The organism is Lactiplantibacillus plajomi (assembly GCF_005405405.1).
Classification (GTDB): Bacteria; Bacillota; Bacilli; order Lactobacillales; family Lactobacillaceae; genus Lactiplantibacillus; species Lactiplantibacillus plajomi.
In genome coordinates, this window is sequence record NZ_BJDZ01000003.1 from 57672 (window position 1) to 115342 (window position 57671).

Genomic DNA, 57671 nt, shown 5'->3' on the forward strand with positions numbered 1-57671 from the left:
TTTTTGCTAATTCGTTTTTATCGAACGTGTAATTATAAAATAAACTGATTTTGTGAAAATAATGTGACGAATACTAAAATATTCATTACATTATTTATTTACTTTTTAATAAATAAAAATAACGGCTCAACACACCGCACATTCCAGCTTTAGTAACCATTTTTAGAATACTACTATTTCTATATGTTGTCATTTATTATTATTTATTTTATAAAAAACGCAAAAAAATCCGTCGGCAGCGTTCCTGTCGACGGATTATCTACATAAAACCAATTGGTCCCAAGCCCAAAAAGCTGAGTACCGAAATCTCCACATCCGGGCCCACGACCGGGCGTAACGCCTGCTTGATTTCCGCTAAACTAGCCAACGTCCGTACGTCGTACCAATAAACGTTCTTGCCATGACCGACGAGTGTCCATTCACCCAGATCTTTTACCCGTTCAACGTCTAACTCCTGGGTCATGTGGCTCAAAAAGACGTGCTGGGTCGGTTTCCAAGCATCTTGATATTGCTGGGTCTGCAACCGTAACCGGACAACTTGGCGGTGCGCCCGTAACGCAACCAACAGTGGGCACAAACTGATTGCTAACCACAGTGCAATCGTCCAATCCAAAGCCGGTTCCACCAAAATCCCTTTAAATCCCAGCGTTGCCACAATTGCTAGCCCACCAATAAAGAAAATGTTCATCAAGTTCAATTGGTGGGCGCGCAACGCCAACGCAACTTTCAGTTGGAGGGTCGCGTCACCATTATCAACCTTCCCCTTAATTAAGTGGGTGGCCTTAGCCGCTGCTGAATACAATACCACGACGTCCGGTTCGTTAATCGGGCACGTCACGAGCACTTCAAACGGTCCGCGCGCCGAACCAGGGGGCACCGCGAGCTTACTCGGAACGTACTCACTAAAAATCTGCAACTTGGCGGTCGTCTTAGCAAACCGGTACCAGTTGCCGTGAATTGCCGTGAGTTTCCACCCGTGTTGCGCGCGCCGATTCAGCCAGCGGCGCTCACTCGCTGAACCCTTGACCGATACCCGGTATCGCCACATGCTGATCACTCCCCCCTAATAACGACTGGCTACAATACTTGTTCGTCCGTGCAAATCTGATGTAGTAACGCTAAGCGTCGGCACTCGGCAGCCAAGACCGCTTCGCCACTTCCAGTGATTTCATAAGTATGCTGATCATCCGCGTCGACGTGTTCCGTAATCAGATAATCATGCGTCATTGCGTGTAAGTTAGTAAATAACGTGCCCAGGCCCAGCTGAAGTTGCCCGTGCGTCAGCGTCGCGATTTTTTCAGGTAAATCGCCACTTTTGACCGGCTGGCGCACACTCATCAACGTCAAAAAGGCCGCTTCGGTCATAGGCTCATACTTATCGATTAGCCGTTGGTAAAACTGCTCCGCCATGCTTACCCCTCCAATTTAAAAGCGCTTACATTATTAATTTAATTATGGCGCTTTCACCAGGGGAATGCAACTTTCCACGCATCCGCCTCAGCAGCGCGCAACCGCCCTAACTTTGATTAATTCAGCAAACTTGTAGCGCCTATTAATACCCCCGGTCACTACCCCGCGGGTATAATGATATCGTCCACACTAAACGTTTAGGGGGAGTGGCAACATGGAAGTTCATACAACTAGTTTAGATCAACAATCGGTCATCTTTTCGGCGGCAATCAAGGCCTTAGCCGGCGTCAAACCCGAAGTCGACGTTGATTTTTCAAAGGTTTCCAATCAGGAGGAGGCCCGCATCTTAGCGCAGGCCGCGGTGACGCAGTTCACACCGATTTTTCGGAAGCTGTTGGAACAGGGGTACGAAAAGGCCATCTCAAAGGGGCAGTTAGCGGAATGGGGCGCCTACTACCTCGCACATAAAGTTCATGACAAATCGTAGTCTAATCACCTATTCAACACGAAAGGGACTGCCGGCGAAATACCGGCAGTCCCTTTTGGTCGCACACGTCATTGTTTCACGTGAAACATCCCTAATGTTCCATTAACCACTGAAACTGTTGCAACGCGGCCCGGTGGTCACCGGTGTACTGGTGTGCCACGTAGTAGTAGGCCAACGTTTCGTGAACTTGGGCTTGTTGTTGCGGTGTTAGTTGGTAATACTGGTCAAACCGCTGTTGAAATTCAGTTAACGACGCGCTGGCCGGCTGCTCCCGCTGACAAAACGTCCGGAGTTCCCGTTGCCGCACTTGCCGGCGCTGAACCGGCTGTAAGTTTGGCCGGGTACGTAACCTGGTCAGTAACTCGCTTTGCAGCGGTTGAGCGGCGTTAGCCGTCACCCACTTAACCGGATTACCACTCGCAGCTGCGGCGCTTAACCACTCGGCGGATAGTCCGTCCGCCCAGCGAGTTGCTAACAACCGCTGCCAATCCGCCCGTTGATCAGTGGACTGGTGGTAAGTCCAGCCCCAACAACTATTATAAAGGTCGTCGTAAAAGCGGGTCGTCTGGCGATAATCCAAGTCGCGCGTAATTTGGTTTAAATCGTTCACAAACTGGCGGTCGAGCATTGCCAAGCGCTTTACTTGAATCTGTCCGATCTGGCGGTACTCCGTGACGATCTGACCGAACTGGTAGCCGTTCACTAACGGCCGGGTCGTGTGCGGGGCACGTACTTTGGCGAACGCTTGCTTGGCTTGCTCACGCTGCGGCCGGGTCACGATGATGGCCGCCAAGCGTTGCAAATACGTTCGGTAAGGCTGACTATGTTGAAAGGCGTGGGCGGCACTCGCCGCGCGCGCCTTGGCCGTCCCGCGTTGCTGTTGCTGCTCGCGCTCCCGTTGTTCAACAACTTGGCGTTGCTGGTCCTGCCGGCGCTGGTCATTTAAGGCCGCCAATTGCTGATACCGTTGTTCAGCCGGTCGTAACGTGGTTAACGGTAACACCGCCGCGCGCCGTTTTAAGTAACTCGTAACCGTCGCCGTCGTCGTTTGCCGCAACACGGTCGCTTGTGGCCGGTAGTCGGCACCGAGGTCCGGTAGCCACGGCTGTGCGAACATGATGGTTGGCACGGTCGGTAGTTGCGCCGTTAGCGTTTGATATTGTTGAACGGCCTGTACATTGTCTTCCGTCGTAATCACCATCAGGTAGCGGGTCTCCGCGTTCATAAACTTCTTAACGCATTCCGATCCCACGATCAGTTGGCGGTGATCGTACTTATCCTGAACGTGGTATTCGTAACGCACCGGTTTATGACATAGTTGGCAGTGCCGCCACCGTTGCCGGCTGGCACTCGGATTGATCACAAACGGCTCGCTAGCGAGTAACTGCCACTCGTGACTGCAGGCCGCCAACCAGTTGGCGTGCTCCTGAATAATCAAATTACGCACGGTGCTTTTTAAAAAAGCGCTGTCCGCCTTGATCGTCACGTGCTCACGCAATAGTTGACTAATTTGTTGTAAGGTACTTTGTCGGCGCGTCCGCTCGCTCATCAGAAAAAAGCGGTTTTCAGCGGGCGTGACCAGGGTCGTTGTGGTAGCCACCAGACCCCCTCCTCTCTCAAAAAAACTGCCTTATTAGCATACCACACGCGCGCCAAAAAGCGCCCCGCAAAGGTTGCTCGCGGGGCGCTCCTAACTAATTTCAATTAACTAAACATTTTCTTGGTTGCTTTCAACAACGTCTTCGGATCCTTATCATAACGTGGCGTCTTGACCAGGTTCTCCATTGGTACGCCGGCAAAGTGGTAAGCCGCAATTTCACCAGAACGAACCGCACTTTGTTCCGTGAAGATCATCTGGTAAGGTTGTTCGGCAAATTCACCGGTGAAGGCTAAGTTCGTGGAATGCTTTGGTAAGACCTCCGGACGGTCGGACTTAGCCCGCTTGTTGAAGAGGGCCGAAGCGTACGGCATGTAAACTGGAATGCAGTTAATGATGCTATCCAAGATTTCCTTTTCCTTATCCTTAATGTTCCCTGGACCAGGATCGACTTTAGATAATTGCCCAATCAATTCCTGGGCCATCTCTTTCCCAGTCATTTCAATGTACGGCTTGTGGACAAATTCGCCGTGACGCCGTGGGTACAGGAAGTAGCCCCAAAGTACGGTTTCGTTTGGCTTCTGTGTCGTAAAGTGTGGTTGGTGGTGCACCACGATCGACATGTTAACGTCCTTCTGGTTCAATGGCGTAATTGGCGTTGTGGACAGGAAGGAGTTCAACGCGTTACCAGGTTCCTGGGTGGTGATCCGTACGATTTCGTTTAAGAACAGGTGGTTCTTAGTCGTTAACGTGAAGCTCGACCACTCGCTGGAACGCCGGTCGTTAAAGAACTTGTCCGGGGTCCCTAAGTTGTAGAAGCGTTCGCTGGCTTTCTTCCAAAGGGCGGCACTGATACCATATTCCATGTTTTCCGGTGCCGGTGTGTTGTAGTCCCCCATGGTTGCCGAGTCGGTAATTGAGCCGTTCGTGAAGATCACGGCGGTGTCGTCATCGACTTCAACTTCTTCACTATCCCCCGTCTTAACGTCTTTGACCACTAAGCCGGTTACGGTGATTTCATCTTGCATCGGCGTGTCCTTGAAGCGCCAGTCGGTCACGATCTTATTATCGATAAAGTTGACGTGCTGGCCTTCCAAGTACTTAATCAGCGGTAAAATCATACTTTCAAACTGGTTGTAACGGGTCCGGTTGACCCCAACCAGGTGTTCAATTTGCGTAAATTCATAAATCATCTGGTGCATGTAACGCCGCAATTCTTGAGCCGAGCTTTGCGTTCTGAAAGCAAAGGTCGTTTCCCACATGTACCAGAAGTTCGTGGTGAACATGTGCGGATCGTCCTTGAAGTAGTCGGCAATCGATACGTTATCCAACTTGGTTTCTTCGTCATCCGGCATCATGACCAACTTGCTAAGTAGCGTCCGGTCCTTATTGTTCAGGCCCAACTTGCCCGCTTCAATAATACCCTTACCCGCTTGCATTAACCGTGCGATATCGTAGGTCCGGTGCTTCGAATCGAAGTCGCGGGTGTCCTCAGCGGCCGTCATCCCCGGTTCGGTAACCGATGGGATCCGGTCCAATAAGTCCATCACGTCAACGTAAGTCCGGTAGTTCAGCATCCGCCCACCACGGGCAACGTACCCGGTCGTGTTTTCCATCGGGTGATTCTGGTTCCAATATTCACTGGTAAAATCGGTGGTTGGTCCACCATCGTTTGCACCGTGCATATCCACACCGTAGAACGTGATGTCCTTACCATCCCAGTGGCCATCTTGAATCAAATATACAGCGGAAGCCATGTTTGCAAGCCCCGCACCAATCATAATTGCTTTACTTTTAACCATAATAACGCCCCCAAAATGAAATTTTTAGGTATTTGTTAACGCTTATAGGTACATTATACAACTTGGATAGTGATTGTCTAGTTTGAGCCGAAAAAAATTCATTTTTTTCATTAAGCTACCGATAAATCGCCTTAAGATCCTTGTTATACCAGCGTTTAGCGATTTTAAAAATTAAGATTTTCCAATTGGCGTTTTACTAATTGTTAAATTATTTCTATTTAATATTACAAAATAATATAATTTATCTATGATTTTTGCGACCTTTTCTCCTGTTACTGGGCGCGTGCATGCCTTACCATGGAAGTTGATTAGCAATATAGGGGGAATTTTTTGAATGCGACCAACTAATGCGCATAACTCACTACCCGCACGAATTGCCGCGCTGGTGTTCAGCTTACTACTTAACGCGCTCGGCAACGCCCTGTGCGTGACCGCCAACGTCGGCAGCGGGATGTGGACCGCGGCCGCCGTGAACCTACACGCCGCCATCGGTCTGGACGTCGGCTTACTACTCTTTATCGTGGGTCTGATCAACGCCCTAACCAATCAACTGTTAATCCGCCGGGTTGATTTACCACGCTTCGGCGGCGAACTGATTTTTGTGCTGTGTTTCAGTTACCTGATCGACGTCTTCATCGCCGGCCTCACCTGGCTCGGCTTACCGCACTTACCCTGGTTAATTCGGGCGCTACTATCGATTGTTGGTGTCTCAACTTTCTGCGTCGCAATTTCAATTTATCAACGGGCTAACATTTTCATGCACCCCAATGATGATACGACCAACATCCTGCGCTTCATGTACTTGAAGGGTAACGCCACCGCCTCACAACTAATTGACTTCGTACCACCGATTTTAATTATGACGGTCACCTTCTTTATCACGCACCAAGTCCAAGCGGTCAACATCGGTACCATTTACTCACTATTCATGAACGGTGTGCTGATCAGCACCGCCGACCGGCTCGTTTTCCCACGGCTCGTGCATAACTTCAAATTGAATCACTACCCGTCATAAAACAAAAACTGGGAACCAGCGCTAATCAACACTGATTCCCAGTTTTATTTTATACCTATTTTTGACCAAGCGTTCAAAATTAACGGATTGTACCGGTATATTGGAACGCGTCACTGGTCGGATCCTGCAAAAAGGCCTCTAAATCAGCCATATTTTCGATAACCGCCTTACCAGATTTCGCCAACATCACGTTAAAGGTGCCCTCCGCTAAGGCTTCGCCATAATAAGCGACCGGAATGTTGAGCCCGTAAGCCGTCCCGGTTTCCCAAATCGTGCCAGTATCAAAACCATCAACGACCGCCACAACAAGTTGTGCCCGCTTCAAATGATCGACGTTATCCACAAAAACCGCGTTACGATCGGCTTCCGTTGCGTCCGGCGTCAAATCGATTCCATCTAAACGGGGACTATAATAACTGATTTTAAGCTCGTTCATCAATTGTTCGATTTTGGCCAACCGTTCCGGCTGCCCGTCCGTAAACCAGGGTCCCGCTAAATAAACACTCGGGGTCGTACTTTCAATTCTTGAAGCCACGTTATCAATTCCTTTCACCCTTAAGTTGGTTTATTTTAACGGTTAATCGTTCCTAACACAAGTTGACAACAAAAAACCACACTAGTAACTGACCAGTGCGGTTAAAACTATTTACTTGGTACTAAGTTGGCTGAGCCCGTTAAAGTCGGCAGTTGACAGGTCAACGTTCGCCGCCGCCACGTTATCGGCTAAGTGTTCCACGGAACTCGTTCCGGGAATCGGAATAATGTTTTCCGAACGCTTCAATAACCATGCCAAGGCAATTTGAGCTGGACTGACGTGATACTTTTGCGCCATCGTGCTTAAGACGCTCCCTGGTTGCGCCAATTTACCGGTTGCCAGTGGGAACCACGGTAAGAAGGCCATCCCCTGTTCAGCTGCGTAATCGACGACGTCATCGTCTTGGTGATTGGCAACGTTATAGAGGTTTTCAACGGCGTCGATTTTCGCAACCTTCTGGGCTGCTTTAATTTGATCGACCGTCACTTGACTTAGACCGATATGCTTGATCTTACCCTCATCTTGTAACTGCTTCAATTCACCGACTTGGTCTTCAATTGAAAAGTGCGAATCGATCCGGTGCAAAAAGACGAGGTCTTCGTGATCAAGTCCCAAAGTCATCATCGAAACTTCGACCTGTTGCCGTAAGTAGTTGGGCTCACCGTGGGGCGTCCAAATATTGGGTCCTTGCCGGGTTTGCCCCACCTTATCCGAAATGAATACCTGGTCCCGATTTTGCGCACCCTTGAGACCGGCAGCTAGGTAGCGGTCCGCGTACCACGGTCCGTACGAATCAGCAGTATCAAAGAAGTTAACCCCGTAGGCTAAGGCCCGTTGAATCACTTTGATGCCGTTGTCCGGATCGGCATACGGCCCCCACGTTCCGGGTCCGGTCAACTGCATTACGCCGTAGCCCAACCGGTTAACTTTAAATTGATCATCAAACTGATACGTGCCTGCGTTCGCCGCATTAATCGTTGTCATCCAATCGCTCCTATCAAAATTAATACTGTCCTTCAATTAATCGCCCTTAGTTTACCCCCAGCAACCGGTAGCTGGTCAAACATTTTACCCGCGTGATTTAAACTTCCATTGACGTGTTCGCCGGGATGGCCGTGTCGTGGTTGGATCACCGACTAACGTTAATATGCCTAACGCAATGGCAATCACAATTAAAATTTCCATTTTAAACGCCCCTTTTATTTTTTCATGGCGTTAGTTTACCGGCTTCGTGTAACTGGAAGGCAACTCGTTTGTCCGCAATTTTTGGCAATTTAAAAAGGGGGCTAAAGCCGATTACTATCAGCTTTAGCACCCCTTTTTAAATCAACCTTATTCAACCGTTTGCATATTTTTATGCCAAATCGTCGGTACCAACCACAAGATCAACCCTAAGTTCAGCAATAATAAGACCGCCGTCATGATGAAGACCGCGTTATAGTCAAACCAACCGGCGACGATCCCACCAAGTAACGCCCCCAGCATGTTTCCAATCGCTTGAAACGATTGATTATAACTAAAGACCGTTGACGTTAAATGGGCCGGCGTGTTTTTCGTTAAGACGGTTTGGATTTCCGGGTACAGCGCCCCGTCAGAAATACCGATTGCGAACCGTAACAGTCCTAACACGATAACACTCGAGATCAACCCCTGAGGGAAGTACATAATGACGGCAAAAATATAGCCAAACACGAGCACCCGCCCAGAACCGTGGTTGTCGCCGTAGCGGCCCAGCCGTGGTGCGGCGATAATGTTAGAAATTCCTGGTAACGCGGCAATGATCCCCGCGACCACCGTAATCGGGCCCCGATAATTCATCAACTCCCGCACGTACAAGCTAATAATCGGCGCGATTGAGGCGTTCCCAAACTGAACGATTGCCGTCGAACATAACATCACAATAATTAAAGTGGGGTTCTTGAAGGCCGCTAACGGGTTCCGACTAGCCCCCGGTTCACGGTGGTGTTCCACCGGCTTAAAGTGTTCTTCCACGAAAAACAGGCTCAGTAAGAAAGCCACGAATAACAAGCCGGCGGTAATAAAGAACGTGTTTCGGATTGAAAAAACTTGGGCGAGGAAGCCACCGACTACCGGGCCAAAGAGTTGACCGCTGACCGCCCCAGTAATCAGGGTGCTCAGCGCCCGGCCACTGTACTTTCGCGGCGTTTGCGAGGCAACCAGCGCCTGCGCGTTCGAAATAAAGCCAGCAAAGACCCCCTGAATGGCTCGGAGTGCGACTAATTGCCAAACACTCGTCACAAAGCCCATTAAGCCCATGGCGATGCCCATGCCTAAAGAAGCGCGCAGTAACATAATTTTGCGGCCCTTACGATCGGCAAGGATTCCCCAGAGTGGTGCGGAGATGGCAGAAATTGCGTAATCCGCCGCGAAGGCTAACCCACTATAAAAAGTGACCTGCGCCTTCGTAAAATCACCTAGCTGGCTAACAAACAGGGACAAAAACGGCATAATTTCACTAAACGCCATTCCCGCAACGAAGGTACAGAACCACAGGACGTTTAAGTTTCGGCGCCACGGTCCCCGGGCGCGTTCTGCGTCATCCACATACTCATCTCCGCTTCTAAAAATGATTCCTTTATTTAAAAAGTATTCTCCATTCGTTAGCTTATCATATTTTAGCGCAAAAAAGCGGGGGACCCGCCGGTTATTTCCCGGGAAATAACTCAGTTGGGTCGACTATAAAGTCGTAAATCAGCTCACATATTTCCCGGGAAATACGTGTTAAACCACACCATTCGTTGCCACGATTTGACGGTACCAGGCCACACTGCGCGCGATGTTAGCTTGAAAATCAGCGTTATCCGGCACCTGGTCCGTCAGCTCGGCCGGTAAGTGATTTAAGCCGTCCCACGGCAAGTAGCTCAAAACGTCGACGCCTTCATCCACGGCCGCCCGCACAGCCGCGATGTGCGCCTTTAAGTAGGCAATTCTGGCTAACGGCGTCTGCTTCAATAACCGGTTAGCCGCCACCCCGTTTTCCGTCACCATCAACGGCACCCCGTAACGGCCGTACACGGCGTTTAAGTAAATTTGTAAGCCTAGTGGATCATTATGTTCGTCCGCCGTACGTTGTGCTTCACGACCACTTAATTCAGACGTCAGCTGCATGTGTAGACCGTCATAACTGATCATCATAAAGTCCACCCGTCCGGCCCGTAACGTTTGGGCGTCTTCGGGGGCCGTGTGAATGTGTAACTGGTGGCGCTCAAAATAGTGGTCAGCAAAGTACGGATAGGCCCCACGTAACAGGACGTCACCACATAACCAGTTATTCAGCGCCGTCGCCCATTGGTGTTGGCGCACGTCTTCGGATTTAGCCGTCGCCACGTAATTCAGCCGGCCGGCTAACATGCCACCGACTTCATTGTCCGCATCGATTCGGTGGGCCAGCTGCGTGACCCGGGCACTCGCAACCAATTGATGGTGCAACGCCTGAAAACAGTCCTGCCGCTGGGTGGCCGTTTTGAGCGGATTAGCAATCGGTTGACCATCCTTTAACGGGAGCCCGACGCCCGGAAATTCTCCGGCTAGCATTACCAAGTTATTAATTTCGTTAAATGGAATCCAATAATGAACCAAGTCTTTAAAAGTCAAAAACAGCGTCCGGCAATAGTGGACGTAACTATCAATCACTTGCCGGTGTAACCAACCGCCGTAAGCCTGCATCAGGTGTTCTGGAACCCGGTAATCCGCCAACGTCACGATTGGCTCGACTCCCGCAGCCTGGCACTGTTCAAATATTTGCCGGTAATAATTCAATCCCGCCTGATTCGGCGTTTCGTCGTCCCCGTTCGGAAAGATCCGCTCCCACGCAATCGGGATGCGGTAGGTGTGGTAACCCATCTGTTGCAACTTTTTAATGGTCAGCGACCAATCAACGGTCACGGTCGTCGCAGTTGGGGCATCCATCAATTGAAGTTCGGCACCGCGCCAACCACGCGTCACCGGTTCAGTCACCAGACGCTGCGCAAAAGCCGCCTTAGATGCGTTGACGTTTGCCGCGCTCCCCGTCATCATACCGCCCCATAAAAAGCCCTTTGGAAATGTTTTATCCATTTAATTTCACCTTTTTCTATCCATCACGGATTATGTATGCGCTTACAAACAACTATACTGATTTTTCCAGCAGGGTGCAACCGCCAGCAAATAGAAATACGGCCTAAAAAAGGCCGCCCCAGGGAGACTCTCCCTAGAGGCGACCAATTAATCACTAAACCGTGACCCTGTAAATCCTACTGAATATCGATATGACCGGCATTAGTTGTTGGTGCGGTCTTTGGTAACGTGATCGTCAAAACGCCATCCGTTTGGGCCGCGCTGATTTTATCAACCGCGACGTTTGGCAGTGCGTATTGCCGCTGTAACGTGCCCGCGCGCCGTTCGTTCATCACAACGTTTTGATCCTTATCTTCATGGTCAACGAAACTCTGCTTCTGGACGCGGATTGACAGCACGTTATCACGATAGTCTAACTTAACGTCCTTCTTATCAATTCCCGGTACGTCAACCTTAACTTGGTACTGGTCATCGGTTTCACTAATATCGGTCTTCAAGGCCTGATCTAAACCTTCAAACGGTGCCCAAAACGATTGTGCCATCCGTTCAAACGGATCCAACATATCAAAGTTATTCCGATTCATCAATGCATTAGCCATACTAACAGACCCCTTTCAATGATGTTTTGGCTAGTTGTCCGGGTCAGTGGTCATCATTTCTTTGACCTTTCCTGACCTTCATCTACTATGTTATCAGCTTTAGCATAAGTTGCAAGAAATTAGCACTCTAAGTGTTAGAGTGCTAAATAATTCTTAATAATTTGTAAACACCCGCTTATTGGTGGCTGTTTACGATTAAACCTGTTATATTATAGGCAGTCAAAAAAGGTAGGTAATTTAACAAATGAAAATTAATCTTCACCGTTCCGCACATGATTGCGTCATCGCCGGCGTCATCGGCGGTATCGCTGAACATTTAGAATGGAATAGTAACGTTACCCGAATCCTATTTATCATCCTTGCACTGACCCCGTTTTTCCCGGGAATCATCGCTTATTTAGTTTTATGGTTATTAATGAAGGATCCGGTCAACGATTAACGTTTAACGAGCGTGCGATTGCTAAGACCGTACGCTCGTAATTTTTGTTACCGAAATGTTAACGTTTTGATGCCCACGCGACCTCACAATCGTATATAATTATTTTAATAGAGAACTCATTTTGAAGGGATGTGGCAAAATTGGCCTACTTAACGCGCAACAAGCGCCGTGATTTTACAGAACCCCATCGATAGAATAATAAAAATTTTTTAGGAGTGGATTGAATGATAAAAGATAACACCCATAGATTGACCCCCACAGAAGAAACGACCGAAGATCAGGTCCCACCCGATCCGGTCAAGCTGTGGCAGCTTGATGAATCAACTTTAGCGACTAAGTACCGGACGGATCCTGAAGCCGGGCTTAGTGCCGCTGAGGCTGCCGACCGTTTACAACACGATGGTCGAAACGAACTGGCCGTAAAACGGACCTCCAAATTCGTCCAATTCATCAAGCAGTTTAATAACAGTATTATTTATATTTTAGCGGCTGCCGCGGTTTTAACGTTCTTCATGCAGCGCTACTCGGACTCAATGGTTATTGGCTTAGTCATTATTGCGAACGCCATTATCGGTTACGTCCAAGAACGCCAAGCAGGCAACGCTTTGGAACGCATTCGTGAAATGTTGATTTCCAAGAACTTCGTTATCCGTGGTGGTCAAAAACTCGAAATCGACGCCCGTGACCTGGTCGTTGGTGACCTTGTGAACCTCGAAGCGGGGGACGCGGTTCCAGCCGACATGCGGTTAATTTCTGCCGATAACTTCAACGTTCAAGAATCCGTCTTGACGGGTGAAACCAACCCAGTTGAAAAGCAGGAAGAGCCAATGTCAGATGACCAACTCGCCCTAGCCGACCGCAAAAACATGGTCTACGCCTCAACCGCCGTTACGAGTGGTTCCGCTTTCGGGATTGTGACCGCCACCGCTGAAAATACTGAAATTGGTCATATCCAACAATCAGTTAGTGAAGTTAAACAAACGTCAACGCCGTTAATGCGTAACCTGAACTCGCTCGGGCTCTGGTTATCGGTTGCAATCGTCGTTGCCGCCGTCCTGCTATTCCTTTTAGGGATGGTCACGGACATCTACAGCTTACCAACCTTACTGATTGCCGTTATTACCATGGTCGTAGGGTCAATGCCTGAAGGGCTGCCCGCAAGTACGTCCGTCGTGCTCGCCATGGGAACTCGTCAAATGACGAAGAAGAACGTTATCGTTAAATCCCTTCCCGCCGTTGAAACGTTAGGGGCCGTGGATATCGTTAACACCGATAAAACCGGGACCTTAACGAAGAACGAAATGACCGTGACTAAGGTCGTCACCCCTGATCACCAATTTGACGTGACCGGCGTGGGTTACGACGCTGAAGGTGGCGTTAATTTCGACGGTGCCTTGAAATTAGCCGGTCAAACCGTTGATTGGCATAGTGATAAAAACATGGAGTGGCTCGTTAACATTGCTGGTCAAACGACCGATGCCGAGCTGCACTTTGAAAATAATAAGTGGGAACTGACCGGTGAACCAACCGACGGGGCGTTAACCACGCTTTATCGGAAAATGACGGGCCACGATCCGGAAGTCGCTGAAATCGACTCGTTACCGTTCGACTCCGCCTTCCGGTTCTCAGCCCGCCTAGCCGATTTAAACGGCCAACGGCTCTTAATGGTTAAGGGGTCCCCCGCTACCGTGCTACGGTTAACGAACCAGGCTGATCAGACCAGTTACTGGGATGACGCCATGGACGACCTGACCGCTGACGGCTTGCGGGTCGTCGCCTTGGCCTACCAAGTTGTTCCAGCAACCATGACCACCATCGATGCTAAGGCGATTTCCGGCTTAGAATTAGCCGGGTTAGTCGGTATCATCGACCCGCCGCGTGAAGAAGCTGCTAAGGCAATCGCCGCGTTACGGGCTGCCGACGTCCAAGTTAAAATGATTACCGGGGACCACCCGGATACGGCGATGGCGATTGCCAACAAGCTAATGGTCACGTCGTTTCCATGACCGGGGACGGGGTCAACGACGCCCCCGCCCTGAAGCAAGCCGACATTGGGGTTGCCATGGGGATCAAGGGGACCGAAGTTGCCAAGGAATCGGCTGACATGGTCCTCGCCGACGACGACTTTGCCGACATCGTCGCTGCCGTCCGTGAAGGTCGCCACGTCTTCGACAACATTCGCAAAACGATTCGGTTCTTACTGCCGACCAGTTTCGCCGAAGGCCTCGTCGTCATTATCAGTATCTTGATGGGCCACGAACTACCACTTTACCCGACCCAGTTACTCTGGATCAACATGGTTTCCGCGTTGACCATCCAGTTCGCGTTTATCTTCGAGCCGCCGGAAGCCGGTATCATGACCCGGGGACCGCGGGACGTCAAGCGTGGGATTTTGAACAAACTCGACTCGTTTGAAATCGTCTACGTGTCGTTACTGATTTCCGGACTCGGCATCTTTGCCTACGACTACCTGACCGCGATTGGCTTACCAAACGTGATTGGGAGTACGATGTCTTTAAACATCATCATCTTCGGGAAGATTTTTTACCTGTTTAACTTACGAAACGACCACCCGGTTATTTCGAAGTACTTCTTCCAAAACAAGATGGCGTTCTACATCATTGGAATCTTGATTCTGTTGCAACTCGGAATCATTTACCTACCATTTATGCAGGACGTGTTCCACACGACCAACATCAACTTCCTTTACGGTTGGGGAATTCCAATCGTATGCGGGATCATCGTGTTGATCGTGACCGAAATCGGAAAATTCATTCGGTTCCGCTTTACGCGGGCTGAGGCGCTGAACTAATTGAGGCGTAAAAGTTCCTGGCAATCGCCGGGAACTTTTTTTGTTGTTCAAGTGAAATCGCTCCGTAAGAAACCGCTATCAATCAATAGTTAAAACCAATTAATTATTGGCGCCAATCCGTGCTACGATAAGGTTAAGGGAACGATTCTATTTGGAAAAGAGTTGAGTAAAATGGCCAAATATAAAGCAGGGAGTTATAAAATCATTGCGGACGGCTATATGCACGACTTACCCGTCAAGTTTACCTTCTCTGACGACGAAATCACCGGAATTGAAATCAAACCGGGCACTAAACTGCATGGTCTAGAAAAACAGGCACTTCCAAAGGTGATTCACCGGATTTTAACCGAACAGACGCCCGACATCGACGCCGTTACCGGCGCAACCGTTAGTACCGATGGCATGGTCGACGCCTTGACTGACGTGATCGACGGCATGCCGGAAACCGTAAGTAAATATTAATTCAACCTATGATACACGCAGCGCCCACCGTTAAACCTTGAAACGGTGAGCGTTTTTTGATATTTTTCACCACAAAAAACGACCGTTAGTCGGATTGCTCCGGCTAACGGCCGTCTAGGTGCCTACACCCCAAATTTATCGATGATTGCATTTATTTTAGTTTGGTGGTCGGTATCGGTAACTTGGTAGGGTGGGATCTTAACGGGCCGTAATGCCTGGTTGACGGCCACAAAGACCATGATTCCCTCACCAATTTTAACTGGATCCCCCTGCGTAATGCCTTGGCTAAAGACTTCGGCTAAAAAGTTCATGGAATGCCGCCCCGTCTTTAGCAAGGTGATGCGAAACCAGATGTGGTCCTCCACGTGCGCAGGACGTTTAAATTCAAACTGATTGATGGCAACGGTCAGCACGCGTGAATGGCTATAGCGGTTCGCTAACACCCCAACGGTTGAGTCACAGTGCTTTAGTAACACCCCACCGTGCAAGATATTGAGATGATTCAGCATTCCTGGTGCCACGAAGAAGTCCCCCAAGTGCACCTGATAAAAATTAGCTTCCATAACCATTCACCCATCCTTTATTAGAATTAGCCTAAGCTTCCATCGTCACGCCCCAACCGGAATCGTGGCCCGGCCGGTCGTGCGTTAGGACCTGACCGTTGCTTTCAGCGGCCAACACCAGCTGACGTTTCTTGATTTTTCCGGAGCTTGTCCGCGGTAATTCGGTAACGATTTTAACCTTTTCCGGCCAGAACTTTTTGGCCACGCCGCGCGCATCCAAAAAGTTTTTAATCATCGTCAATGTCAGTGCCGTATCACTCGGCGTTGTAACAATGAACACACCGATAATTTGACCTAACCGGTTGTCCTTTAGCCCAACCGCCGCCGCATCCTTAATGTGCGGGTGCCGCAGTAGTTCTCGTTCAATTACGTAGGCTGAAATATTTTCGCCGCCACGAATAATGATGTCCTTACTCCGGCCATCGACCACTAGCGCCTGGTCGTGGTTCCAATGTCCGAGGTCCCCCGTCTTCAGCCAGCCGCTAGACGTTAACGTCTGCTTGGTCTTAACTGGATCGTGGTAATAGCCGCCAAAGACGACCGGCCCCTTGACATAAATCTGACCAACTTGACCAGTTGCCGTAATCTTACGGTGTTGGTCATCTAACAGTGCGACCTGCACGCCGTCGATCGGGTAACCTGCCGTCGTATGCTGATGCTTCATCTCGAAATAGGCTGGCGTGGTGCACAAAAATGGTGCGCATTCAGTGAGCCCATAAATGTTATACACGGGTAGTTGTACTTTCTTGGCACGGTCGATGAGCCCGTCACTTAACGGTGAGCCGCCCGAAACGATAAACCGCAAGTCGCTTGGTCGTTTGAACCAACCCAACACGTCGTAAATCACGGTTGGCACCGTGACCAGGTACGTACAGTGCTGCGTTAAAATCGCTTTCTTCAAACCTGCAACCGAGTAACGGCGCATCAAGACCATCGTACTGCCGGCCAGCATGGTTGATACTAAACCGTGATGAAACCCAATGGCGTGGTACATGCCGGACGGTAAGACCAGGACATCGTCCGCGGTAATGCCATAAATCCGATTGAATTGCAATTCACTGTAAAGTATATTCTGATCGGATAAAATGACGCCTTTGGAAAAGCTGGTCGTCCCGGACGTACACATGATGACCGCCGGGTGCTTGACGCTGGCCGCGATTCGCGGTCGTTGCCGGCGTTGCATAGCTTGTAATGGCACTTGACTAAGTCGAACCGTTTGCTGTTGATAGCCAACGGGGCAGTTAAGGCTTAACGAATTACGACCATCACTTTGGGTAATCATGAGGGTCGGTTGCATCCGATCAACCAATGCTTGTGCTTCGTCAGGGTCCAAGTGCGGGTTAAGCGGTAAAATTGTGATCCCCTGTTTGATACAAGCAAGCATCAATTGAATTGCCGTAATACTCGTTGCCATTTGAATCGCAACAACGTCACCATTTTTGACCCGTAACTGGTCTAAAAAGGTCACGGCCTGGTCGCTCAACTGATCCACTTCCCGATAAGTTAAACGTTGCCGGTCTTGAATTAAAAAGGTTTGATTTGGAGTTGTCATACACCGTTTACGCCAAACCGCGGCAATCGTCATTGGAAAGGCGTTTGGCAAGTGCAAACTATTCGAATTAGTCATGCAATTCAGTCCTCCCTTTAACTCGCTACGGGTGTCTTTAACTGACTTAAGAGTTGCTTAACAACGGTTTCGCCGTCACCCACGATCCCGTAATCCGCAAATTTAAAAATCGCGGCGTCCGGATCGGTATTAATGGCAATGACGTACTTCGACTGGTCCATACCGATAGTGTGTTGGAAAGCACCGGAAATGCCCACGGCGATGTAAACGTCAGGTACGACCGTCTTCCCGGTCATCCCAATCATGGTTTCCTTACCGACCCAGCCGGCGTCGACGGCGACCCGTGAGGCTCCGAGACTACCGTGTAACCGGTCGGCTAACTGTTGTAACAATTCGAAGCCCTCGGGACCTTGCATCCCCCGGCCACCAGCAACGACGACGTTGGCGTCTTCTAACTGGTCGACCGCGGTCGATAAGGCCTCGTAACTCACGTCAGCTGCCGTAGCAACCTTGGTAACGGCACGGTTCTTTACCACCGTCACCTGCTTGCCAGCTGCAACCTTATCGTTAACACCGGCAACGTCGACCGTTAGCAAGGCCGCTTCGTTAGCCTTCACCGTTAATTGTTGTAATAAGTTCCCGTTGTACACGCGCTTTTGAAGCTGCCAACCGTCATCGACGGCGCTAACGTCATTGATGTGCGTAATCAGCGGTTCGTGTAACTGGGCCGCCACTAACTTCGCAATGCTGGTCGTTCCAAAATCGTTACCAAATAGAACTGCGCTATGTGACTGACCGGTCAAAAACTCACTAATTGTCGCTGCGGTTTGAGCAACCTTCGCCTTTGAAAACTGCGCGTAGGTCAGCACATCAAGTTCATTGAGGCCCGCCTTTTCGTAGTCGGTCACGGCTGGTTCACTGGCAGGTGCCACCACAACGGCATTTAATGGTTGGTCATTAAACGCGTCCTGGGCAAAATGAATTAAGTTTAAATTTTTATCCGTAAAAGCTGGATCAGCTAATAGGACTAAGTAAATTGGTCGTTCTGTCATAATTTTTCACCACCCGTTAAATAATGCTCTGCTGTTGCAGAACTGCCATCATGTCCTTGATGGCTGCATCGCCATCATCATCGTAATTAACGATTTTAGCCGCCGGACGCTCCGGTTTCGGCACAAACCGTTGGGCAACTACGGCAGCGTTTAAATGCTGCCAAGTCGCATCGTCCATCAGCGTTAACTGGTCAACGGCCAAACTTTCAATCTTGGCCCGTTTAGCCGTCATCTTCGTCTTAAAGCTTGGAAGCCGCGGCTTATTGATCGTATCGGTTACCGAAATAACTGCCGGAGTGGCGGTCGAACCATTCAACTTACCGTGTTCCCACAGTAACTGGTAGTTTAGTTGGCCGTCAGCCGCAGTTAAGTCATTGACCCGGTCAAAGTACGGTAACTTCAGCGCGTTGGCGAGCCGCAGTCCGACACAGCCTTGCGCATCGTCCTTCGCCTGGTCACCCGTCAAAATGACGTCGTAATCCCCAAGTTGGGCCGCTGCTTCTGCCAAAATGACACCCAGGCCAACTTGATTGGACTGATCAGTCAATAAATCACTGGTAATCGCTACCGCCTTGGTAGCACCCATGGCTAAACCATCGCGCAACGTACTTTCGGTTGCTTTTGGATCACCGTAACTGGCAACGGTTACGCTGCCATCCGTTCCGGCAAGTTGTAAGCCGGCTTCAATCGCCAACTTATCCAGATAGTTAATTCCCACGTCGGCATCCGCATTTACTTGGCCCTGGGCATCTAATTGCGGATCCGCGTTTAATTTGCGAACACTTTTAATAAATACAAGCGATTTCATTACTATTCACCCCTAGTTGCGGTACTCCCGATCCAATTCGTGGGCAATCGTGACCCGCTGAATCTGGTTCGTGCCTTCAAAAATTTGGAAGACCTTGCAGTCCCGCATTAATTTTTCAACTGGAAATTCGCGTGAAACACCGTAACCACCAAAGATTTGAACGGCGTCCGACGTTACTTTTTGTACTTGGTCGGTAACGAACGCCTTGGTCATGGCCCCTTCTTTACGAACCAAGCTACCAGCGTCCATCATCTTCATGGTGTTGTTAACCATTAAGCGGGAGGCTTCAGTCGCCATCGCCATGTTGGCTAACATTTCCTGAACGGCTTCAAATTTAATGATCGGTTTGCCGAATTGTTGCCGCGCCTGCGCGTACTTAACGGCTTCGTCCAACGCCCGTTGCATAATCCCAACGGCTAAGGTCGCTACGAAGGCCCGTGATAAGTTCAAGCTATTTAAAGCAGCTTTCAGACCCGCACCTTCTTCACCGATCCGGTTTTTCGCTGGAACGCGAACGTGGTCAAAAGTAACGTTGGTCGTGTTCGACAACCGTAAGCCCATCTTATCTTCGTGCTTACCAGCCGTGATGCCACCGCGGGACTTTTCAACCATGAACGCACTCAGCCCCTTGTTGCCGTCATCGGAAGTCCGGAAAACCCCAACGAAGACGTCGGCTAAGCTCCCATTAGTAATGAAGGCTTTTTCGCCATTCAAGATATAATCATCACCATCACGGGTGGCCGTTGCTTGAACAGAACCCGCGTCAGTCCCGGCATCCGCTTCACTCAAAGCGAAGGCGGCAAAGGCACCGGGGGCAATGATGTCCGCGAAACGTTGGACTTGGTCGTCGTTACCGGCAATCATGACCGACCGTAACGCCACGAAGGTCGAAACCAGGGTAATGGCGTAGCCGGGGTCGTAACTGGCCAACTTTTCAAAAATCATTGCGGTTGTTTCGTAAGACAAGCCCGCGCCACCGTACTTTTCCGGGATTTCCAACATGTGGAGTCCCATGTCAAAGGCTGGCTTGAACAAGTCTTCCGGGCATTCACCCGCTTGGTCATATTTCTGAACATCCTTTGGGCTTAAATACTGATCCCCAAACTCTTTGACCATTTGTAAGAAATCTTTTTGTTCATCCGTATACTGTAATGCCATAACGCATTCTCCTCTCGTCTTATACCGGATCGCCGATGTGCCGAGTTTCGGCCGCCGCGCCTTCTTCGACTAACTTGGCAATCTTCTCGTCGGAATAACCCATTTCTTTCAAGACCGCACGGGTATCGGACCCCTGAGCACGGGAAATCTTTAATTCTGGGTTCCCCTGGGAGGTAAAGCGAACCGGGTTGGTTGGAATCATCCGTTCGTTACCGGACGGGAACTTCATCTTCCGTAATTCGTCGTTGTCCCAAGCTTCATCGTCCTTGTAAATTTCGGTTGGCACGTAGCAAGCTTCCAATGGTAAGTCGTTTTCCTTAAAGACGTCGACCCAGTGCTGTAGCGGTTGTTTCTTGAAGGCTTCGTCCAAAATCTTGATGAATTCCGTGTTCAAGTGTTTAGCATTGATTTGGTCGATATCGTTATAACGGTCATCATCCACTAAGTCTTTACGGCCAATCAGGGTCATTACCTTGTTATAGTCGCGGTTAAAGACGGGCACACACATCACGAACCAACGATTATCGCTGGTCTGGAAGCAGTCGTTGAACGGGTTGGCCACGTTCAGACGGCTCTTCGGGTAAGTGTTGCCATACTGTGCGGAAACCATCGCCACGTTTTGCATGAACAAAGCGGCGTGGTGCAAACTAACGGTGATCTTGTCACCTTCGCCAGTCCGTTGTTGCTTCAGTAAGGCGCCACAGATTCCGGCTGCCAAACACATTGAAACTTGGAAATCACCATAACCGTTAGCCGGGTTCATCGGGCTCTGACCCGCTTCAAGCGTCGTCCCTAGCACCCCACCACGGGACATGTAGGCGGTGGCATCAAAGCCGGCCGCGTCTTTTTGCGGGCCGTGTTCGCCGTAACCTAAGACCTGGGCAAAGATTAACTTCGGGAACTTTTTCTTTAACGTATCGTAGTCGATTCCTAACCGGGCCAAGGACTGGGTCCGAATGTTGGTCAAGAAGACGTTAGCGTCTTTCAACAGATCATCGAAAGCCTTTAAACCGTCTTCCTTCTTTAAGTTCAAAGTTACAAAGCGTTTGTTCAAGTTCGAAATATCAAAACCTAAATTTTCATCATCCGAGTAGTGCATGTTGAACACGGCACCCTGCGTCCGTTCAGCGTCACCCTTCGGTGGTTCCACTTTAATGACGTCGGCACCCCATTCACCTAAAACGCGGGCAACCGTTGGTGCGGCCAGGAACGTTGTCATGTCAACAATGCGAATACCTTCTAAAGTTTTACTCATGAAAACTTCCTCCTAAGTAAACATGCCGATAGCACGGCTTAACCTATACTATCGGCATGTTCTTTAAAATTTATTATTCAATAATGCCGTCGTTAGCAATCAGCTTCCGCGCTGCCGTAAGACGTTGAACTGAACGAGGGCCTTCTTCAAGCCACATTGCCCGGCAATCACGGTACATGCGTTCTACTGGGCCGTAAGGGTTGTCTTCAAAGTAGCCAATCCCACCGAAGATTTCGAGGCAGTAGTCTGAAACTAACTTAACCGTGTTGATACTGAACAACTTGCACATTGCGGCTTTTTCTTCAATGTCTTCGCCGCGATCATATTGTTCAGCTAAGTTGTGTAACATGGTGCGTAAAGCAAAGATTTCAGTCCCCATGTCAGCAATTTCTTGTTGAATAGCTTGACGCTTTGCTAATGGTTTACCAAAGGTTACCCGGTCCTTAGCGCGTGCAATGGCCATTTCAAGCATCCGTTGGCTCATCCCTAAGTTACTTGAAGCGATGTGGGCACGAGAAATTGAAAGTGATGAAATAGCAACGTGCAGTCCGTCGCCTTCTTTACCTAACAAGTACTTCTTGTTAACGCGCATGTTAGTGAACTTCAAGCCGGCATGACCAGCACCACGGCAGCCCATCATGTGAGGCATTGGGACGATTTCGTACCCTGGGGTGTCAACTGGAACGTAGAAAGCACTCAAACGCTTGTCACCTTCAGCATCCGGATCCGTTACGGCGATAACGTAAGCGGCGTCACTACAGTCAGTGTGTGAAATTAAAGTCTTTTCACCATTTAAGATGTAGTCGTCACCATCGCGAACGGCAGTCGTATGCAAGTCGGCACCGGTACCACCGGTTTCTTCAGTCAAGGCGAAGCAGGTGAAGATGGTCTTGTCTTGGAGTTTTGGCATGACTTCGGCCTTTAATTCTGGTTGACCGAATTCATCCATGATCCGCCAGTTCAAGTCAGCGGCGTAGTGTAAGTGCATCCGCATACCACCAGGACCACGTGAGAACATTTCTTGGACTTGGAAAATTTGGGAACAAGTTAAGCCAAAGCCACCGTACTTCAATGGTAAGGCGAAGCGGTATAAGTCGTTATCGATCGCTAATTTGAAGAATTCTTGTGGGAAGCGGTTCGTCACTTCAACTTCTTTTTGTAAGTAATCAAATTCGTTTTCAGCCAAGTGCTTTATTTGTTTGAGATAAAGTTGGAAATCTTCATCAGTCATCTTAGTACCAGGTTTTGTGTGAACTAACTTCTTAGTTGGTTCGTATGGACGTGTTTCTTCTGCAGTAGCCATTATTTAGCACTCTCCTCTTTTTGTTTTTTATTGGTTCCGATGCCGCGTGACATCAAAATCAAATCAATGACCAACCCAACAACCGCAACACCAATTGCGACCATGTAGGCTGGGTAATACGTAGCAACGCCGGCACCCTGGTTCGTGAAGATCGCAGCAATTTGCGGTCCGACCAACGCACCAATGGCGTAACCAAAGAACATCAAACCATAGTTGATTCCGGAATGGGTCGACCCGAACGTGTTACCCGTTAAAGTTGGGTAAACGACGAGCACGCCACCGAAAGAAGCTCCTAATAAAATTAGGAAAATGATGAAACCAACTAAATTAGTACTGAACCGCAAGCCGGCTAAGCCAACAATCGTTAAAACTAAGATGCCGGCCAAAGTCTTGGTTTGTCCCAGCTTATCGGTAAGTTTCCCGGTCAATAACCGGCCACCGAAATTGGCTAGGGTGTTGATCACGACCATGTCGGCCGCAACAACGGGTGTCATTTGCAGTTGTACTTGGGCAATCATTGAAAGGGAACCGATCAACATAATGCCGGCGGTACATGCAATTGAGAATAATAGTAGTAACAACCAGAACTTCCCCGTTTTCAGCATTTCTGTCGGGGTAAAGTCGTTGGCATCGGCCGCCGTAGCTGCCGGCGTGTCAACGTCGTGTTCGGTTGGCGTATCCATCATCCAGCCAACTGCCCAGCAAATCACTAAGTACGCTAATCCAATTGGAATAAATCCGTTCATTCCGTACTGGTCACATAAAATGGCACCGACCTTAGCTAAGACTAACGGTCCTAACGAAGCGGCCCCCAAAAGTAATCCGGAAATCGTCCCGCGCTTTTCGGGGAACCATTTCAATGCGGTTAGTAGTGCGGGGTTATACATAATGCCGTTACCGGCACCCGCCATTAAACCAACTGTGACGTAAAGAAAGAACAAATTATGAACGAAAGCGGTTAACAACCATCCCAGGCCAAAGATCAAACCACCAAAATACATCAGCTTCTTCGCACCGAATTTATCCATAATGTGACCCGATGCAACGCCGAAGCAAGCCATAAAGAATTGATAAAGCGTTAATGTTAATGCAACCTGTGATCCAGTGCCACCCGTTGCGTGTTGTAACGGAATAGCAAAGACTGAGAATGCGGACGATGCCGCACAGCAAAAGATGATTAAGAACGCTGCCGTAAAGACGTGAGAGCGGTGAATCACCCTGGTATTAGTTGTTTCCATCGTGAACCTCCTTTCCTTTGACGCTAAATGGTATCGCTTTCTTACAAGTCTTAGTGTAGTGCCGTCATTCACAAAATAAAAATTCCAAAAGTTGTCGGATTGATAACTTTTGGAAATAACGTTTATTTAACGGCGATTATAGCAAGCTGTTTCTGTAAAAACCGCCCGAATTAATTTGTGATTTTATTATTTTGGCTATTTGTAAACCCCTTAACTATTTGAAATTCAGGGTTTTTATAGATTAAGTCTATCGATTTATAGATAAAGCCTAATTTAACAGTAAGCGGTTCCATTGTATGATATAGGTGTCAACATATGTATTTAAATGATGGTTTTATACTTATTAGCTATTAGGAGGGATCCCTGTTGAACCTGAATCAACTATATTATTTCCGAACGCTTGCTGAATACCAGCACTACACTAAAGCTGCAGCTCACCTTTATATTAGTCAACCGAGTTTAAGCAACGCGATGAAATCACTTGAAAAAGAACTTGGTTGTGTTCTCTTTAAGAAAACCGGCCGTAACATTCAATTAACGGAATACGGCCGGATGTTTTATAACACCACATGCTCAACGCTTAACATCTTGGATGAAGGCAAACGCGAACTGCAACAAAAAATTAAAAGCGACGCCGGCATCATTAACGTTGCCTGTATCCCGACTTCGATCGGCACTCGGCTTCCTAATATGATCAAGGACTTTCAGTCCCGCGACGTCGGCTCGCCCTACTTCACCTTGCACGACGAATTCTCCGGTCCGATTCTGGAAGGACTTTCTAATGGTCGCTACGACGTTGGCATCTGTTCTCAAGACGTTCATTATAGTGACCTATCGTTTATTCCACTCTTTTCCGAGCCAATTGTCGTTATCGTAGCACCCGACCACCCGCTCGCCAAGGAAACGCACCTTGAACCGGAACAGCTCCGCCCATACGACCTCGTGACCTATCTGAAAAACACGCCGATTGGCCACGCGGTTCGCGACGAACTCAACGCGAAGTGTCCCAATTTAACCTTTGCGGAGTCTCTCGACAGCGAGGTCACGATTGCCGGGCAAGTGGCAACAAATCACTCGGTCGGCGTCGTTGCTAACACCATGTTTTTAGATGCTTTTAACATTAAACGAATCCCATTAGACGTTCCGGCTGACACCCGGATGGTTTACATTGCGTATAACCACACCCGTCAAATCTCGCCGGTCCTGCAAAAATTTATTGATTTCCTCAAAGCAACGAAACAAACACCCGTTGAAAATTAAGAAAGGTTGATTAGATGTCAGTTACAACTCCAATAAAATCAGTATCAGAACAATTAATAACTGCGCTAGGCGCACAGGCCGTTCGCACCGGTGATCAAATCACCGCCGACTGGGGCCACGACGAACTGGGAACGGTCGCGCACCGCCCCGATATCGTGGTGACCCCCAAGACAACTACCGAAGTCGCCAAAGTTGCAAAGTTAGCTAGTGCTGCTAAAATGCCGTTAACGACCCGTGGTTCCGGGACCGGCTTAGTCGGTGGTTGCGTGCCAACCGAGGGTGGGATCCTGCTCGACATGAGCGCGATGAACCACATCATCGGCCTTGATGAAGCCAACCTCACCGTTAACGTTCAGGCCGGCGTACAATTAAAAACCCTCGCCGACTACGCTCAGGATAAGGGCTACTTGTACGCCCCCGATCCCGGTGAAAAGACGGCAACCATCGGAGGCAACATTGCAACCAACGCCGGTGGCATGCGGGCCGTTAAGTACGGCGTGACCCGTGAATCGGTGCGGGCACTGACGGTCGTAACCATTGAAGGGCAAGTGCTACACCTTGGTGGTCAAGTCGTTAAAAACAGTTCCGGCTTTGACTTAAAGGACCTTTACATCGGTTCGGAGGGCACTTTAGGAATCGTGACCGAAGCCGTTTTGAAAGTTAGCCCGCTACCCAAAGTCAGCACGGGCTTATTAATCCCGTTTGATGACTTCAAGGCGGCACTCATCACCGTCCCGAAGATTCTACAGTCTGGTATCCTCCCGACCGCCGTTGAATTTTTCGAAGCCGACACCGTTAAATACTGGGAAGCCTTCAAAAAGCAAGCCTTTCCCCAATCCGGTGCCGCCGCTTACTTACTAATGACCCTCGATGGCCAGCAGGACGCCGTCGTCGAACAAAACTACGAAACCCTCGCCGAACTTTGCTTGGACAACGGTGCGACCGACGCCTACGTTCTTGATACCCCAGAACTTAAAGCCAACGTCTGGAAGGCCCGCGACAGTTTCTTGGAAGCTATCCAAGCGTCAACCACCACGATGGACGAAGCCGATGCGGTGGTGCCATGCGACCAAACCGCGGCCTTCGTCAGCTTTACCCACGATCTCGCCAAGCAAGAAAACGTCCGCATCCCCGGTTTTGGTCACGTGGGGGACGGCAACCTACACCTCTACGTTTGCCAAGACGACTACGCTGACGACGTTTGGCAAAAGAAGCTAATGACCGTCTTCACCGCCCTTTATAACAAGTCTATTGAACTTGGTGGGAAAGTTTCCGGTGAACACGGTATTGGCTACGCAAAGCGCCAGTACTTGCAAGCCACCAGTGACGCTGCTGAAATTGACACCATGCAGCGGGTCAAACAAGCTTTGGATCCAAATAACCTGTTGAACCCGGATAAGATTGTGTAACAATTTGTGACTAATTAAAGCGACCCCAGTACACGTGATGTGTGCTGGGGTCGCTTTTTCGGATGGAAATGTTTCACGTGAAACATTGGAGAGATAGATAGGTTTAACGTTCAACCTATCTAAAGCTGTCCCCTGTGCGGACAAGCACAGCAGCGGACTCTTGACCTATTTAAAATGACCTCTATCTAAAACCAACTTACGCAATTATCAGACCAGCTCACTACTCTTGACCTATTTAAAATGACCTCTATCTAAAACAGGTCACCAAACGTTTTAGCGAGTTCACTGACTCTTGACCTATTTAAAATGACCTCTATCTAAAACTCGTTACTTCTCATCGTTTTTCCCTCCTTGACTCTTGACCTATTTAAAATGACCTCTATCTAAAACAGTTTGGTGGTGATAACGATGTATCAGTTAACTCTTGACCTATTTAAAATGACCTCTATCTAAAACAGGTTATGCCCCCTGCAACAGGCGTTGAAAACTCTTGACCTATTTAAAATGACCTCTATCTAAAACGGTGGGTTAGATGGACGCTAAAACATTAAAACTCTTGACCTATTTAAAATGACCTCTATCTAAAACGAAAGCATATCAACGACCACCGCTGGACTAACTCTTGACCTATTTAAAATGACCTCTATCTAAAACAGATTGGGTCTACGAACAAGTTTTGCCATCACTCTTGACCTATTTAAAATGACCTCTATCTAAAACAGATTGCAGAAGAACGAATTAATGAATCATACTCTTGACCTATTTAAAATGACCTCTATCTAAAACGACCACTCCAGGTAATCACCATACACATTCACTCTTGACCTATTTAAAATGACCTCTATCTAAAACCTATTACTAGTATCACTACCGTTGCCTTTGACTCTTGACCTATTTAAAATGACCTCTATCTAAAACGCTGTTTTATTAGCAAATAAAAAAGACAGAACTCTTGACCTATTTAAAATGACCTCTATCTAAAACGCTTCTTTTTGCGCAGTCCCCTTTAATTTTACTCTTGACCTATTTAAAATGACCTCTATCTAAAACTGATATGGATGAAAAAACTGATAAATCAAAACTCTTGACCTATTTAAAATGACCTCTATCTAAAACGAAAATCGGAAACCATTTGAAATTGTTTCAACTCTTGACCTATTTAAAATGACCTCTATCTAAAACGAAGAATTAATGCTTGGTTCTGGGAAAAGCACTCTTGACCTATTTAAAATGACCTCTATCTAAAACAAGCTATTCAACCATAGCCGTTTAATGGTCACTCTTGACCTATTTAAAATGACCTCTATCTAAAACATTATCAACGTTGCCAAAGCAAACGCGTGAACTCTTGACCTATTTAAAATGACCTCTATCTAAAACCGCTTTTTCCACAGGCCATTTTCATAATCTTACGACCGCCAATCTACCAAATCTTCATCAACGTAGTAATAGCAAGGCATCTCGAATTTATCCTTACGACCACTTTCTGAATATTCGATGAGGATGACAGTGGCGTTTAATTCTTGAACCAATTGAGTAAGTTCTTGTAACTGCTGATACGTCACGTAATGACTAACATTCGTCAACACAATCGCTTTTTGTGATCCTAATTCAACGTGGGTCTGAATCAGGGTTTCTAACACCATTTCTGGATGGGCCTTTAAATCTGGCGGAAAACTAATGCCTACAAATTTGATAATTTGCTCAATATCCGGTAATTCACCAACTTCCAACGGTAAATCCATTAAAAAGCTAACATCCGAAACTTTGGAAACAACGTTTCGACTCTGATCAATCAGCGCAATCCGCTGTTCCTCTGCCATTATATCAATAATCCGTCGCTGAAGCTTTCGTAAGAACAGCTTATTTAAATCCACGGAAAGCATCAAGTCACCATACCAACTACACTGACTCGTCAGCGTTTTAGTGTGAAAGTTTTCATCACTAATACACAACGTGTCGGCACTATCTTGAAATCCCTGGCAAAAGTCGTAGTACATTTTACTGTGACCGATATCAAATACGTTAAATTGACCAGCTTGTACCTCAAACGGCTTAAAGGGATAGTACGTGATATTCAAATGACAATCGTCCTTTCTGCGGAATTTAACACATCATTACTGGGCTCACCCACGATATAGTGCATCGCCTGATACTGTTTTTCCGTCACCATCATCGTTTGAACTTTTCCGCCAGGCGGTGCTAGTGGAGAAATTCGCTTCTCGGTAAATTCAGCCGCCTTCTTATTGACGCAAACTCTGACATAGGCTGAATACTGCATCATTAGAAAGCCCTCGCGAATCAGAGCTTTTCTAAAATGACGGTAAGCGCGGCGTTGCTCCGACGTATCCATTGGTACATCAAACATGACTATTAATCGCATCACTCGATACCTCATCCGGAATGGTCACCTCAATCTTTACTTCATCCGTTTCACCACTTAAAAAATGCAAACAATTACTTACGTGTTCAGAAATCGCGTTACTTAGGTACGTCCTTCGCCCGTTAAATCCAATTTCAATACTCATTAACGAAACTAGTCCAATCTTCACGTCGGGCGTGAATTCTTGAAAAACTTGCTGGCTGACCCACTGATCAACAATCGGCCGAAACGGTTCCATTAAATCCGAACCCAAGTTAAACTCGTTTTCTTCACTCGCATGGTGGATTCCGATACAAGTTAAATAACCGTTTATCACAATTTCCCGGTTAGTTAGTGATAAGAGAATCGAATATCCGTAGTTTAACGCAGCGTTGACCGGCGTAAAGTCCCGGCGGATAAACTTTTGGCCAAACAATAGTGTAAAGTACTTATTCGCAACCACGGCTTCGCGATTGGTCACGTCATTCAGTTCTAATTTATCCAGCTCATCGACTAACGACTGTGGGTTTCCATCCATAAATTCAATGACTTGAATTTGATTTTGAATCTTACTGCCGATGTTCTTGGTCCAAAGATTATTAATCCGCTTTTCCGGCCACATTACCTGAGTACGGACAACCCTTGCCGTTCGTCGCGTTGGATAATAATCCGTTGTCTCACTAACCGGTTCTCCCTGATGATCCGTAAAGACAATTTTAACGTGTGCCTCTGATAGCGCACAGATTGCCGCACTCGTAATCACCGCTTGAGTCGTGCCAATAATCAATAGCTGAATATCACAAATCGGCACCGTAAATTTATCCTGATCCGTTTGAATTGCCAACCGGTTCATCGTGTACGAAATCTTTGCGTGTTGCGTAACTAGGACATTGCGCCATCCCATTTAAAAACCCCCTTGTAAATTTTATGTGTCCATGCTAATATCTAGTTGTGTTAGATTTTGACCTATTTAACATGATCTCTAGTGTTAAAATCAAACGAGGCTGCGTGCCGAGTTTCATCTTTTGAGTCCGTATTCGGACCACTTACATATGTACAAGATGTCATTCGATTACGAATGGCATCTTTTTTGTTGCTAAAACTTATAAATCGCGTAAACGGACAACGCGTTCAAACAAGCCGGTTGGTGACTGATAAATAATTTCCGCATCAGCAGTCAAGGTTATCCCGCTTGACCTTTGGAGCAATCCCAGCGGTGTACTGAGTCCGATTATTTTCAAATCTTTCCGTGCAGCATTAGCATGGATACCATTAAAAATATCTACTAACACGTCATACTTACCAACGGTAGTTTTTTTATCTTCTACTCGAGTATACGGTGGTAACTGCAAAAATTTTCCACGTCCCGCTGCTAATTTTTTACGATACTGATTAATGTCATAGAGCGTGAAGTAGCGATTAATTTGTTTAATTGTCTCATCAAACACTACCGTCATTTTTTCATCCGCTTGTTTCTGATATTTTTTAAAAACTCTTTGAACTTTCAATGGTAAGTACAATTGTTGCAAATTCAAATAATACTGATCTGATGTTAGTGCAAATCGATGAGCATTTCCCTTAATTGCATCCTTAAAAACTTGATTAATCTTCACGTGTGGCAATACCACTTCAAAACCTGACTTAGTTTCAGAAGACTTTTTCTTTTTACCGATTTTCACTAACGGCTTTACGACTTCAGCAACAGCTTGTTTTTCCGTCAGCCCACGTTCACGTAGTTGTCTAATTGTCTCAAGTTTCCATGCAGCAACTTTAACAACCTGGAACTCAAAACTATCCTTAGTCGAGACCTTCACAATCGCCATGTAACTAGTCGTTACACCAGAATATCCACCATACAATTCCGTTGTTAATTTCTGTTTCTTAGGAACAGCATCCTTTCTGCCTGCCTTGTAAATCGTCTGATTAAACAGGGCTCCGTGGTTCTCATACGCCGCTCGCGTCACCAAAATCCGTTTAAAATCATAAATCTTAGCTAACATTTGTAAATCATTATGTTTATGCCAAGCAACGTCATCAGTTCCTGGCGCGTAAATCACGTCCTTATTTTCTAACGGCTTCATGAAGTTAAAGCTTCTTAACTTAAGCTTACTCTTAGAAAATTTGCCATAAACAAATAATCGTTCCATTGATGGATAGCGTTTCATGAGATAAGTACCCAAAAACGCGGTTAGATAAGCATCAAAAGCATGGTGGTAATCATTAATATCTCGGTTCTTTGGAAAATTAAACGTTTGTCTGAACTGATGGGTTAAGCCCGCCTTCACTGAAACAATTGTCGTATCTGGGTACTGGTTTGCTAGTAAGCCCGCCACCAGTTTAATCACCTGACGCGTTTCTACGAGTTGGCGATTCACGAAACCCGAAGCGTACTTATCGATATCACCCGGTTTCATTTCTAAATGGTTCAGCTTCCGTTGTGTAATAAGTCCAAACGATTTGAGCTTTTCCCAATAGTATTTATATTGCTCACCAAAGGCAGCGAGTGGGAACTGGTCCCCCTTCGTCTCGTTATTATCTAACGTTGTCAATACTTTATTATCAAGCGAGTCATCCTTGATAAAGGATTGCGGCAAAATATGATCAACATGATAATCGACCTTATCAAGATCATTAATATTTATCGGCTGATTGGAATATAAATCACGTCCGTTTTGTAAGAAGTAGAGCGTCAATTTCTCGGTAAAGGCTGCCTTATCTTTAATCTTAGTTTTCAGTTCATCCTTAACGTTCTCATCCACAATTTCCTTCGCCAAATTCTCGTAAATCGTTTCAATTTGGCGTGAACGCGATACTGTTCTTTGCCCCGCTTTACCACCACCACGGGCAAACTCGATAAAGATTCGCTCTGGCTCTTGGCCACCCATTGCTTGCTTAATATCTTCCAGAACCCGCATGACTTGGCGAATGGCCTTTTTATTTTGTGGCGACGTATAAAACTCATCAATGACCTGGGAATAGCCCGTATTCGTGATGTCCGCAGCGTTAGCCGTTTGAATTTGTTGCTTGATTTCTTCACGGTTAACTAACCATATAAAATTATTCGGCGTATCCCAAAGTGACTGAATGATGGAACGACCACTATCATCCTTTAATTCGGTCAATAATTTTTGCGACAAGCGCCCCCAGCCCCGGTAGCGAATCTGGCTCAATCGGTGGCGTTGCTCGGCCGTTAACCAGTCAATTCGTTCCAACGCCGTTTTGAAAATCGCCGTATCTTCAAACGCGGTCGACCACAAAATAATTTTTTCGATGTCCGCTCGCTTAGTCTGATCTGCTAACGCTTCTGGCAAAATTTTTATCAAGTCGTTGTAGGTGGTTAATGCACTATTGAATTTCTTTAGATCGGCTAAACCGGTAATTTCTGGTGATTCGTCGTACTGACCAGTCGCCCGCAAGTAATTTTGAAGGTCTTTAATGCTGACCGTTCGTTTTTTCATAAACAGTTGTTCAAAGATGCTTTGTTTAAGTTTAGGTGGTAAAACATCCCCGTCCACTTTAACGTTATTTAACTCGTTTAACACCATAAAACGTTGGTATAGCAAACTTTGTTGTGGAAGCACGTCTTCACCGATTAGATAAGTATCCGTCGTCGTGAGTCGCTTGATAAATTCCACGGCCGATTGTTCGCGGTCCACCTTGTCATCAAAGTTCCAAGGTGTAATTTCCCCCGCACCCTTACGAACCATCCAAGCAAACTTAGCGTTCGAGGTCGCCTGCTGATCCTTAGTTGTAATCAACGGACCAGTATAGTAAGGCACCCTGAAACCAACCAATTCATCCAACTTATACGGGAACTTTCCACGTCGCTTAACATTCGGATTTTCGGTCCCTAACCACGGATAATACTGTTTCTGGTTAGCGATAATCCGATCCAATTCATTTTGATGGACCTGGTAAGGAATCGAACCATTTTGACTAGTTCGTAACTTTGGCATGTACGTTCCCAAGTCAATTTCTGCTTGAATCTGGTCCGCTAATTGATTTTTCTTCAAATCCGGTTTGAGTAATTTCTTCAACCGGTCTAAAAAGCCAGCCTGCGTTTTATCTTTACCAGAAATATACTGGTCATAAGTTTCCCGTAATGCGTGCCGTCGCTCAACATCGTCCTGCGTATCAATATATTTCTTTAGTAGCTCTAAATCAGTCGCGTGCTGATTATAACGGGCAATCATGCTTTGTGAAAAACTCATCCCTTCAGGAATTAAGCGCGCTAAATTAACCCCGTTATACAGCGCAATCACCGTTTCAATTAACTCACTCGCCTGGCTGGACATTTCCCCTTCGATTGTTGGGAGGCTATCTTGGCTATTTCCCATCTCAAAGGCCCATTCTTTTTTAACTTCCTGATCAACATCAGTCAACGTTAAAACGTCAACTTTGGTCTTGAAGTCCACTAACGCATTCGCTAATTCCGTAACGACTGCTTTTTGCCGTTTTTTCAATTTTTTATCAGCCGTATTAGCCTGATAAAGGAGTCCAATCAACTGCTTTTTCCGGTCCGACCCATTAACGTCTTTAGCGAGCAACACCCGTTTCTGCTCAGCTACACTGGCCTCATCAAGTATTAGTTCCAAGTTTAATTCGGGATCAATTTCATTAAGCAGTTGGTTAATCGTTTTTAACTTCGGACCAATTTCTAACGGCACACTTCGATATTCCGACGCACTCCCGCTACGTAAGAAATTCCCACGGTACTTCACAATGTGATGAATTGCTAAGTAAAGTTCCCGAACATCAAATTTTCGGTGCTCCGTCATCAACGCCTGACGAAGGTGATAAATTGTTGGGTAGTCGTGGTAAAAATCATGGTCCGTCCGGTCATTGAACAGTGTCTTCTCGAGACCCTTATTTTGCGGATCACGGGGCGAAATATTCGAATATTTCCGCCGGGTAAAAAAGCCCGGGTCGACCGCACTAATCGGTTGGTCAAAGATTTCGCGTAATAAACGTAACCGCCACTTCACCCGATTTAACCGCCGCCGGGTCGTCCGAAAACCCCGCCGATCAGCCGCAGCCTCCCCTTCCTTAAATAAGCGCGCACCAATGGCAACTTTTCCTTTAACCCGCATTAACCGGCCGTTCAAATCGGTAACTGTCCAGCCAACTGAACTAGTTCCGATATCCAGCCCAACTGCGTACTTTTTTTTCATCATTTTCCCCCTCCAATTATTAAAGCTTAAGCTTATTATCACCTATCCCACGTATCTAAAACAACCGCAAAATCGTTCGGCCTAAAGCGCTTTCAAAAACCCCAACAACGCCTCGTTAAACGCCTGAGATTGTTCAGCCATCACGATGTGGCCGGCCTCCGGAATCACGACGCTCTGGCCGTTTTCCGCCATCCGCGCAGCGACCGCCGCAAAGTCGGAATTGAAGTACGGGGATTGTTCCCCGGCAATCACCAAAAACGGCATCGTCATCCGGCAAAGTACGTCGCGCCAATCCTGAAACGCGTGGTTGATCAACAACGGTAACGTTAAAACGCCGTCGAACGGCGCCTGCTTCTCAACCGCTTTGACCGCTGCGTAGGTGGCATCGTCGATCTGGCGGTAAGTCGAACGCCCAAGTGGCTTCTTGAAGTAGTCCGGGAAATCGGCCCACTCAACTTGCTTGAAGCCGTACTGCCAGTCGTCGGTATTAATCATTTTCGGTGTCTGGTCGACATCGATTACCGCCTTGATACCAGCGTTACCGTACAATGATAGGTAAGCAAACCAGGTCGAGGCCCCCATCGAGTTCCCCAATAAAATCGGCCGGCTAACACCCAGCTTAGTCATTAATTCGTGCGCGTCGACCGCGTGCTTGCTAATTCGGAGTCCCTCAGCCGTGTGCTGCGATAGGCCCTGGCAACGGGCATCAATGTTAATGACCCGGTAACCGGCATCTAATAAGACCGGTATCTGGGCGCGCCAAATATCCTTGGAACCGCCGAACCCGGTTAAAATCACAACGGCCTGACCCTGCCCCTCATCGGTGTAGTCGAGCGTCACGTGGTCGGAAGTTTTAAATTTCATACGATAATCTCCTTTTTGAATGGTTAGTCAAAATCTTTTGGCGTCAGCTTTGCCAACTGTGCCAACCAAGTGTGGGTGGCGGCATCGGCGTCTTCCGGGACGACCGTTACCGGCCCTAACAAACTAGCCGCTTTGGCCCAGTCAACCGCACCGGTCGTGGTCAGCAATCCCGCCCGCAACTGGTCGACCTGGGTCGTGGTGACCGTTTCGAGCTGGCCACCCAACATGCCGAGCAACGCGTTAACGGCCAGCTGGGTCGTCAATACCCGTTGCCAAGCCGTGACCGTCAGGGGGTCGCTGAGTTGCAAGCGGGTCGCTAGTGGTACGGCCGGCACTTCTTTTTGAAGAAAGGCCTGTAAGTCGGCAAACGCCGTATCGATCAACGCGTAACCCTGCCACGGCAGCTGACGGTTAAATTGTTGCAACGTCGCGGTCGTTAGCGCCGTAACGTCCCAAGTAGTCGCTGACGCCGATGCCTGTGCAAGCCACTGCGTCAAAAAGTGCTGCATCGTTTTTCGTAAGACCGGTCGTTGCTGTTTACCACGGGTAAGGTGGTAGCGAACTTGCAAGAATTCAGCAACCGCCGCGGGTGCAATCACCCGGTCAGCGTGCGCTTGGTGCCGCTGTTTTAATTGGCGTTGCTTTTTTTGGCGGCTGACCCGCGCGTAGTGTCCCTGTTTTACCATGAATGTGCCACCCTTTCTCAACTTGATAGTGTTAATTTTACCGCAAAGCTTGGTAAAACAAAAAGGCCGTGACAATGGTCACGACCTTTGGCCCACTCTGAGCCTGCTTACAAGTTTTCTTCCGTTTTACCATGGTATTTTCGGAAGTAAATCAGCGTCATCACGGCGAGGAAGACCACGCCGACTAAAATCGAATAACGCGTTTCCGGATTAATAAACATGAATAATAACGTTAACGCTAAGAACGCCAGCGTCAAGTAGTTCGAATACGGTGATAGCGGCATCTTGAACGGGTGTCCGGCCATCTTAGCCGCGTTTTGTTTGCGAAATTCGATCTGGCTGACCAGAATGACGAACCACGGCACCATCCCCGGCAAGACGCTCGAACTATAAACCATTACAAAGATTTCACCGGCGTCCTTGAAAAACATCGGTAAGATGACGTTCAAGGCGACCCCAATTAAAATCCCGGCCGAAATGGCAATGACGGCGTAAAATGGCACACCGTGGCGGTTTAACAAGGTCATTTTGCGTGGTAACTGGTGATTTTCTGCCAGCGTATAAGTCATCCGACTGGCACTGTAAATCCCCGAGTTAGTCCCGGATAACGAAGCGGTGATCACGACAAAGTTGATAATTCCCGCCGCCGCGGTAATCCCGATTTTAGCGAAGGTTTGCACGAACGGGGAACCGATCTGGTTCAACTGGTTCCACGGATAAATGCTGACGATGACAAAAATCGCACCCACGTAGAAGATCAAAATGCGGGCCACCGTCGAGCGAATCGCCTTAACTAAGGTACTGCGCGGATTTTCGGCTTCACCAGCCGTGACCCCGATCAATTCGATCCCTTGATAGGACGCTAGCACGATCGACAGCGCAAACACGAAGCCCTTAACGCCACCGGTGAAGAACCCACCGTGTGTCCATAAATTGCTAATCCCAATGGGTTGGCCGTGGTTACCGAAACCGAAGATGATCAAACCTAAGCCGGCGATGATCATCAAAATAATCGTGACCACTTTAATGAGGGAAAACCACGTTTCCAGGGTCCCAAACATTTTAACCGATATCAGGTTGGCTAGGCACAAAAAGACGATCGCAATCAGGCCCGGCACCCAGTCCGGTAAGTTGGGCCACCAGAAGCGGCAATACCCACCCAGCGCAATCATTTCACTCATACCGACGACCACGAATTGGAAGACGTTACTCCACGCCGTCAGGAAGCCGAATACCGGGTGAATGTATTCGGAAGCAAACTTAGCGAACGAACCCGTATTGGGGTCCACGTACAACATTTCGCCCAACGCGCGCATGATCAAGTACAAAAACGCGCCGGAAACGACGTACGCAATTAATACCGACGGCCCAGTCCATTTGATGGTCGACCCCGATCCCATAAAGAGTCCGACCCCGATCGTGCCACCCAGCGCAATCATTTGCATCTGGCCCGTACTTAATTTTCTCTGCATATCTTACTCTCTTTTCATTAAATCAAAGAACAATCGATCCTTTTTTGATAGTACATAGCTTTCATCATAGCTAAAAAGCCGGCCTAACGCAACTCGTCTTCGTGAACCGCAACTTAAGTGAACCGGCTGGTTGCGCGGTCTGAACCGTTCTTGGTAGAATTTCATCGACTTTAACGGTAAGTCGCCGCTTTTTCGTATACTATTAAGGTAACGACGATTTATAGGGAGGATTAATATGGCAAACTACATTCAAGAAATTCGGGCACTGGTCGGCCACAAACCGATCATTCTCAACACCGCGGCGGGGATTCTCGTGAACGAGCGTAACCAGGTACTCTTAAACTTACGCACCGACACGCATAACTGGAGCCTCCCCGGCGGTTACTTGGAATACGGCGAGACTTACGCGGAAGGCTGCGTTCGTGAATATAAGGAAGACAGTGGTTTGGACGTCAAAATCATCGACCGCATCGACATCTTTGACCGCGGTGAGGTTCACTATCCCAACGGTGACGTGGCGCAAACCATCAGCGCGCTCTACCTAGTTGAGGCGGTTGGCGGCGCCACCCTCGACCACGCCACTAACGAAACACTCGGTCTCGACTACTTTGACTTCGACAACTTACCACCACTGCTAAACCAACAAACCGCCGACATGCTCGCAACCGCTAAGACTTACTTAGCCCACCGCGCGTAATGGCATACTAAAATCAGGTCGCCAGTAAACGTACTGGCGACCTGATTTATGGTTAGTGGTGCTGGGCGGTAAACCGCGTCAACTAATCCTTGTTTTTAATCTTGACTATTCAGTCCATATCATTCCAACTATGCATAAAAATCTCGCGCCAATCCGGATTTGGGGCACTTTCCGTCGGTTGCGGGTGCTCCGGGTGGGCGATTACGGCTAAACTGGCAATCGCCGTTAACGCCACCTGCTGAAAGTCAAAGGTGGCGTAGTTGTAAAAGGCCAAGTAGCCCACCAATTTCTGGTCATCATCCTGAGCCGTTGCCGTGTAAAGGTGGACCGGATAAATTGGCTGGGTCACCATGCCCACGCTCGCCATAAAGTAGTGCAAGGTCGCGATTTCATGGTAAACGACCGCGTGAATCAACGCCTGCGCCAACGTTTGGTTAACGTCTTCGAGCACGTTATCCATCAGCTGCACGTGCTCTTGATAATTTGCAAGGGCGTGGTAAGTGGTATCCCCCAGCGTGACCCGTAACTTTTCAACGGTCAAATCGGAAACGCTCGGTTCCAGGCACAAGCCCCCCTGATAGTTGGGCAGGCCCGATACCAGCAGCGCCGCCAGTTCCTGGCGGTTAAAAGTCGCGTGTTGTTGCTTCGGTTCGACCGGGGAAAATGGGACAACCGGCTGTTCTGGAAAGCGGAGCGCTGCCGCCAACGACGGTTGGGCACGCGGATCGCCAAACGGGACCCAACTCACAATGAAACCGTGACGCGCGTGGGTCGCAACGTCCCCAACCCGGTAAATGACCGACCGGGTGGCGGAAGCGTTACTCAAGTTATCATTCGCACCAGTCATCGGGACCGTACTCAACCCGACGACGTAAAAGCTATTGGCGTTGGTTAAAATTACGCCGTTTTCGGTCGGCGCCTGCCAGCGTTGAATCACCTGCGCCTCGGTGGTCGTGTAACAGGCGACCACGCTATTTTCCGTCACCTTTGACCAGTCGGGGGTAAGTAAATAACGCTGACTGACGCGTAATTCATCGGCCGGCGATAACCACGGCGATAGTGGTACGACCTGATAGGGTAGCGGCCGACCGTTGCAAGTAATCATGACGTCCCCCAACGGTGTATCGACCAAGTTATGGGGAATGGTCGCCAACTGGGGCTTGGTTGGGGCCACCACCCGTTGCCGAATCCGCATCGCGGCGACCGGACTAGCCTGCTCGCTCGTCCGCCACAGCATAATTTCCAAGTGCGGTTTAGCAGCATCCAGGACGCTGACAGTGCCGTAAAGCAGCTGCCCCTGGTCCAGTAAGTCGGCGTACACCTGATTTTGATAACGGGCAACGTAGCCCAAACGTGCGTGCGCTAGGGTCCAAACGGTGATGGCGTTATGGTCATGTTCGTTTTCCGCTTCACGCTGCAGTAGCACCGGCATGCCGATGGTCAAATCTGCGAACGCCGCTTCGACATTTTCCACGTAGCGCTGGCCCACCACGTTGACCGTGTCCAACGCAACGTCCGCACTAGCTGAGCTTTGTTCAGTTAGCTGAACAACTTCGTCCGCGTTGATGACGCGCACGTCCTCTCGCTGATTCTCGGCTTGAACCAGGAACTGGTGCCCCTGGTCAATAATTGCCATGACGCGGTAAGCCTGCTGATCCGTTGCGGTTATCCGCATGCCCACTTCCACTGCTTGCATTGACGCCACCCCTTTCAAGTCCCATTATACGAAAACGGTTCCAGTGATGAAAGGATTCGTTGGTAAAATAAAACGTTAATTTCTCATCACGAGAAATTAACGTTGTGCCAACTAACCTATTGCTTTTGCTGTAAATAACGGTAAACCTGTTGCCCAGCTTGGCGACCGAAGATAACCGTTTCGGCAATCGAGTTGCCACCGATCCGGTTATTACCGTGTAACCCGCCGACAACTTCGCCAGCAGCAAACAACCCGGCAATCGGGCGTTCCGCCGGTGTCAAAACCTGGGTCAGCGAATTGGTCCGGACGCCGCCCATCGTGTAATGGACCGCCGGCGCGATGTGAATCGCGTAAAACGGACCGGTCGTCAGTGACCGTTGCATCCCGGTCGTCCGCCCAAAGTCCGTATCGTTCTGGGCCGCAACCGCCTGGTTCCAGTCATCAACGGTTGTCGTCAGGGTGGCCGCCGAAACCCCCATTTGAGCAGCCAAGTCTGCGAGGGTCGCACCACTTTCGACTAACCCAACGTGGTCGTAAAAGGCGACGGCGGGCACTTGTTCCCGCACCGCTTGGTCAAAGACGAGCCAGGCATGGCGGGTCGTTAACCCGTCAATCGCGGCGGTAACGTTTTTCCGCGTATCCAGTTCATTCACAAAACGGTGGCCCGCGTGATCAACTAAGACGGCGCCTTCGCCTCGCACGGCTTCCCCAATCAGGTAAGCGTGATCGGTGTCCTGTTGAACGGTTGGGTGGACCTGAATTTCAGTCATATCAACTAATTCAGCGCCCACCGCCGCGGCCAGCGATAACCCGTCACCGGTCGCCCCCGGCTGATTAGTGGTCTGGTAACCCGCCAAATCGGGCCGGCACTTCGTAATCAGCGCCCGGTTCGCACCAAAGCCGCCGGTCGCTAACACGACACTGCCGGCGGTGATTTCCCGTTGTTGACCATCCGATAACGCCACGGTCACGCCGTCGACGCGACCGTTTGTTTCACGCAACCGTTGAACGGTCACCCCGGTAAAGAGCGGAATGTTGGCCGCAGCGACTTGTTTCAACAGTTCCGTGACCAAAAAGCCGCCCACCGGTGCCAAGCTACTCGGGCGGTGGGTCCGCGGTACCGTCATCCCACCGGTGATTGTTAGGGCGTCTAAGTTAATGCCGTGGGCGGCTAACCAATCAATGGCAAGGGCGCCGTGGGTCGTAAAGTATTCCAGTAAATCCGGATTGTTTTTACGCCCACCACCAACGAACGTTTCGTGATAAAACGCCCCAAAACTATCCACCACGTGGTGCGCCAGTTGAACTTGCGTTTCCGCGGCGTTCATCCCCGACGACGCCCGGGTGGTGTTGCCGCCAATTTTCGGCATTTTTTCTAAGATTACAGGCTTTAGTCCGAGTTCGTGGGCTTGAACCGCGCTGACTAAGCCAGCGCTCCCCGACCCGATAATCACCACGTCGTAACGTTCAGCCAGCGTGGTTAACGCGCTTGGTTGAAATTGAAACTTTGCTGCCATTCTCCATCATCCCCTCATTGTTTCGCACGGTGTCACCGAAATGTTTCACGTGAAACATTCTGGTTTTATTTTACCGTAACTGCGTCAATCCTGCCGTTCGGCACAAGCGTTTATCCAAAATTTAAATAGGTTAGTTGCGGCCGCATCGGTCATCATTTCAGGGTGCCACTGGACGCCGAGTTGTAACCCGCCCGTCGTTTGCTCGATGGCCTCAATCACCTGATCATCAGCAACCGCCGTAACCTCAAAGCCAGGGGCGACTCGGCGAACGGCCTGGTGATGAAACGAATTAACGGCTAGCTGGTGCTCACCAACCGCGGTTGCCAACACCGAGTCCCGGCTGACCGCCACGTGGTGGATCCCGTACGCCGGCAATTGGCCCTGCATGTGTTTCAGCCGGCCCTGTTCACCCGGCATCGCACCAATGTCTTGATAGAGGGTGCCGCCGTGGCAAACGTTTAAAACTTGCATCCCGCGGCAAATGCCCAAAACTGGCTTTTGCTGGGCATGCACCGCCTTGATCAACGTCAGTTCGTAAGCGTCGCGCTGCGGGTCGATTGCTCCCAGCGCCGCCAGCGGTTCTTCGCCGTAAAATTGGGGATCAACGTCGTGACCACCGCATAGTAGCAAGCCGTCAACCAACTCGGCATAACGCGCAATGGTCGCCGGGTCGGTCGTCACCGGTAACACCAGCGGGGTGCCGCCATTCTTCGTCACCGACCGCAAGTAATCCCGGTTGACGTAATCACGTTGACGCCCCGGAAACATGGTGCTAGCAACCGTCAACGTCCCCGGTGCAATTCCAATCAGTGGTTGTTTCATCCGCTTTCGCTTCCTCTCAAAAAAAAAGCCCCGGTAACCAAGGTGGTCCCGGGGAAGTCCTTAATTGGTTATTATCTTAGAAGAATCTGACTAAAAGTCAACTGGCAAGCCGTTGGCGCAACGTTGCTGGTTTGACCAGAAAACCCGTGAGGTAGACGGCCAAGCCTAAGCTGAGCAGCACTAGTAGGGTTGTCCCGCCCACAAAGTCGATGCTTTGAAACTGGTAATAGGCCCAAATACCGACGAGCCACCAGGCAAAATTCAGCCAGTATGGCAACGTTGCGTGGCGAACAAAATAAGTCACAAAAATAATGGCGTAAAGCGGTGTAAACACGGAACCAATCAGCGATAGGAAGTTTTGGTAATAACTCATTGCGACCGTCAACGCGATGATCAAGCCGACGACCGTCACGCCGACCGCCAGCCATTTGACCCGCCGACTACCCGTTAAATTAGCGAGACTGGTTGCGGCGGAAAAGGTATCGAGAAACGTTGTCGTGACCGTTGAGAAGACGATGATCAACAGTGCGACCAAGCCGAGACCGGACTGCGTCAACAGGGCGGTTACGTCGTCGTGACCCGTGCGTAAAACAATTAGTAACCCGGTCATAAACATGGCGATACTCCCCACGAAGTAGCCGCCCGCACTGACTAGCGCGGCGGGTAGTGGTCGGTCGACCTGCTGGGTGTAGTCCCCGATTAACGGCAACCACGATAAGGCCATCGTGACGTTTAATTCCACGGCCTGGCCGAACGTTAACGCGGCGGCACTGCTTGCGTGCCCCGTTGCCGCCGGAGCCATGAAGACCAGCGCCAACATCAGTACCGCGCCCACGACGAGTAACCCCACGACCGCGTTATTGATTTTGAAGAGTAGCTGACTGCCCATTAGTAACCAGCCAATGATCAAAACGGCGACGATGGTGGCCATCAACCACGGTTGCTCAAAATGAAACAGTTGCCCGCTGATCCGGGTCATCGCCAGCTGGGCATTAACGATCATGACCGCCGTCCAGCCAACCAGTTGTAAGGCGTTCAATAGCGACGCCAAGCGGACGCCCCAGGAACCAAACGCCATCTCCGCGGTCCCGAGGGCGGACTGGTGGAGTTTCGCCCCCAGGTAACCAGCCGGCACCAGGAACAAGCCACAACCGATCAAGTGGCCGACCACGATGGCGGCCACTCCCCGTCCTAGTCCGAGCGGTGCTAACAACGCCCCGGTCAGGATTTCCGCAATCGAAATCGCGGCTCCTAGCCACAGTAAAAATTGACTACTAAATAAGTGTTTAGTTTGCATACTGACCTCCCGCCGCTTGCTGCATCGCGGTTACGGTCCGGGCAATGTCCGTACTTTTAGCAATCATTGAAATCACGGCGGAACCGGCCGCGCCGGTCTCCGTAACGTTAGCTAGTTGGGCTTCGGTAATCCCGCCAATCGCCACGATGGGCCGCTTGGCAACCCGGACCAGTTCTGTCAAACCAGCTAACCCGATGACCGGGTCAGCGTCAGCTTTAGAAGTCGTTGGAAAAATTGGTCCACTACCGATGTAGGCAATTCCCGCAATTTGATTGGCCACCTCAATTTCCGCAACCGTCGAACAGGACAGGCCCACGAACATTTTACCGCCGACCCGGTTCAATACCGTGGTGACCCGGTCATCCTTTTGGCCAACGTGGATGCCATCCGCTTCTAAAGCTAAGGCCAACTCAACGTCATCGTCCACGATAAACGGCACGTTGGCGGCGCGGCAGCGGTCGTGTAACCGTGCTCCCAGCGCCAAGCGTTCGGCCGCCGTTAACCGACTGGCCCCCTTATCGCGGTACTGAAAGGCAGTAATCCCACTATCCAGCGCCGTTTGAACCACGCTTTCCAAGTCCTGATCAGGAACGTCCTGAGTACCACACACAAAGTACGCGGCTAACTGTTCGCGTTGAAAACTAAGCGTCATGAACGGTCACCGCCTCACTTAACGCGGCCCAGTGATTGAGGGGTCCGTGGCCGTGGCCCACTTGGATGGTTTCCTGAATGGTACCGGTCACGTAGGCTTTCGCCGTTTTGATTGCGTCGGCAACCGAATGACCGGTGGCAAGTTCGGCGGTAATGCAAGCCGACAAGGTGTCGCCAGTGCCGTGGGTGCGGACAGTATCCGTCCGCGGGGCGGCCAACCAGAAGGCCGAGCCATCCGCTAACAACACGAAATCGTTAGCCATTGCCGGGTCGTCACCGTGGCCGCCCTTGATCATGACGTTTTTAGCCCCTAAGCGTTGTAGCGCGTGACCGGTGCGGACCATCCCGGCCTGATCGGTAATAGTTGTCGCCGTTAGCTTCTCGGCTTCCGGCAAGTTCGGTGTGACCACCGTTGCCAGTGGCACCAACTCATCACGGACGGTGGCAATCGCGTCTTCGGCTAATAGCGCGGCGCCGCCCTTAGCAATCATGACCGGATCGACCGTTAACGGGCCGAAGTCGTAGCGTTTTAAATTTTCAACGACGCAGTGGACGTGCTCGGCGTCCGCCAGCATCCCCGTTTTGCAGGCCCGGATTTTAAGGTCAGTTGCAAGCGACGCACACTGTTCGTCAACTAACTTCGGCGGCATCGCCATGAAGTCTTGGACCCCGAGCGTGTTTTGCGCCGTGACCGCGACTACGACCGCCGTGCCGAAAACGTGCCGCATCTGCATCGTTTTCAAATCGGCCATGACCCCGGCACCTCCGCCGCTGTCAGTTCCTGCAATGGTTAATACTTGTGGAAATTCATTCATAACTTCTGCACCCCTTATTCAATCTTCATCATCGTTTCAATTTCTGCCGGTGTGACCAAACTAAGCTTATCGATTAGGGCCACGGCAAAGGACGCCGGCCGACTAGCGGTCAGCTGTTGCGCCACCAATTCACCACTGGCGGCCAACACTAAACAGGCGGTCTGCGCCGCTTCAAAGTTATCGTTTCCGGTGGCTAGAAAGGCCGCCACCAGGCTGGATAACAAGTCGCCCGAACCCACGTGTTGTTGGAATAGCGGCGTCCCGTTATGCACCTGGGCGATCCGGGTGCCGTCCGTAATTACGTCGGTCGGTCCTGATAAAATCACGCAACAGTCAAACCGCTGCGCACAAGTTTGCGCGATGTGCACCAGATCCCCGTGACCAGCGCCGGCATCGATACCCTTGGCCTGCCAATCAAGCCCGGCCAGCGCCGCAATTTCACCGGCATTGCCGCGAATCACGTCCACGTGCAGGCTCGCCAGTAAATCGCGTGCTACCCGGTAACGGTACGGAATTGCGCCGACCGCGACCGGGTCTAGCACAACCGGTTTACCCGCCTGGTTCGCAAGCTTGCCCACGACCCGCATTTGGTTGATCTGCAACTCGGTCAGGGTTCCTAAATTAATGCAGACCGTCCCGGCAATCTGAACCATGGCGTCAGCCTCCTGGACCTCCGCCGACATGATTGGCGAAGCCCCCAGCGCGTTGAGCCCGTTAGCCACGTCGGCCACGGTCACAAAGTTGGCAATGTTAAGGACAATCGGGTTTTGGGCCCGTAACGTGGTCAATAACTTTAAATCCATCTTGATTTCCTCCTAATTGTTAGTGGCCCCGTTAATATAAAAACGACCACTGATCAACATGCATTGATCCAGTGGTCGCTAATTACTCAACGTGACACTTTCCCTACGCAAGTCTGAACTTACAGGTTCGAAGGGATCGGTACGCACAGCACCATCTCAGCCCATTTTTGGACACCCCTAGTGTTTGTAACTATTTAATTGACTAGTTTCAGTTTAGCGATTGTAACCGCTACCGTCAAGGCTGGAAACTAACTTTACGTTAACTAACCAAGCTGCCTCCATAACACCTTTTGTCCATCTTAAGTAACGTTTACCGCTATAATGGACTTAACCGATTAAGAAAAGAGTGACCTTTATGCAAGCCTTAGTTGTCCCTAATTCAACTTGTCATTCGCTGACCGAACTCGAGTGGCAGGAACGGCCAATGCCCACCATCAGCGCGGACGACGTGTTGATCAAACCGCAGGCCGTCGGGTTAAATCCCGTCGACTACAAAGTCTTTACCGGGCCCCACCCGGACTGGCAATATCCGCACACCTTAGGGCTAGACGTGGCCGGCATCATTGAAGCGGTTGGCGCTAACGTGCATAACTTCCGTCCCAGCCAACGGGTCTGTGGTCACGGCAACCTCGGTGTCGACGGTTGCTTTGCCGAATACGTTAGTTTCCCAGCCAACGCGTTGGCGGACATTCCGACGACCGTCAGCGTTACGACCGCCGCGGCCAGCCTCTGTGCCGGGTTAACGGCCTACCAAGCACTATACCGTAAGGCCAACCTCAACGCGGTCCGCACCGTCTTGATTCACGCCGGTGCTGGCGGCGTTGGCAGCATGGCGATTCAATTGGCTAAGCAGGCCGGCAAGACCGTGTATACCACCGTTTCGAAGCAGAAACAGGCCTTCGTCGCAAAATTACACCCCGACGCTCAAATCGACTACCGGACTGAGGACGTCGACACTCGGTTAACCGCCCTGACCAACCACCAGGGTGTCGACCTAGTCGTCAACACGATTGGCCATCCCGAGGCCGACTTAGCCCGGTTAGCCTATAACGGACAGCTCGTTTGCGTGTTAGACACGCCGGTCTTCCCAGCGGAACAAGCGATTACCGTCAGCAACCTCGACCTAGGGGGCGCCCACCGCAGCGGCAATCCCGCGCAGGTCGCCGACCTCGGCCAGATGGCGTTTGAACTCCTGGCACTGGTTGCCAAGGGCCAGGTTGACCCGCAAATCAGTACCGTCTTGACCCGCGACCAGTTAATTGCCGGGTTGCGTCAGCTTCAAGCCGACCAAGTTGTTGGTAAGCTAGTGGTAACGATGGATTAACCCGTACAAAAAACGACCCGGAAAATCAATCGATTTTCCGGGTCATTTTTTTAATCACACTTTAGGCAAAAGCTTCAACTTGTTGTTTCGTCAAGGTATCGTTCATCCGACCACTCCGGAAGCCACCTAAGTCTAAGGTAACGTAACGGAAGCCTAATGATTGTAATTGACGGTTGACGCGGTCATTGAAGACCAGGAAGTCGCCAATGCGGGCTTCTGGTAATTCGATGCGGGCAATGTCATCGTGGAAACGAACCCGAACCGTTGGGAAGCCAAGGCTGCGTAAGTACTTTTCAGCGGCCATCACTTGGGCGATGTTTTCATGAGTCAACGTCGTATTGTATGGGAAGCGGGAGGAAACGGAGCAAGAAGCAACCTTGTTCCAGTTCGTCAACCCTAGTTCTTGAGCCAAGGCCCGGACGTCAACTTTGAAGAAGTCGGCTTCTTGTAATAAGCTACGGGCGCCGGCTTCGGTCCGGGCTTTCAAACCTGGGCGGTAGTCGTTTTCGTCGTTCTTGATCATCCCGTCTAAGACCGCGTTGCTGCCGTTAGCAGCCGCCATGTCGTTTAAGCGGTTATAGAACATCTTCTTAGCAAAGTACCAGCTATCCGGCGTGTTTTGCTTGATGTGGTCGTCACTTAAGTAGTCCAAAGTCGTCGTTTCAACGGTTGCGCCTAATTCTTCGGCTAAACTAACGGCCTTGTCAAATTCTTCATCCGTAAATAATTCGGAGTTGGCAACGACGGCGGTCACGTTGGCTTGACCCAAAACGTTTAAAGCCATTTTCAAAACTAAGGTACTATCGATCCCACCAGAAAAGGCGACCGTGACCTTCTTTAAATCCTTCAATAAATTGGTTAACGTTGCTTTTTTTGCTGCTAATGTTGTCATTTGATTTGCCTTCTTTTTAAATTTTAATTACTTAATTAATGCCAAAAAATCCATTCATAAACCAAGCCGCAACCGCCGCCCCAACGAACGGTGCGATGCCGGGTACGATAATCCCGTATTGCCAGTCGCTATCGGCCTTGTTGGCAATCGGTAAAATGGCGTGGGCGATCCGCGGTCCCATATCCCGGGCGAGGTTCATCGCGAATCCGGTTGGACCCCCGAGTCCCATCCCGATGGCCCAGACGAGTAAGCTAACGCCAATCGGCACGATGCCGGGCGTCTTAATTTCAGAAATTGCTAAGATTCCGGAAATAAAGATAAAGGTGTCGAAGAATTCGACGAAGAAGTTGCGCGGTAAGTTCCGCACGGCCGGGGCCGTACAAAATAGGTTCCGAATCGTAATTGGTGAAATTTCACCCGTCGAAGCCTTGAAGTGGTCGGCGTACATAATCCAAACGATCACCGAGCCCACGACCCCGCCTAAAACTTCGGCGACGGAGTACGGAATAAAGCTACTCCACGGTAAGTTACCGAGGATGCATTGTGCTAACACCATCGCGGGGTTGATACAAACGTTCCCGAAAATAAATAGCGCGATACTGATCCCAAAACCCCAAGTCGTGATGGCAAAAATGTGACCGGAACCCCGGTACTTCGTTCCCTTTAGGACTGAACTGCAGTGGACCCCGACCCCGAAAATGATCATCAGGGCGGTCCCCATGAATTCAGCTAATAATTCATGTAACAAAAAACTAATCCTCCTCGTTCAATTGCGCAGCGGCAACGGTGGCCGCTTGATAAACCGTTCTTAACGGAATGTGAAACTGTTGCGCCAGACGCGCACAGTCCGCGTATTCCGGTGTCTGCTTCGTCACGCCGTCATAGGTCGCAACTTTTAGTTGAACCGCCCCGTAAGGCGTTTCGACCGTGATAAAGTGCCGTTTCATGATTGTCCGGTGCCACGTTTGGTAACGGACGCCAATCGTGCTGGTTTCTTTTAAAATCAGTTGGGTCAGCGCCCGTTTTTCCGCCACGTTGCCCAGCACCGTTAACTTGGTGGCTGGCCGGTTCTTCTTCATTTGAATCGGGGTGTAGAACACGTCGTAGGCGCCCGCTTCCAGCAGCACGTCCATTACGTAGCCGAGCCCCTCCCCGGTCTGGTCGTCCAAGTTTGCTTCGATCATCACCACGTCATCGGTCGTGCGGTTAACGACCTGATGACTTAGTTTTTTTTTTCGAACAGGACGGCCCGTAACGCGTTGAAACCACCGGTGTCCCGCTGGCCAAACCCGTAACCGACCTTCAACGGCGTCGCATTTTCCGGCAGCGGACCGAAGTCCTTAACCATCGTCTTAACGATGCCCATCCCGGTTGGCGTGATCAGTTCGGTATGGATGTCCAAACGCTGTTGAATCGGTACCCGACTGCCAACGCGCATCTGCATCACGGCTGGGACCGGCACCGGCATTTGACCGTGCGCGACGTTGATGAAGCCACTCCCGTCAGTTAACGGCGAAGCTTGGACTTCATCAATGTCCATTAATTCTAGTGCGACGCAACAACCAACGATATCCACGATGGAATCCAACGCCCCCACTTCGTGAAAGTGGACGTCAGCTAACGGCATGTGGTGAACCGTTGCTTCCGCCTGTGCGATTTCGGTAAAAATGGCTTCCGCGTGGGTTTTAACGTTGTCCGACAAGTCACTGGCGTGGATCAAGTCCAAAATATCGCTCAGGTGGCGGGCCGCACCGTGATGATGATGGTGCCCGTCTTGGTGATCATGCTGGTCATGGTCAGCGTGCGTTGCGTGGTCGGCAGCGGTATCCGCGTGGTGGTGGTCGGCGGCGTGGTGGTGTTCAACGAAGCCGTGGTCCTTACCACCGGCAACTTGGACGTCGAAACTCGTGCCGTAAATACTACTTTTAGCCAAGCGTTCGCGCGTCAGACGGTAACCTTTCACGTGTAGTTTTTCCAGCTCCGCTTTTAATTGGTCGAAGTCGAGGCCGAGATCCAGCATGGCGCCCAAAAACATGTCGCCACTAATACCGGAAAACGCGTCTAAATAAAGTGTTCGCATCTTGGATTCCTCTCTTGATTTAGTTATCTGAATTTTACAACTGGTTGATCATGCTAGCGGAGTAGGCCGCGCCAAAACCGTTGTCGATATTGACAACCGTAATGCCCGACGCACAACTATTCAGCATGGTCAGTAAGGCGGTCATCCCCTGGAAGTTGGTGCCGTAACCAATACTGGTCGGTACGGCGATCAACGGCTTGTTGATCAAACCGCCGACCACGCTGGCTAGCGCCCCTTCCATGCCGGCAATCACGATGACCACCCGCGCACCGCGGATAATGTCCAACTTGGCAAACAACCGGTGAATCCCGGCAACGCCAACGTCGTAGACCCGCTGAACGTGGTTGCCGAACGCTTCGGCCGTCACCGCCGCTTCTTCGGCAACCGGCTGGTCGGAAGTCCCGGCCGTGACGACGGCAATGTAGTCGTCGGTCTTGGGGGTCGGTAACTTCCCCACGGTCATGCACTGCGCCTTAGCGTGATAAACCGCGTCCGGCAGCGCCGGTTGTAAGGCGGCGTATTTTTCAGCCGACAGCCGGGTCGTCAAGATCGGCAACGTCTGGTTGGTCATCGCCTTAATGATGCCCGCGATTTGCGGCGCGGTTTTGCCGGCACCGTAGACGACTTCGGGGAAGCCGTTCCGCGTTTGCCGGCTTAAATCAACACTGGCAAAGCCCAGGTCGGCGGTTTGCGCCGCTTCTAGTTGTCCGGCGGCCGCCGCCGGGCTTAACGTCCCGGCCGCGACCCGTTGTAAAATTTCGTTGGTCGTTAGCGTTGCCATCTACTTGACGATAACGCCGAGGCCGTCCGGAACGACCGTAACTTTGGCATCCTGGCCTTCACGTTCGTAGGCTTTTTGCATGGCTTCTTCTAAGCTCGTTGCTAATTCCATGTGCATCCCGGTGACTAAGTCCGGATCAACTAAGTCTGAGACGAAAATAACGTGATGGTGCACTAAGATCCGGGCAAAAATTTGGGCGGTCCACTGGTCGGGTACCGTCTTTAAACGCGGCGTGTTAACGGCTTGATCCAAGAATTCCTTCGGGTCGTCAACGTCGGCTAAGTTATGGAAGAAGCCTTCGCCACCGTGACCATCGCGGGCACCGGCGACCATCACGATGGTGCCGCCTTCCTTGTTGGTTGCTTCGGCCGCGGTCATCCCCTTAACGGCCTGGTAAATATTTTGGTCTAACGGGTAACCACCGTTGGTTGAAATAGCGATGTCACACTTGATACCGTCAACACTGGAAAGGTCTTTAACAAAGTCACAACCGACTTTGTGAGCAGCTTCCATGTCACCGGCAAACGAGCCGATGATCTTCTTATCTTCGTCTAACACAACGTTGACGATGAAGGCCAACTTAGCCGTCCGGGCAGCGTAAACCATGTCCTTGTGAATTGGGTTGTGCATTAAGTTCCCGGTCCGCGCCTTTGGTGAGTTGATAAATTCACCGGAGTGGTTGGCCATGATGGTCTTGTAAGAAGCGACCCCCGGTAAAACGGACTTCCGCCCGCCAGAAAAGCCGGCGAAGAAGTGGGATTCAATGAACCCTTCTGAAATTAATAAGTCGGCTTCGGCCGCCACCTTATTGATAATGCAGTCACCACCGGAAGGCAGTTGACCGATTTTGACCATTGAACTGTCGTCAGTCGAAACGTGCATCACGATTTCTTCGTTATTAACGATGTCTTCACCATATTTATTAACCAGTTCTTCGTGGGTTGAAGGCCGGTGGAAACCGGTGGCAACTAAGATTCGAATCCGGGCATCAGGTGCCACGGAACGAATCCGCCGTAATAGGATTGGCGTAATAATGTGGGACGGTACCGGCCGGGTGTGATCGGAACTGATGATAACGATGTTCTTCTTGCCGGTTGCAAGTTCTTCTAATGAAGCGGACCCAATTGGGTTATCCAACGATTTTTCAACCGTTTCGCTCTCGGATAATTTGTTATGATATGTTGCAGCTTGTGAGACGAGTTTCCCCGCAAAGTTTTCATCGGGAACTTTCACGGTAATCGTCTTTTTGTCATATGGTAAATTGATAGCAACCATGACGTTTGAGCATCTTCTTTCTCGTAAACTAAAATTTTAACGTGCATGTTTTGTTATACTAAAGGTCGCATAAGTTGTCCATTACATTTTAAGTTTCCAAAAATAGTTAACAAATGTATACTTTAAATGCGATTGCTTCGATTACGAAAACCGCTATGCTTAGCAGAGTAACTATCGTGATTGAAGCTAAAAATTATCTCGTCATTCATTTTTAACCTCAAATCATTCACGAAAGAACTGAATTTTAAGATGGTACTAACTGATATTGAATTTTTATTGAGTTATTTGGAAGCCCACGACGTGCCAACGATCAAGAAGAAACGGCATACCTACCTGACTTACCACGGTTTGTCCGAACACTATACTTACGTTTTAAAAGAGGGCATTATCAAGAACAGCATCATTTTGCAGGACGGCCGTGAATTCAACCTTTCCTACATTGCTAAGCCCGACGTTATCTCACTGTTACGTGACGAAGTGTCGCGCTCGACCGACCAGCCGTTCAACGTCCGCATCGAATCCGAATACGCGACGTTTTACCAGGTCAACCGGGTCTCCTTTTGGAAGTACGTCAACAGCACCCCCGAATTACAAAACTACGTTAAGAATTACTACCGGAAAAAGTTGTCGGAAAACATTCTCCGGTTGCAACGCATGGTCATGAACGGTAAAAAGGGCGCCATTTGCTCTTTTATTTATAGTTTGGTGGACCTCTTCGGCCGTAAGGTGAGCGACGGCATCCTGATCGACTTCATCGTCACCAACGACGACATCGCCGGTTTTTGTGGCATTAGCTCCCGCAGTAGCGTTAACCGCATGCTCAAGGAACTCCGAACCGACGGGGTGCTGGCGGTCCGTAATCATAAATTCATTATTCAAGATATTAGTTACCTCTTAGATCAAATCGCAAACTAGTGAGGTGCTCATCCGTGCATATCCCGGATAATTATTTAAGTCCCGCTACCTGTGGGACGTTAGTAGTGGCCATGGCTCCCGTCTGGACCGTGTCCGTATTGACAGTCAAAGCGCAAGTCAAAAAACATCACGAAACGTTGCCAATGCTCGGCATTGCCGCGTCGTTAGCCTTTCTGATCATGATGTTTAACCTCCCGATTCCTGGCGGCACGACGGCCCACGCGGTCGGCGGCACGCTGTTAGCGGTGCTGATTGGGCCCTGGGCGGCCTGTTTGGCGCTCAGCGTAACCCTTTTATTACAAGCACTGCTCTTCGGTGACGGTGGAATCCTCGCTTTTGGGGCCAACGCCCTCAACATGGCCGTCATCATGCCGTTTGTCGGATACGGTTGCTACCGGCTGGGACAAAAGTTGCATCACGAAAAGATCGGTCTCGCAGTGGGCGCCTACCTCGGCATCAACGCCGCGGCGTTAATCGCCGGGGTTGAACTTGGCTTACAACCACTATTGGCTCATACGGCCAGTGGTGCGCCGTTATACTGCCCGTACGGTCTCAATATCGCCGTGCCCGCCATGCTCAGCGCCCACTTGCTAGTCGCCGGCTGGGTCGAACTCGTTTTCACCCTGCTGGTTTTTCAATTCGTCAAGCGGGTCGCCCCGACTAACTTGTACCAAACGCCGGTTAAAACCAACCGGCGGCCCTGGTTAGCGTTACTAGTCGGTCTAGCGATTCTCTCGCCGTTAGGGTTACTCGCCAGCAATACTGCTTGGGGGGAGTGGGATACAACTGAACTGACCCACTTACTCGCACAACAACATTTGAGTACTCAGGCACCCCAAGGCATGGTCCACGGCTTTCATTTTCAAGCCCTATTTAGCGACTACGCCATTGCGGGACTGCCCGTAAGTGTCGGCTATATTTTGTCCGCTTTATCCGCAATTTTAATTTTCTTACTCTTAATTCGAGGCCTTCAACATGGAACCGAAACAACCGACTAACTTGCCCGCCTGGTTGCAAGCGCCCGCGTCAACCACGAGCCACGCGACCAGGGTCACGTTCTGGCAACGTAATCAGCGCCACTTACGCGCCCTGCTACGGCGTCTGGCCCAGCCAGCGCCCGCGATTCAGCCCCGCTGGCACTTAGCCCCACAAATTAATTTAATTCGCTTATTATTATTAGTCCTACTAATTGCCCTGATTCAAAACGCGGTCCTACTTTGGTGTTTAGCGCTCCTGTTAGGCTTTCAACTCCTCTGGCTGCCACCCGGCCAGTTACGGCGTTTCGTACGGAGCTGGTTATTCAGTTCAGTCGTGGCCGTCATTATCGTGTTACCGAGTTACTGGTTAAACGGGCCGGCCACCCTACTATTTTTTAGCTTAAAAACGAGTTTGATGCTGGCCAACGCCCAGTATTACCGCTTAACCACACCGTTTCAGGACCTACTCAGCGGGCTAAAAAGCTTACACTTTCCCGACGTCTTGATCATGACGCTGGCAATTGCGGTGACTTACCTGCGGATGCTGGGCCAGCACTTACTACTGACCATGGAGGCCTTAGAAACGCGAACGGTCGCGCCCACCAAGCACCCCTACCGCCTAATCGGGGCAATGTTTGGCAACCTCTACCTCAAGAGCTACGCATACGCCCTCGAACTGTACGCCGCGATGGAAGCCCGCGGGTTCAACGGGCACTACGTTCGAAGTACCCCAACTCACAGTCATTGGCGCGACTACTTGTCGCTTAGTCCCGACTTACTCGTCTTAATCTTATTTGTGCTTTGGAGGCCTTGAAATGGCATTGATTAATTTAGTAAACCTTTGCTATGATTATCCTAATACCACGGGATTAGATCATTTAAATCTGACCATCAATGCCGGCGAATTTGTTTGCCTGATGGGTCCCAACGGTTCGGGTAAATCAACGCTAATGAAAATTTTAAGTGGCTTAGCGTCGCCTAAATCTGGCGATTACCAGTTAGACGGCCAGGCCATCACCGCCGCTTACTTAGCGGACGCTCAGCGGCGCCAACGCCTGCACCAAAAAATCGGCGTTGTCTTTCAAAATACCGACGTTCAACTGTTCAACACGTCGGTGGCGGAAGAAATCGCCTTTGGCCCCCGGCAACTCGGGCTATCGGCCGCGGCCATCGAACAGCGAGTCACGGACTGCTTGCAGTTAACCGACTGCGAAGCCCTGCGCGAGCGGGTGCCCTACCAACTTTCCGGTGGCGAAAAAAAACGCGTGGCGCTCGCTAGCGTCCTCGCGTTAAATCCCGAGATATTATTGTTGGATGAGCCGCTCAATGGTCTGACCATCGCCGCTCAACAACAAATTTTAACCTTACTACAACGGCTCCAATCCGCTGGCAAAACCATTATCATGGCGAGCCATAATTTCCAACAAGTTCAAGCCGTTGGCCAACGTTTTATTATTTTTAACAGTCTCCACCAAATTAGCGCCGACATGACGGCGGCTGACCTACAACGCCAGCCCGACCGCCAGACGCAGTTGATGACTTTATAATAAGGAGTTGAGAATATGATCAATCCTAACGATGGTACGATTCATCGTGGCTGGAATCGCCGGGTGATTACGGGTAAAACCTTAGCCGAATGCGACCAACGCCTCGAAAAGTACCTGAACGACCAAGACTACGGGTCGGGTGAATTCACGGTCTTACACGAAAGTGCTAGCCCCCGTGAAACCACCGGTTACGATTTGCCAAACGGCGACACCTGCTACATTAGTTTCTTGATTTACAATAGCCGGCTCTAAGCCCGCAAAAAGCGCCCCTGCTAGTAAGCTAGCGGGGCGCTTTGCTATTAGCAATGTTTCACGTGAAACATCGTCCTGGATTTTACTTAAACGTCAACGTGGTCTTCGGTTGTCCCAAACCAGCATCAACGAAGAGGTCGGTCACTTTTAATTCAAAAACCACCAAGGTTGAGCCAATGGCGTCCCAAACTTGTTGATAATTCGGAATCGTTTCGAGGTAGCGCGGCAATAAGTCAGCCATGGTCTTGTCAGACCGGGTCAAATGCACGTGTTGCGCCCGCAAATACGGATTCCCGGGGGTGCCGTCGTTTGGCACGGTGATGAACGCTACGTCCGGGTCTTGGTCGTAAACCTTGATACCGGCACTCGTTTTAACCGATGAGAAGAACAACGTATCCGGCTGTTCCTCATACCAAACAAAGTTGACGATTTTAACGTCGGCTTCACCATTAACGGCCGTACTGAGCGCAATTTTATTTGACGTGGCGGCAACTTGTTTTAATAACGAAATATCCATGACTGACGAACCCCTTTATTAATAATTTGATGGTTTAATTATACCGCAAGTCACTATCATTTGGGGAACGTACGTTTGAATTTAATGGTTTAAAAATTCCAGTTACCCATCACAAGTGGTAAGCTGATAATCATAAGATCAACTTGAAAGAAGGGCTCACTACGAAAATCATCATCGCACCCGCCAAGAAAATGGTAATCGACCAGGATAGTTTTCCGGTCGAAACCGCACCACAGTACTTAGAACAAGCCCGGCAACTTTTAACGGTCCTTCGTCAGCTAAGCTACGAGCAGGCCCACCAACTTTGGCATTGCAGTGATAAGCTGGCACAAACGAACTACCAGTGGCTGCAAGAACTCGACTTAGACCGGCAGTTAACTCCAGCCCTATTAAGCTATAGTGGTATTCAGTACCGCTACATGGCCCCGGACGTTTTCACCCAGCCGGCGTTGGATTACGTTCGTCAGAATTTACGAATTCTGTCCGGCTTTTACGGTATTTTACGCCCGTTCGACGGAATCGTTCCCTACCGTTTAGAAATGCAGGCCCGTTTAGCCGTGGGTCCGGCGACTAACTTGTATCAATTTTGGGGGCGGCAACTATACGACGCTCTAACGCCACAACCCGAACCAATCGTTAATCTGGCTTCGCTAGAGTACGCTAAAACGATTCGGCCCTACCTCGCTCCCGACCAGCCGATGATCGACATCGTCTTTGCTAGTTGGGTCAACGGGAAGCTCAAAACCAAGGCGACCTTAGCAAAAATGGCCCGCGGGGAAATGGTCCGTTTCCTAGCCGAACACCAAGTAGCTGACGTTAAGGGGATTCAGGCGTTTGACCACCCCGACTACCAGTTTGACGCTGAACGGTCAACGGCCGACCGCTTTGTCTTTATTTATCAAAAATAACCTCGATTGTCTAAAAAACCAGTTAGCCGTCCTGCTAACTGGTTTTTTGGCAATCAAATATTTCCCGGGAAATATTTCCCATCCTAATCATTTTCCGCTAACCACTTTTCTAGCCGCGCCAAGTACGCCGTGGGTTCATCGATAAACGCCATGTGGCGACTATGCGGAAATAATGTCCACTGTGCGTTTGGTAAGTGGTCGACCATCGTCTTAGCGACCAACGGCGTACACAGATCGTTAGTCCCGCTAGTCACTAACGTCGGTTGTTGTATCAACCGTAACCGGTCCGTGTAATCATAATCGGCTAAGGTCCCACTCGGCACGTATTCGTTGGGTCCCCAGGCAACGTTGTAGGCGGTCGTCCCCGCCTGTTTAGGGCGGCGCAGATACTCGGGGTCACTGGCCGTTACTGGTCCGGCGGCGTGTCGCTGCATAAACCGCTCGTTAGCGGCTAAGTACGCAGGTGACGTAAAGTCCCGTTGCCGTTCCGCTTGTGCAATCG

The 57671-nt window shown here is 49.8% G+C and carries 53 protein-coding genes, 1 pseudogene, 1 CRISPR repeat array and 1 riboswitch (1 of these 56 only partly in view); of the genes and pseudogenes, 15 read left to right on the plus strand and 39 right to left on the minus strand.

Annotation, left to right across the window (positions count from 1 at the left end):
• Positions 1 to 259 precede the first annotated feature (259 nt).
• Together FFM82_RS01625 and FFM82_RS01630 are read right to left on the minus strand one after the other, a co-directional pair.
• Positions 260 to 1048: a hypothetical protein gene (locus FFM82_RS01625; protein WP_137644127.1), complete on the minus strand. Its 789-nt coding sequence runs from the start codon at positions 1046 to 1048 to the stop codon at positions 260 to 262.
• 29 nt (positions 1049 to 1077) lie between these two features.
• Entirely contained in the window at positions 1078 to 1410 is a 333-nt protein-coding gene (locus FFM82_RS01630) for a helix-turn-helix transcriptional regulator (RefSeq protein ID WP_137644128.1), read from the minus strand.
• A gap of 214 nt (positions 1411 to 1624) precedes the next feature.
• Between FFM82_RS01630 and FFM82_RS01635 the strand changes: the two genes are divergently transcribed.
• Positions 1625 to 1897, plus strand: a complete 273-nt coding sequence (locus FFM82_RS01635; RefSeq protein WP_137644129.1) for a hypothetical protein — start codon at positions 1625 to 1627, stop codon at positions 1895 to 1897.
• Positions 1898 to 1988: 91 nt separating this feature from the next.
• Here the strand turns inward: FFM82_RS01635 and FFM82_RS01640 are convergent, their stop codons facing one another.
• Positions 1989 to 3497, minus strand: a complete 1509-nt coding sequence (locus FFM82_RS01640) for a hypothetical protein (protein WP_137644130.1) — start codon at positions 3495 to 3497, stop codon at positions 1989 to 1991.
• A gap of 104 nt (positions 3498 to 3601) precedes the next feature.
• Positions 3602 to 5296, minus strand: coding sequence for an oleate hydratase (locus FFM82_RS01645; protein ID WP_137644131.1), 1695 nt, complete (start codon positions 5294 to 5296; stop codon positions 3602 to 3604).
• A 334-nt stretch (positions 5297 to 5630) separates the two neighbouring features.
• On the opposite strand from FFM82_RS01645, the gene FFM82_RS01650 reads away from it, so the two are divergent.
• Positions 5631 to 6311, plus strand: coding sequence for a DUF6198 family protein (locus FFM82_RS01650; RefSeq protein WP_486336088.1), 681 nt, complete (start codon positions 5631 to 5633; stop codon positions 6309 to 6311).
• 79 nt (positions 6312 to 6390) lie between these two features.
• Here the strand turns inward: FFM82_RS01650 and FFM82_RS01655 are convergent, their stop codons facing one another.
• The 5 genes from FFM82_RS01655 to FFM82_RS01675 all read right to left on the minus strand — a co-directional run bounded on the left by FFM82_RS01655 (position 6391) and on the right by FFM82_RS01675 (position 11522).
• On the minus strand, positions 6391 to 6846 hold the full coding sequence (locus FFM82_RS01655; protein ID WP_137644132.1) for a nucleoside 2-deoxyribosyltransferase: 456 nt from the start codon (positions 6844 to 6846) through the stop codon (positions 6391 to 6393).
• Positions 6847 to 6957: 111 nt separating this feature from the next.
• Positions 6958 to 7830, minus strand: a complete 873-nt coding sequence (locus FFM82_RS01660) for an aldo/keto reductase (RefSeq protein WP_137644133.1) — start codon at positions 7828 to 7830, stop codon at positions 6958 to 6960.
• Between the two features lie 348 nt (positions 7831 to 8178).
• Positions 8179 to 9411, minus strand: a complete 1233-nt coding sequence (locus tag FFM82_RS01665) for an MFS transporter (protein ID WP_137644134.1) — start codon at positions 9409 to 9411, stop codon at positions 8179 to 8181.
• Positions 9412 to 9588: 177 nt separating this feature from the next.
• A complete protein-coding gene (locus FFM82_RS01670; protein WP_137644135.1) occupies positions 9589 to 10923 on the minus strand; it encodes a family 1 glycosylhydrolase in 1335 nt (444 codons plus the stop codon).
• A gap of 176 nt (positions 10924 to 11099) precedes the next feature.
• On the minus strand, positions 11100 to 11522 hold the full coding sequence (locus tag FFM82_RS01675; RefSeq protein WP_137644136.1) for an Hsp20/alpha crystallin family protein: 423 nt from the start codon (positions 11520 to 11522) through the stop codon (positions 11100 to 11102).
• 244 nt (positions 11523 to 11766) lie between these two features.
• On the opposite strand from FFM82_RS01675, the gene FFM82_RS01680 reads away from it, so the two are divergent.
• The 3 genes and pseudogenes from FFM82_RS01680 to FFM82_RS01690 all read left to right on the plus strand — a co-directional run bounded on the left by FFM82_RS01680 (position 11767) and on the right by FFM82_RS01690 (position 15235).
• On the plus strand, positions 11767 to 11961 hold the full coding sequence (locus tag FFM82_RS01680; RefSeq protein WP_137644137.1) for a PspC domain-containing protein: 195 nt from the start codon (positions 11767 to 11769) through the stop codon (positions 11959 to 11961).
• A 224-nt stretch (positions 11962 to 12185) separates the two neighbouring features.
• Positions 12186 to 14773 (plus strand): annotated as a pseudogene (locus FFM82_RS01685) (HAD-IC family P-type ATPase).
• Between the two features lie 171 nt (positions 14774 to 14944).
• On the plus strand, positions 14945 to 15235 hold the full coding sequence (locus tag FFM82_RS01690) for an FMN-binding protein (RefSeq protein WP_137644138.1): 291 nt from the start codon (positions 14945 to 14947) through the stop codon (positions 15233 to 15235).
• Positions 15236 to 15357: 122 nt separating this feature from the next.
• On the opposite strand, the gene FFM82_RS01695 is transcribed toward FFM82_RS01690, so the two are convergent.
• The 8 genes from FFM82_RS01695 to FFM82_RS01730 all read right to left on the minus strand — a co-directional run bounded on the left by FFM82_RS01695 (position 15358) and on the right by FFM82_RS01730 (position 24179).
• The gene (locus tag FFM82_RS01695) at positions 15358 to 15798 is read right to left on the minus strand and encodes an acyl-CoA thioesterase (protein WP_170178172.1); all 441 of its coding nucleotides are present in this window, start codon (positions 15796 to 15798) and stop codon (positions 15358 to 15360) included.
• Positions 15799 to 15829: 31 nt separating this feature from the next.
• The gene (locus FFM82_RS01700; RefSeq protein WP_137644140.1) at positions 15830 to 17425 is read right to left on the minus strand and encodes a class I adenylate-forming enzyme family protein; all 1596 of its coding nucleotides are present in this window, start codon (positions 17423 to 17425) and stop codon (positions 15830 to 15832) included.
• Positions 17426 to 17442: 17 nt separating this feature from the next.
• Positions 17443 to 18417, minus strand: a complete 975-nt coding sequence (locus FFM82_RS01705; RefSeq protein WP_137644141.1) for an electron transfer flavoprotein subunit alpha/FixB family protein — start codon at positions 18415 to 18417, stop codon at positions 17443 to 17445.
• Between the two features lie 16 nt (positions 18418 to 18433).
• A complete protein-coding gene (locus FFM82_RS01710) occupies positions 18434 to 19225 on the minus strand; it encodes an electron transfer flavoprotein subunit beta/FixA family protein (RefSeq protein ID WP_137644142.1) in 792 nt (263 codons plus the stop codon).
• A 12-nt stretch (positions 19226 to 19237) separates the two neighbouring features.
• Complete coding sequence (locus FFM82_RS01715; protein ID WP_137644143.1) at positions 19238 to 20383, minus strand: acyl-CoA dehydrogenase family protein; 1146 nt, start codon at positions 20381 to 20383, stop codon at positions 19238 to 19240.
• A 19-nt stretch (positions 20384 to 20402) separates the two neighbouring features.
• Positions 20403 to 21638: a CaiB/BaiF CoA transferase family protein gene (locus FFM82_RS01720; protein ID WP_137644144.1), complete on the minus strand. Its 1236-nt coding sequence runs from the start codon at positions 21636 to 21638 to the stop codon at positions 20403 to 20405.
• A 73-nt stretch (positions 21639 to 21711) separates the two neighbouring features.
• On the minus strand, positions 21712 to 22941 hold the full coding sequence (locus tag FFM82_RS01725; protein ID WP_137644145.1) for an acyl-CoA dehydrogenase family protein: 1230 nt from the start codon (positions 22939 to 22941) through the stop codon (positions 21712 to 21714).
• Positions 22941 to 24179, minus strand: a complete 1239-nt coding sequence (locus tag FFM82_RS01730; protein WP_137644146.1) for an OFA family MFS transporter — start codon at positions 24177 to 24179, stop codon at positions 22941 to 22943. Before FFM82_RS01730 ends, FFM82_RS01725 begins: the two co-directional genes overlap by 1 nt.
• A gap of 366 nt (positions 24180 to 24545) precedes the next feature.
• Here FFM82_RS01730 and FFM82_RS01735 point away from each other — a divergent pair, with 366 nt between their 5' ends.
• Positions 24546 to 25439, plus strand: a complete 894-nt coding sequence (locus FFM82_RS01735) for a LysR family transcriptional regulator (RefSeq protein WP_137644147.1) — start codon at positions 24546 to 24548, stop codon at positions 25437 to 25439.
• A 14-nt stretch (positions 25440 to 25453) separates the two neighbouring features.
• Positions 25454 to 26848, plus strand: coding sequence for an FAD-binding oxidoreductase (locus FFM82_RS01740; RefSeq protein ID WP_137644148.1), 1395 nt, complete (start codon positions 25454 to 25456; stop codon positions 26846 to 26848).
• Between the two features lie 156 nt (positions 26849 to 27004).
• Positions 27005 to 28228: direct repeats of the CRISPR family, unit length 36 nt; unit sequence ACTCTTGACCTATTTAAAATGACCTCTATCTAAAAC.
• Between the two features lie 29 nt (positions 28229 to 28257).
• On the opposite strand, the gene csn2 is transcribed toward FFM82_RS01740, so the two are convergent.
• The 7 genes from csn2 to FFM82_RS01775 form a co-directional block, all read right to left on the minus strand.
• The gene (gene csn2, locus FFM82_RS01745; RefSeq protein ID WP_137644149.1) at positions 28258 to 28929 is read right to left on the minus strand and encodes a type II-A CRISPR-associated protein Csn2; all 672 of its coding nucleotides are present in this window, start codon (positions 28927 to 28929) and stop codon (positions 28258 to 28260) included.
• Complete coding sequence (cas2, locus tag FFM82_RS01750) at positions 28926 to 29231, minus strand: CRISPR-associated endonuclease Cas2 (protein ID WP_137644150.1); 306 nt, start codon at positions 29229 to 29231, stop codon at positions 28926 to 28928. The genes csn2 and cas2 overlap by 4 nt, the downstream gene beginning before the upstream one ends.
• Complete coding sequence (gene cas1, locus FFM82_RS01755; protein ID WP_137644151.1) at positions 29209 to 30114, minus strand: type II CRISPR-associated endonuclease Cas1; 906 nt, start codon at positions 30112 to 30114, stop codon at positions 29209 to 29211. Before cas1 ends, cas2 begins: the two co-directional genes overlap by 23 nt.
• 199 nt (positions 30115 to 30313) lie before the next feature.
• Positions 30314 to 34381 carry a type II CRISPR RNA-guided endonuclease Cas9 gene (gene cas9 / locus FFM82_RS01760; protein ID WP_137644152.1) on the minus strand — a complete coding sequence of 1356 codons (4068 nt, stop codon included), beginning with the start codon at positions 34379 to 34381 and terminating at the stop codon, positions 30314 to 30316.
• 81 nt (positions 34382 to 34462) lie between these two features.
• On the minus strand, positions 34463 to 35245 hold the full coding sequence (locus tag FFM82_RS01765) for an alpha/beta fold hydrolase (RefSeq protein ID WP_137644153.1): 783 nt from the start codon (positions 35243 to 35245) through the stop codon (positions 34463 to 34465).
• A 23-nt stretch (positions 35246 to 35268) separates the two neighbouring features.
• Entirely contained in the window at positions 35269 to 35931 is a 663-nt protein-coding gene (locus FFM82_RS01770) for a hypothetical protein (protein WP_137644154.1), read from the minus strand.
• Positions 35932 to 36038: 107 nt separating this feature from the next.
• Positions 36039 to 37403, minus strand: a complete 1365-nt coding sequence (locus FFM82_RS01775; RefSeq protein WP_137644155.1) for an amino acid permease — start codon at positions 37401 to 37403, stop codon at positions 36039 to 36041.
• A gap of 235 nt (positions 37404 to 37638) precedes the next feature.
• Here FFM82_RS01775 and FFM82_RS01780 point away from each other — a divergent pair, with 235 nt between their 5' ends.
• Complete coding sequence (locus FFM82_RS01780; RefSeq protein WP_137644156.1) at positions 37639 to 38100, plus strand: NUDIX hydrolase; 462 nt, start codon at positions 37639 to 37641, stop codon at positions 38098 to 38100.
• A 109-nt stretch (positions 38101 to 38209) separates the two neighbouring features.
• Here the strand turns inward: FFM82_RS01780 and FFM82_RS01785 are convergent, their stop codons facing one another.
• From FFM82_RS01785 to thiM, 7 genes are all read right to left on the minus strand, one after another.
• Positions 38210 to 39796, minus strand: a complete 1587-nt coding sequence (locus FFM82_RS01785; protein ID WP_137644157.1) for an HIRAN domain-containing protein — start codon at positions 39794 to 39796, stop codon at positions 38210 to 38212.
• A 116-nt stretch (positions 39797 to 39912) separates the two neighbouring features.
• Positions 39913 to 41313: a flavocytochrome c gene (locus tag FFM82_RS01790; RefSeq protein WP_137644158.1), complete on the minus strand. Its 1401-nt coding sequence runs from the start codon at positions 41311 to 41313 to the stop codon at positions 39913 to 39915.
• Positions 41314 to 41397: 84 nt separating this feature from the next.
• Entirely contained in the window at positions 41398 to 42135 is a 738-nt protein-coding gene (locus tag FFM82_RS01795) for a gamma-glutamyl-gamma-aminobutyrate hydrolase family protein (RefSeq protein ID WP_137644159.1), read from the minus strand.
• Positions 42136 to 42232: 97 nt separating this feature from the next.
• Positions 42233 to 43432, minus strand: coding sequence for a putative hydroxymethylpyrimidine transporter CytX (gene cytX / locus FFM82_RS01800; protein ID WP_137644160.1), 1200 nt, complete (start codon positions 43430 to 43432; stop codon positions 42233 to 42235).
• Entirely contained in the window at positions 43422 to 44084 is a 663-nt protein-coding gene (gene thiE / locus FFM82_RS01805) for a thiamine phosphate synthase (RefSeq protein WP_137644161.1), read from the minus strand. Before thiE ends, cytX begins: the two co-directional genes overlap by 11 nt.
• A complete protein-coding gene (thiD, locus tag FFM82_RS01810; RefSeq protein ID WP_137644162.1) occupies positions 44074 to 44898 on the minus strand; it encodes a bifunctional hydroxymethylpyrimidine kinase/phosphomethylpyrimidine kinase in 825 nt (274 codons plus the stop codon). Before thiD ends, thiE begins: the two co-directional genes overlap by 11 nt.
• A 14-nt stretch (positions 44899 to 44912) precedes the next feature.
• Entirely contained in the window at positions 44913 to 45701 is a 789-nt protein-coding gene (thiM, locus tag FFM82_RS01815; RefSeq protein WP_137644163.1) for a hydroxyethylthiazole kinase, read from the minus strand.
• Between the two features lie 82 nt (positions 45702 to 45783).
• Positions 45784 to 45890, minus strand: a riboswitch (TPP riboswitch).
• 166 nt (positions 45891 to 46056) lie between these two features.
• Here thiM and FFM82_RS01820 point away from each other — a divergent pair.
• Positions 46057 to 47025, plus strand: a complete 969-nt coding sequence (locus FFM82_RS01820; protein WP_137644164.1) for a zinc-binding dehydrogenase — start codon at positions 46057 to 46059, stop codon at positions 47023 to 47025.
• A gap of 61 nt (positions 47026 to 47086) precedes the next feature.
• Here the strand turns inward: FFM82_RS01820 and larE are convergent, their stop codons facing one another.
• Genes larE through larA form a run of 6 tightly spaced genes read right to left on the minus strand, consistent with a single transcriptional unit; the run spans position 47087 to position 52053 of the window.
• Complete coding sequence (gene larE / locus FFM82_RS01825; protein WP_137644165.1) at positions 47087 to 47917, minus strand: ATP-dependent sacrificial sulfur transferase LarE; 831 nt, start codon at positions 47915 to 47917, stop codon at positions 47087 to 47089.
• Between the two features lie 31 nt (positions 47918 to 47948).
• A complete protein-coding gene (larD, locus tag FFM82_RS01830; protein WP_137644166.1) occupies positions 47949 to 48665 on the minus strand; it encodes a D/L-lactic acid transporter LarD in 717 nt (238 codons plus the stop codon).
• A gap of 4 nt (positions 48666 to 48669) precedes the next feature.
• Entirely contained in the window at positions 48670 to 49101 is a 432-nt protein-coding gene (larC2, locus tag FFM82_RS13830) for a nickel pincer cofactor biosynthesis protein LarC2 (protein WP_137644167.1), read from the minus strand.
• A 38-nt stretch (positions 49102 to 49139) separates the two neighbouring features.
• Positions 49140 to 49997 (minus strand): nickel pincer cofactor biosynthesis protein LarC, encoded by an 858-nt coding sequence (gene larC, locus FFM82_RS13835; protein WP_137644168.1) that lies wholly within the window; start codon positions 49995 to 49997, stop codon positions 49140 to 49142.
• 34 nt (positions 49998 to 50031) lie between these two features.
• On the minus strand, positions 50032 to 50778 hold the full coding sequence (gene larB / locus FFM82_RS01845) for a nickel pincer cofactor biosynthesis protein LarB (protein WP_137644169.1): 747 nt from the start codon (positions 50776 to 50778) through the stop codon (positions 50032 to 50034).
• Positions 50779 to 52053: a nickel-dependent lactate racemase gene (gene larA, locus FFM82_RS01850; RefSeq protein WP_137644170.1), complete on the minus strand. Its 1275-nt coding sequence runs from the start codon at positions 52051 to 52053 to the stop codon at positions 50779 to 50781.
• Between the two features lie 249 nt (positions 52054 to 52302).
• Between larA and FFM82_RS01855 the strand changes: the two genes are divergently transcribed.
• The 5 genes from FFM82_RS01855 to FFM82_RS01875 are packed head-to-tail and all read left to right on the plus strand — an operon-like array spanning position 52303 to position 55744.
• Positions 52303 to 52968 carry a Crp/Fnr family transcriptional regulator gene (locus tag FFM82_RS01855; protein ID WP_137644171.1) on the plus strand — a complete coding sequence of 222 codons (666 nt, stop codon included), beginning with the start codon at positions 52303 to 52305 and terminating at the stop codon, positions 52966 to 52968.
• 14 nt (positions 52969 to 52982) lie between these two features.
• Positions 52983 to 53966, plus strand: coding sequence for a cobalt transporter CbiM (gene cbiM, locus FFM82_RS01860; RefSeq protein WP_137644172.1), 984 nt, complete (start codon positions 52983 to 52985; stop codon positions 53964 to 53966).
• Positions 53944 to 54759, plus strand: coding sequence for an energy-coupling factor transporter transmembrane component T (locus tag FFM82_RS01865; protein ID WP_137644173.1), 816 nt, complete (start codon positions 53944 to 53946; stop codon positions 54757 to 54759). The genes cbiM and FFM82_RS01865 overlap by 23 nt, the downstream gene beginning before the upstream one ends.
• A 1-nt stretch (position 54760) precedes the next feature.
• The gene (locus FFM82_RS01870; protein ID WP_170178173.1) at positions 54761 to 55492 is read left to right on the plus strand and encodes an energy-coupling factor ABC transporter ATP-binding protein; all 732 of its coding nucleotides are present in this window, start codon (positions 54761 to 54763) and stop codon (positions 55490 to 55492) included.
• A 15-nt stretch (positions 55493 to 55507) separates the two neighbouring features.
• Positions 55508 to 55744: a hypothetical protein gene (locus tag FFM82_RS01875; RefSeq protein ID WP_137644174.1), complete on the plus strand. Its 237-nt coding sequence runs from the start codon at positions 55508 to 55510 to the stop codon at positions 55742 to 55744.
• An 82-nt stretch (positions 55745 to 55826) separates the two neighbouring features.
• On the opposite strand, the gene FFM82_RS01880 is transcribed toward FFM82_RS01875, so the two are convergent.
• Positions 55827 to 56261, minus strand: a complete 435-nt coding sequence (locus tag FFM82_RS01880; protein ID WP_137644175.1) for a pyridoxamine 5'-phosphate oxidase — start codon at positions 56259 to 56261, stop codon at positions 55827 to 55829.
• A gap of 143 nt (positions 56262 to 56404) precedes the next feature.
• On the opposite strand from FFM82_RS01880, the gene yaaA reads away from it, so the two are divergent.
• Positions 56405 to 57169 (plus strand): peroxide stress protein YaaA, encoded by a 765-nt coding sequence (yaaA, locus tag FFM82_RS01885; protein ID WP_225425575.1) that lies wholly within the window; start codon positions 56405 to 56407, stop codon positions 57167 to 57169.
• 83 nt (positions 57170 to 57252) lie between these two features.
• On the opposite strand, the gene pepI is transcribed toward yaaA, so the two are convergent.
• On the minus strand, positions 57253 to 57671 hold the end of the coding sequence (pepI, locus tag FFM82_RS01890) for a proline iminopeptidase (protein WP_137644176.1). It continues 466 nt past the right edge of the window; 419 of the gene's 885 nt are visible here — the last part of the coding sequence; the start codon falls outside the window, past its right edge; it ends in the stop codon at positions 57253 to 57255.

Coding starts and splice junctions, on each gene's coding strand:
- FFM82_RS01625 (WP_137644127.1), bottom strand. CDS start 1,048: ATGTGGCGATACCGGGTATCGGTCAAGGGTTCAGCGAGTGAGCGCCGC.
- FFM82_RS01630 (WP_137644128.1), bottom strand. CDS start 1,410: ATGGCGGAGCAGTTTTACCAACGGCTAATCGATAAGTATGAGCCTATG.
- FFM82_RS01635 (WP_137644129.1), top strand. CDS start 1,625: ATGGAAGTTCATACAACTAGTTTAGATCAACAATCGGTCATCTTTTCG.
- FFM82_RS01645 (WP_137644131.1), bottom strand. CDS start 5,296: ATGGTTAAAAGTAAAGCAATTATGATTGGTGCGGGGCTTGCAAACATG.
- FFM82_RS01650 (WP_486336088.1), top strand. CDS start 5,631: ATGCGACCAACTAATGCGCATAACTCACTACCCGCACGAATTGCCGCG.
- FFM82_RS01660 (WP_137644133.1), bottom strand. CDS start 7,830: ATGACAACGATTAATGCGGCGAACGCAGGCACGTATCAGTTTGATGAT.
- FFM82_RS01670 (WP_137644135.1), bottom strand. CDS start 10,923: ATGGATAAAACATTTCCAAAGGGCTTTTTATGGGGCGGTATGATGACG.
- FFM82_RS01675 (WP_137644136.1), bottom strand. CDS start 11,522: ATGGCTAATGCATTGATGAATCGGAATAACTTTGATATGTTGGATCCG.
- FFM82_RS01680 (WP_137644137.1), top strand. CDS start 11,767: ATGAAAATTAATCTTCACCGTTCCGCACATGATTGCGTCATCGCCGGC.
- FFM82_RS01690 (WP_137644138.1), top strand. CDS start 14,945: ATGGCCAAATATAAAGCAGGGAGTTATAAAATCATTGCGGACGGCTAT.
- FFM82_RS01695 (WP_170178172.1), bottom strand. CDS start 15,798: ATGGAAGCTAATTTTTATCAGGTGCACTTGGGGGACTTCTTCGTGGCA.
- FFM82_RS01700 (WP_137644140.1), bottom strand. CDS start 17,425: ATGACTAATTCGAATAGTTTGCACTTGCCAAACGCCTTTCCAATGACG.
- FFM82_RS01705 (WP_137644141.1), bottom strand. CDS start 18,417: ATGACAGAACGACCAATTTACTTAGTCCTATTAGCTGATCCAGCTTTT.
- FFM82_RS01710 (WP_137644142.1), bottom strand. CDS start 19,225: ATGAAATCGCTTGTATTTATTAAAAGTGTTCGCAAATTAAACGCGGAT.
- FFM82_RS01715 (WP_137644143.1), bottom strand. CDS start 20,383: ATGGCATTACAGTATACGGATGAACAAAAAGATTTCTTACAAATGGTC.
- FFM82_RS01720 (WP_137644144.1), bottom strand. CDS start 21,638: ATGAGTAAAACTTTAGAAGGTATTCGCATTGTTGACATGACAACGTTC.
- FFM82_RS01725 (WP_137644145.1), bottom strand. CDS start 22,941: ATGGCTACTGCAGAAGAAACACGTCCATACGAACCAACTAAGAAGTTA.
- FFM82_RS01730 (WP_137644146.1), bottom strand. CDS start 24,179: ATGGAAACAACTAATACCAGGGTGATTCACCGCTCTCACGTCTTTACG.
- FFM82_RS01740 (WP_137644148.1), top strand. CDS start 25,454: ATGTCAGTTACAACTCCAATAAAATCAGTATCAGAACAATTAATAACT.
- cas2 (WP_137644150.1), bottom strand. CDS start 29,231: ATGCGATTAATAGTCATGTTTGATGTACCAATGGATACGTCGGAGCAA.
- cas1 (WP_137644151.1), bottom strand. CDS start 30,114: ATGGGATGGCGCAATGTCCTAGTTACGCAACACGCAAAGATTTCGTAC.
- cas9 (WP_137644152.1), bottom strand. CDS start 34,381: ATGAAAAAAAAGTACGCAGTTGGGCTGGATATCGGAACTAGTTCAGTT.
- FFM82_RS01765 (WP_137644153.1), bottom strand. CDS start 35,245: ATGAAATTTAAAACTTCCGACCACGTGACGCTCGACTACACCGATGAG.
- FFM82_RS01770 (WP_137644154.1), bottom strand. CDS start 35,931: ATGGTAAAACAGGGACACTACGCGCGGGTCAGCCGCCAAAAAAAGCAA.
- FFM82_RS01775 (WP_137644155.1), bottom strand. CDS start 37,403: ATGCAGAGAAAATTAAGTACGGGCCAGATGCAAATGATTGCGCTGGGT.
- FFM82_RS01780 (WP_137644156.1), top strand. CDS start 37,639: ATGGCAAACTACATTCAAGAAATTCGGGCACTGGTCGGCCACAAACCG.
- FFM82_RS01785 (WP_137644157.1), bottom strand. CDS start 39,796: ATGCAAGCAGTGGAAGTGGGCATGCGGATAACCGCAACGGATCAGCAG.
- FFM82_RS01790 (WP_137644158.1), bottom strand. CDS start 41,313: ATGGCAGCAAAGTTTCAATTTCAACCAAGCGCGTTAACCACGCTGGCT.
- FFM82_RS01795 (WP_137644159.1), bottom strand. CDS start 42,135: ATGAAACAACCACTGATTGGAATTGCACCGGGGACGTTGACGGTTGCT.
- cytX (WP_137644160.1), bottom strand. CDS start 43,432: ATGCAAACTAAACACTTATTTAGTAGTCAATTTTTACTGTGGCTAGGA.
- thiE (WP_137644161.1), bottom strand. CDS start 44,084: ATGACGCTTAGTTTTCAACGCGAACAGTTAGCCGCGTACTTTGTGTGT.
- thiD (WP_137644162.1), bottom strand. CDS start 44,898: ATGAATGAATTTCCACAAGTATTAACCATTGCAGGAACTGACAGCGGC.
- thiM (WP_137644163.1), bottom strand. CDS start 45,701: ATGGATTTAAAGTTATTGACCACGTTACGGGCCCAAAACCCGATTGTC.
- FFM82_RS01820 (WP_137644164.1), top strand. CDS start 46,057: ATGCAAGCCTTAGTTGTCCCTAATTCAACTTGTCATTCGCTGACCGAA.
- larE (WP_137644165.1), bottom strand. CDS start 47,917: ATGACAACATTAGCAGCAAAAAAAGCAACGTTAACCAATTTATTGAAG.
- larC2 (WP_137644167.1), bottom strand. CDS start 49,101: ATGATCGAAGCAAACTTGGACGACCAGACCGGGGAGGGGCTCGGCTAC.
- larC (WP_137644168.1), bottom strand. CDS start 49,997: ATGCGAACACTTTATTTAGACGCGTTTTCCGGTATTAGTGGCGACATG.
- larB (WP_137644169.1), bottom strand. CDS start 50,778: ATGGCAACGCTAACGACCAACGAAATTTTACAACGGGTCGCGGCCGGG.
- larA (WP_137644170.1), bottom strand. CDS start 52,053: ATGGTTGCTATCAATTTACCATATGACAAAAAGACGATTACCGTGAAA.
- FFM82_RS01855 (WP_137644171.1), top strand. CDS start 52,303: ATGGTACTAACTGATATTGAATTTTTATTGAGTTATTTGGAAGCCCAC.
- FFM82_RS01865 (WP_137644173.1), top strand. CDS start 53,944: ATGGAACCGAAACAACCGACTAACTTGCCCGCCTGGTTGCAAGCGCCC.
- FFM82_RS01870 (WP_170178173.1), top strand. CDS start 54,761: ATGGCATTGATTAATTTAGTAAACCTTTGCTATGATTATCCTAATACC.
- FFM82_RS01875 (WP_137644174.1), top strand. CDS start 55,508: ATGATCAATCCTAACGATGGTACGATTCATCGTGGCTGGAATCGCCGG.
- FFM82_RS01880 (WP_137644175.1), bottom strand. CDS start 56,261: ATGGATATTTCGTTATTAAAACAAGTTGCCGCCACGTCAAATAAAATT.